Annotated in this window: 53 protein-coding genes and 1 other RNA gene (1 of these 54 running past the window's edge); 36 read left to right on the forward strand and 18 right to left on the reverse strand. The window is 61.0% G+C overall.

What is annotated here, in order from left to right; translation table 11 throughout:
- Nucleotides 1-328 precede the first annotated feature (328 nt).
- A complete protein-coding gene (gene argH, locus BFQ00_RS16590) occupies nt 329-1,723 on the reverse strand; it encodes an argininosuccinate lyase (protein ID WP_065886979.1) in 1,395 nt (464 codons plus the stop codon).
- 502 nt (nt 1,724-2,225) lie between these two features.
- On the opposite strand from argH, the gene BFQ00_RS16595 reads away from it, so the two are divergent.
- The 7 genes from BFQ00_RS16595 (at nt 2,226) to BFQ00_RS16625 (ending at nt 8,612) form a co-directional block, all read left to right on the forward strand.
- On the forward strand, nt 2,226-2,972 hold the full coding sequence (locus BFQ00_RS16595; RefSeq protein WP_065886980.1) for a LytR/AlgR family response regulator transcription factor: 747 nt from the start codon (nt 2,226-2,228) through the stop codon (nt 2,970-2,972).
- 137 nt (nt 2,973-3,109) lie between these two features.
- Nucleotides 3,110-4,051: a hydroxymethylbilane synthase gene (gene hemC, locus BFQ00_RS16600; protein WP_065934143.1), complete on the forward strand. Its 942-nt coding sequence runs from the start codon at nt 3,110-3,112 to the stop codon at nt 4,049-4,051.
- The gene (locus BFQ00_RS16605; protein WP_065934144.1) at nt 4,048-4,806 is read left to right on the forward strand and encodes a uroporphyrinogen-III synthase; all 759 of its coding nucleotides are present in this window, start codon (nt 4,048-4,050) and stop codon (nt 4,804-4,806) included. Before hemC ends, BFQ00_RS16605 begins: the two co-directional genes overlap by 4 nt.
- 18 nt (nt 4,807-4,824) lie before the next feature.
- Nucleotides 4,825-5,940 (forward strand): uroporphyrinogen-III C-methyltransferase, encoded by a 1,116-nt coding sequence (locus BFQ00_RS16610; RefSeq protein ID WP_065886983.1) that lies wholly within the window; start codon nt 4,825-4,827, stop codon nt 5,938-5,940.
- Between the two features lie 5 nt (nt 5,941-5,945).
- On the forward strand, nt 5,946-7,187 hold the full coding sequence (locus BFQ00_RS16615) for a heme biosynthesis protein HemY (RefSeq protein ID WP_065886984.1): 1,242 nt from the start codon (nt 5,946-5,948) through the stop codon (nt 7,185-7,187).
- 237 nt (nt 7,188-7,424) lie between these two features.
- Nucleotides 7,425-7,976: a disulfide bond formation protein B gene (locus tag BFQ00_RS16620; RefSeq protein WP_065934145.1), complete on the forward strand. Its 552-nt coding sequence runs from the start codon at nt 7,425-7,427 to the stop codon at nt 7,974-7,976.
- A gap of 180 nt (nt 7,977-8,156) precedes the next feature.
- Complete coding sequence (locus BFQ00_RS16625; RefSeq protein WP_065934146.1) at nt 8,157-8,612, forward strand: Rsd/AlgQ family anti-sigma factor; 456 nt, start codon at nt 8,157-8,159, stop codon at nt 8,610-8,612.
- A 52-nt stretch (nt 8,613-8,664) separates the two neighbouring features.
- Here BFQ00_RS16625 and BFQ00_RS16630 read toward each other — a convergent pair whose 3' ends face one another.
- Nucleotides 8,665-9,342 carry an FKBP-type peptidyl-prolyl cis-trans isomerase gene (locus BFQ00_RS16630; RefSeq protein WP_065886987.1) on the reverse strand — a complete coding sequence of 226 codons (678 nt, stop codon included), beginning with the start codon at nt 9,340-9,342 and terminating at the stop codon, nt 8,665-8,667.
- Nucleotides 9,343-9,534: 192 nt separating this feature from the next.
- Between BFQ00_RS16630 and BFQ00_RS28280 the strand changes: the two genes are divergently transcribed.
- Complete coding sequence (locus tag BFQ00_RS28280; RefSeq protein WP_083227389.1) at nt 9,535-10,674, forward strand: AlgP family protein; 1,140 nt, start codon at nt 9,535-9,537, stop codon at nt 10,672-10,674.
- Here BFQ00_RS28280 and BFQ00_RS16645 read toward each other — a convergent pair.
- The gene (locus tag BFQ00_RS16645; protein ID WP_065886990.1) at nt 10,671-11,135 is read right to left on the reverse strand and encodes a TIGR02444 family protein; all 465 of its coding nucleotides are present in this window, start codon (nt 11,133-11,135) and stop codon (nt 10,671-10,673) included. The genes BFQ00_RS28280 and BFQ00_RS16645 overlap by 4 nt on opposite strands.
- Nucleotides 11,136-11,185: 50 nt before the next feature.
- Between BFQ00_RS16645 and BFQ00_RS16650 the strand changes: the two genes are divergently transcribed.
- The 5 genes from BFQ00_RS16650 to BFQ00_RS16670 all read left to right on the forward strand — a co-directional run bounded on the left by BFQ00_RS16650 (nt 11,186) and on the right by BFQ00_RS16670 (nt 16,864).
- Complete coding sequence (locus BFQ00_RS16650) at nt 11,186-13,096, forward strand: ATP-binding cassette domain-containing protein (RefSeq protein ID WP_065934148.1); 1,911 nt, start codon at nt 11,186-11,188, stop codon at nt 13,094-13,096.
- Nucleotides 13,096-13,668: a mechanosensitive ion channel family protein gene (locus BFQ00_RS16655; RefSeq protein WP_065934149.1), complete on the forward strand. Its 573-nt coding sequence runs from the start codon at nt 13,096-13,098 to the stop codon at nt 13,666-13,668. The genes BFQ00_RS16650 and BFQ00_RS16655 overlap by 1 nt, the downstream gene beginning before the upstream one ends.
- 87 nt (nt 13,669-13,755) lie before the next feature.
- Nucleotides 13,756-14,388: a LysE family transporter gene (locus tag BFQ00_RS16660; protein ID WP_065886993.1), complete on the forward strand. Its 633-nt coding sequence runs from the start codon at nt 13,756-13,758 to the stop codon at nt 14,386-14,388.
- Nucleotides 14,389-14,510: 122 nt separating this feature from the next.
- Nucleotides 14,511-16,406, forward strand: coding sequence for a cytochrome c/FTR1 family iron permease (locus BFQ00_RS16665; protein ID WP_065934150.1), 1,896 nt, complete (start codon nt 14,511-14,513; stop codon nt 16,404-16,406).
- 2 nt (nt 16,407-16,408) lie between these two features.
- The gene (locus tag BFQ00_RS16670; RefSeq protein WP_065886995.1) at nt 16,409-16,864 is read left to right on the forward strand and encodes a YaiI/YqxD family protein; all 456 of its coding nucleotides are present in this window, start codon (nt 16,409-16,411) and stop codon (nt 16,862-16,864) included.
- Between the two features lie 126 nt (nt 16,865-16,990).
- Here BFQ00_RS16670 and elbB read toward each other — a convergent pair whose 3' ends face one another.
- Complete coding sequence (gene elbB / locus BFQ00_RS16675) at nt 16,991-17,656, reverse strand: isoprenoid biosynthesis glyoxalase ElbB (protein WP_065893914.1); 666 nt, start codon at nt 17,654-17,656, stop codon at nt 16,991-16,993.
- Nucleotides 17,657-17,771: 115 nt separating this feature from the next.
- Between elbB and BFQ00_RS16680 the strand changes: the two genes are divergently transcribed.
- Entirely contained in the window at nt 17,772-19,007 is a 1,236-nt protein-coding gene (locus BFQ00_RS16680) for a sterol desaturase family protein (RefSeq protein ID WP_065886997.1), read from the forward strand.
- Here the strand turns inward: BFQ00_RS16680 and BFQ00_RS16685 are convergent.
- A complete protein-coding gene (locus BFQ00_RS16685) occupies nt 18,988-19,623 on the reverse strand; it encodes a DedA family protein (RefSeq protein ID WP_065886998.1) in 636 nt (211 codons plus the stop codon). The genes BFQ00_RS16680 and BFQ00_RS16685 overlap by 20 nt on opposite strands.
- Nucleotides 19,624-19,831: 208 nt before the next feature.
- Here BFQ00_RS16685 and hemB point away from each other — a divergent pair, with 208 nt between their 5' ends.
- On the forward strand, nt 19,832-20,845 hold the full coding sequence (gene hemB / locus BFQ00_RS16690) for a porphobilinogen synthase (RefSeq protein WP_065886999.1): 1,014 nt from the start codon (nt 19,832-19,834) through the stop codon (nt 20,843-20,845).
- A gap of 17 nt (nt 20,846-20,862) precedes the next feature.
- The gene (gene ppk1 / locus BFQ00_RS16695; RefSeq protein WP_065893912.1) at nt 20,863-23,085 is read left to right on the forward strand and encodes a polyphosphate kinase 1; all 2,223 of its coding nucleotides are present in this window, start codon (nt 20,863-20,865) and stop codon (nt 23,083-23,085) included.
- Nucleotides 23,086-23,228: 143 nt separating this feature from the next.
- Here the strand turns inward: ppk1 and ppx are convergent, their stop codons facing one another.
- Entirely contained in the window at nt 23,229-24,731 is a 1,503-nt protein-coding gene (ppx, locus tag BFQ00_RS16700) for an exopolyphosphatase (protein WP_065893911.1), read from the reverse strand.
- Between the two features lie 483 nt (nt 24,732-25,214).
- Between ppx and BFQ00_RS16705 the strand changes: the two genes are divergently transcribed.
- From BFQ00_RS16705 to BFQ00_RS16720, 4 genes are all read left to right on the forward strand, one after another.
- Nucleotides 25,215-25,871: a DUF1120 domain-containing protein gene (locus BFQ00_RS16705; protein ID WP_065887002.1), complete on the forward strand. Its 657-nt coding sequence runs from the start codon at nt 25,215-25,217 to the stop codon at nt 25,869-25,871.
- A 131-nt stretch (nt 25,872-26,002) separates the two neighbouring features.
- On the forward strand, nt 26,003-26,692 hold the full coding sequence (locus tag BFQ00_RS16710) for a fimbria/pilus chaperone family protein (protein ID WP_083203321.1): 690 nt from the start codon (nt 26,003-26,005) through the stop codon (nt 26,690-26,692).
- Nucleotides 26,693-26,699: 7 nt separating this feature from the next.
- Nucleotides 26,700-29,201, forward strand: coding sequence for a fimbria/pilus outer membrane usher protein (locus tag BFQ00_RS16715; RefSeq protein ID WP_065934151.1), 2,502 nt, complete (start codon nt 26,700-26,702; stop codon nt 29,199-29,201).
- Nucleotides 29,191-29,739 carry a hypothetical protein gene (locus BFQ00_RS16720; RefSeq protein ID WP_065934152.1) on the forward strand — a complete coding sequence of 183 codons (549 nt, stop codon included), beginning with the start codon at nt 29,191-29,193 and terminating at the stop codon, nt 29,737-29,739. The genes BFQ00_RS16715 and BFQ00_RS16720 overlap by 11 nt, the downstream gene beginning before the upstream one ends.
- On the opposite strand, the gene BFQ00_RS16725 is transcribed toward BFQ00_RS16720, so the two are convergent.
- From BFQ00_RS16725 to BFQ00_RS16740, 4 genes are read right to left on the reverse strand one after another with little or no spacing between them, the layout of a single operon-like run.
- A complete protein-coding gene (locus tag BFQ00_RS16725) occupies nt 29,711-30,448 on the reverse strand; it encodes an amino acid ABC transporter ATP-binding protein (RefSeq protein ID WP_065887006.1) in 738 nt (245 codons plus the stop codon). The two genes, BFQ00_RS16720 and BFQ00_RS16725, sit on opposite strands and share 29 nt — an antisense overlap.
- Nucleotides 30,435-31,085 carry an amino acid ABC transporter permease gene (locus BFQ00_RS16730; protein ID WP_065887007.1) on the reverse strand — a complete coding sequence of 217 codons (651 nt, stop codon included), beginning with the start codon at nt 31,083-31,085 and terminating at the stop codon, nt 30,435-30,437. The genes BFQ00_RS16725 and BFQ00_RS16730 overlap by 14 nt, the downstream gene beginning before the upstream one ends.
- Nucleotides 31,082-31,750, reverse strand: coding sequence for an amino acid ABC transporter permease (locus BFQ00_RS16735; RefSeq protein ID WP_065898114.1), 669 nt, complete (start codon nt 31,748-31,750; stop codon nt 31,082-31,084). The genes BFQ00_RS16730 and BFQ00_RS16735 overlap by 4 nt, the downstream gene beginning before the upstream one ends.
- Before the next feature lie 14 nt (nt 31,751-31,764).
- Nucleotides 31,765-32,550 (reverse strand): transporter substrate-binding domain-containing protein, encoded by a 786-nt coding sequence (locus BFQ00_RS16740; protein WP_065934153.1) that lies wholly within the window; start codon nt 32,548-32,550, stop codon nt 31,765-31,767.
- A gap of 255 nt (nt 32,551-32,805) precedes the next feature.
- Between BFQ00_RS16740 and BFQ00_RS16745 the strand changes: the two genes are divergently transcribed.
- The 6 genes from BFQ00_RS16745 (at nt 32,806) to BFQ00_RS16770 (ending at nt 40,079) form a co-directional block, all read left to right on the forward strand.
- Nucleotides 32,806-33,501, forward strand: coding sequence for a FadR/GntR family transcriptional regulator (locus BFQ00_RS16745; RefSeq protein WP_065934154.1), 696 nt, complete (start codon nt 32,806-32,808; stop codon nt 33,499-33,501).
- A 120-nt stretch (nt 33,502-33,621) separates the two neighbouring features.
- Nucleotides 33,622-33,951 (forward strand): thioredoxin TrxA, encoded by a 330-nt coding sequence (gene trxA, locus BFQ00_RS16750; protein WP_015886460.1) that lies wholly within the window; start codon nt 33,622-33,624, stop codon nt 33,949-33,951.
- A 234-nt stretch (nt 33,952-34,185) separates the two neighbouring features.
- The gene (rho, locus tag BFQ00_RS16755) at nt 34,186-35,445 is read left to right on the forward strand and encodes a transcription termination factor Rho (RefSeq protein WP_003176825.1); all 1,260 of its coding nucleotides are present in this window, start codon (nt 34,186-34,188) and stop codon (nt 35,443-35,445) included.
- A gap of 157 nt (nt 35,446-35,602) precedes the next feature.
- Nucleotides 35,603-37,585 carry an acyltransferase family protein gene (locus tag BFQ00_RS16760; protein ID WP_065934155.1) on the forward strand — a complete coding sequence of 661 codons (1,983 nt, stop codon included), beginning with the start codon at nt 35,603-35,605 and terminating at the stop codon, nt 37,583-37,585.
- A gap of 59 nt (nt 37,586-37,644) precedes the next feature.
- On the forward strand, nt 37,645-39,111 hold the full coding sequence (ubiD, locus tag BFQ00_RS16765) for a 4-hydroxy-3-polyprenylbenzoate decarboxylase (RefSeq protein WP_065887012.1): 1,467 nt from the start codon (nt 37,645-37,647) through the stop codon (nt 39,109-39,111).
- Nucleotides 39,111-40,079, forward strand: a complete 969-nt coding sequence (locus BFQ00_RS16770) for a CDP-6-deoxy-delta-3,4-glucoseen reductase (RefSeq protein ID WP_065887013.1) — start codon at nt 39,111-39,113, stop codon at nt 40,077-40,079. Before ubiD ends, BFQ00_RS16770 begins: the two co-directional genes overlap by 1 nt.
- A gap of 181 nt (nt 40,080-40,260) precedes the next feature.
- Here BFQ00_RS16770 and BFQ00_RS16775 read toward each other — a convergent pair whose 3' ends face one another.
- A complete protein-coding gene (locus BFQ00_RS16775; protein ID WP_065934156.1) occupies nt 40,261-40,743 on the reverse strand; it encodes a sn-glycerol-3-phosphate transporter in 483 nt (160 codons plus the stop codon).
- Between the two features lie 327 nt (nt 40,744-41,070).
- On the opposite strand from BFQ00_RS16775, the gene BFQ00_RS16780 reads away from it, so the two are divergent.
- Both BFQ00_RS16780 and BFQ00_RS16785 read left to right on the forward strand, forming a co-directional pair.
- Nucleotides 41,071-43,458: a TonB-dependent receptor plug domain-containing protein gene (locus BFQ00_RS16780; RefSeq protein ID WP_065934157.1), complete on the forward strand. Its 2,388-nt coding sequence runs from the start codon at nt 41,071-41,073 to the stop codon at nt 43,456-43,458.
- A gap of 27 nt (nt 43,459-43,485) precedes the next feature.
- Complete coding sequence (locus BFQ00_RS16785) at nt 43,486-44,139, forward strand: gamma-glutamylcyclotransferase (protein ID WP_065887016.1); 654 nt, start codon at nt 43,486-43,488, stop codon at nt 44,137-44,139.
- On the opposite strand, the gene glpT is transcribed toward BFQ00_RS16785, so the two are convergent.
- Nucleotides 44,136-45,473, reverse strand: a complete 1,338-nt coding sequence (gene glpT / locus BFQ00_RS16790; protein ID WP_065887017.1) for a glycerol-3-phosphate transporter — start codon at nt 45,471-45,473, stop codon at nt 44,136-44,138. The genes BFQ00_RS16785 and glpT overlap by 4 nt on opposite strands.
- A gap of 274 nt (nt 45,474-45,747) precedes the next feature.
- Nucleotides 45,748-46,725 carry an NADPH:quinone oxidoreductase family protein gene (locus BFQ00_RS16795; protein WP_065893900.1) on the reverse strand — a complete coding sequence of 326 codons (978 nt, stop codon included), beginning with the start codon at nt 46,723-46,725 and terminating at the stop codon, nt 45,748-45,750.
- A gap of 150 nt (nt 46,726-46,875) precedes the next feature.
- Here BFQ00_RS16795 and BFQ00_RS16800 point away from each other — a divergent pair, with 150 nt between their 5' ends.
- Nucleotides 46,876-47,292 carry a flagellar basal body-associated FliL family protein gene (locus BFQ00_RS16800; protein WP_065893899.1) on the forward strand — a complete coding sequence of 139 codons (417 nt, stop codon included), beginning with the start codon at nt 46,876-46,878 and terminating at the stop codon, nt 47,290-47,292.
- A gap of 4 nt (nt 47,293-47,296) precedes the next feature.
- On the opposite strand, the gene BFQ00_RS16805 is transcribed toward BFQ00_RS16800, so the two are convergent.
- Entirely contained in the window at nt 47,297-47,746 is a 450-nt protein-coding gene (locus tag BFQ00_RS16805; protein WP_065934158.1) for an EVE domain-containing protein, read from the reverse strand.
- A gap of 194 nt (nt 47,747-47,940) precedes the next feature.
- Here BFQ00_RS16805 and BFQ00_RS29680 point away from each other — a divergent pair, with 194 nt between their 5' ends.
- Nucleotides 47,941-48,087, forward strand: a complete 147-nt coding sequence (locus tag BFQ00_RS29680) for a hypothetical protein (protein WP_015886446.1) — start codon at nt 47,941-47,943, stop codon at nt 48,085-48,087.
- Nucleotides 48,088-48,093: 6 nt separating this feature from the next.
- Here BFQ00_RS29680 and BFQ00_RS16810 read toward each other — a convergent pair whose 3' ends face one another.
- The 4 genes from BFQ00_RS16810 to BFQ00_RS16825 all read right to left on the reverse strand — a co-directional run bounded on the left by BFQ00_RS16810 (nt 48,094) and on the right by BFQ00_RS16825 (nt 49,514).
- Nucleotides 48,094-48,723 carry a 5-formyltetrahydrofolate cyclo-ligase gene (locus tag BFQ00_RS16810; RefSeq protein ID WP_065934159.1) on the reverse strand — a complete coding sequence of 210 codons (630 nt, stop codon included), beginning with the start codon at nt 48,721-48,723 and terminating at the stop codon, nt 48,094-48,096.
- 58 nt (nt 48,724-48,781) lie between these two features.
- Nucleotides 48,782-48,960, reverse strand: a non-coding RNA gene (ssrS, locus tag BFQ00_RS16815) — 6S RNA.
- A 30-nt stretch (nt 48,961-48,990) separates the two neighbouring features.
- Nucleotides 48,991-49,308, reverse strand: coding sequence for a cell division protein ZapA (locus tag BFQ00_RS16820; protein WP_065887022.1), 318 nt, complete (start codon nt 49,306-49,308; stop codon nt 48,991-48,993).
- Nucleotides 49,305-49,514 (reverse strand): TIGR02449 family protein, encoded by a 210-nt coding sequence (locus BFQ00_RS16825; protein WP_003177365.1) that lies wholly within the window; start codon nt 49,512-49,514, stop codon nt 49,305-49,307. The genes BFQ00_RS16820 and BFQ00_RS16825 overlap by 4 nt, the downstream gene beginning before the upstream one ends.
- 139 nt (nt 49,515-49,653) lie before the next feature.
- Here BFQ00_RS16825 and BFQ00_RS16830 point away from each other — a divergent pair, with 139 nt between their 5' ends.
- The 6 genes from BFQ00_RS16830 to BFQ00_RS16855 all read left to right on the forward strand — a co-directional run.
- A complete protein-coding gene (locus BFQ00_RS16830) occupies nt 49,654-50,211 on the forward strand; it encodes a YecA/YgfB family protein (RefSeq protein ID WP_065934160.1) in 558 nt (185 codons plus the stop codon).
- A 20-nt stretch (nt 50,212-50,231) separates the two neighbouring features.
- Nucleotides 50,232-51,554 carry a Xaa-Pro aminopeptidase gene (pepP, locus tag BFQ00_RS16835; protein WP_065934161.1) on the forward strand — a complete coding sequence of 441 codons (1,323 nt, stop codon included), beginning with the start codon at nt 50,232-50,234 and terminating at the stop codon, nt 51,552-51,554.
- Nucleotides 51,551-52,738, forward strand: coding sequence for a 2-octaprenyl-6-methoxyphenyl hydroxylase (gene ubiH, locus BFQ00_RS16840; protein ID WP_065934162.1), 1,188 nt, complete (start codon nt 51,551-51,553; stop codon nt 52,736-52,738). Before pepP ends, ubiH begins: the two co-directional genes overlap by 4 nt.
- The gene (locus BFQ00_RS16845; RefSeq protein WP_065887025.1) at nt 52,731-53,216 is read left to right on the forward strand and encodes a DUF4442 domain-containing protein; all 486 of its coding nucleotides are present in this window, start codon (nt 52,731-52,733) and stop codon (nt 53,214-53,216) included. Before ubiH ends, BFQ00_RS16845 begins: the two co-directional genes overlap by 8 nt.
- An 8-nt stretch (nt 53,217-53,224) precedes the next feature.
- Nucleotides 53,225-54,442 carry a 2-octaprenyl-3-methyl-6-methoxy-1,4-benzoquinol hydroxylase gene (locus BFQ00_RS16850; protein WP_170827569.1) on the forward strand — a complete coding sequence of 406 codons (1,218 nt, stop codon included), beginning with the start codon at nt 53,225-53,227 and terminating at the stop codon, nt 54,440-54,442.
- Between the two features lie 547 nt (nt 54,443-54,989).
- Nucleotides 54,990-55,594 carry the 5' portion of an extracellular solute-binding protein gene (locus tag BFQ00_RS16855; RefSeq protein WP_065934164.1) on the forward strand. Its footprint extends 400 nt past the window's final position, so 605 of the gene's 1,005 nt are visible here — the first part of the coding sequence; its start codon is at nt 54,990-54,992; its stop codon lies off the right edge, out of view.

The raw sequence follows: 55,594 nt of genomic DNA on the forward strand, positions 1-55,594 counted from the left end.
TTTTGCGCTTTTCAAAAGTGAGCCGCTGTAAAAGCGGAACCCATAGCAGCCGTGACCGCAGAAACGGATATGTACTCGGTCCAATCCAACATCCCGGCCAGCCCCGAGGCCGCCATCGGGGGCAAGCCCCCTCCCACATTTGGATTTGTGGGGTATCAGTAAGATAGTCGCAGGCTGCCGGAAAGCTCCCTCACCACAAGTTCGGCGTCACGCCAAAGTTATGTAGATACCTATGCCCCGATAGCAGAGTGTCAGGCAACTCATGTGCTGGCAGACCCACCGCCATCGGGGGGCAAGTCGAATCGTCGCACCGCCCCCCCCACATTTTTTAGCGGCTGGCGAGCAGTGCCTGGCCACGCACGACTGCGGCCTTCACCTGCGCCGGCGCAGTGCCACCGATGTGATTACGGGCATTCACCGAGCCTTCCAGGGTCAGCACGGCAAACACGTCCTGCTCGATCTGGTCGCTGAACTGGCGCAGTTCTTCCAGGCTCATTTCCGCCAGGTCCTTGCCGGTGTCCACGCCGTACTTCACGGCATGGCCAACGATTTCATGGCAGTCGCGGAAGGGCAGGCCACGACGCACCAGGTAGTCGGCCAGATCGGTCGCGGTGGAAAAACCGCGCAAGGCCGCTTCGCGCATGATCGCATGCTTGGGCTTGATCGCCGGAATCATGTCGGCAAACGCACGCAGTGAGTCGCGCAGCGTGTCGGCGGCGTCGAACAGCGGTTCCTTGTCTTCCTGGTTGTCCTTGTTGTAGGCCAGCGGTTGGCCTTTCATCAGGGTCAGCAGGCCCATCAGTGCGCCGAATACGCGGCCGCTCTTGCCACGTACCAGTTCGGGGACGTCGGGGTTTTTCTTTTGCGGCATGATCGAGCTGCCGGTGCAGAAACGGTCCGGCAGGTCGATGAACTGGAATTGCGCGCTGGTCCACAGCACCAGCTCTTCGGAAAAGCGCGACAGGTGCATCATCGCAATGCTGGCGGCGGCGCAGAATTCGATGGCGAAGTCGCGGTCCGACACGCCGTCCAGGGAGTTACCGCCCACGGCATCGAAGCCCAGCAGCTGCGCGGTGTACTCGCGGTCGATCGGGTAGGTGGTGCCGGCCAGCGCGGCGCTGCCCAGTGGCATGCGGTTGGCGCGCTTGCGGCAATCGACCAGGCGCTCGTAATCGCGGCTGAGCATTTCGAACCAGGCCAGCAGGTGGTGGCCGAAGGTCACGGGCTGAGCGGTCTGCAGGTGCGTGAAGCCGGGCATGATGGTGTCCGATTCGCGCTCGGCCTGTTCCAGCAAACCTTTCTGCAGACGGGTGATTTCAGCCAGGATCAGGTCGATTTCATCGCGCAGCCACAGGCGGATATCGGTGGCCACCTGGTCGTTACGGCTGCGACCGGTGTGCAACTTCTTGCCGGTCACACCGATGCGATCGGTCAGGCGTGCCTCGATGTTCATGTGCACGTCTTCCAGGTCGACGCGCCAGTCGAATGTGCCGGCTTCGATCTCGCCCCGGATGGTGGTCAGGCCTTCGATGATGCTGTCGCGTTCGGCATCGGTCAGCACGCCGACCTTGGCCAGCATGGTGGCGTGGGCGATGGAGCCCATGATGTCGTGGCGGTACAGGCGCTGGTCGAAGTTGACGGAGGCGGTGAAGCGCGCGACGAAGGCGTCGACGGGTTCACTGAAGCGGCCGCCCCAGGACTGGTTGGTCTTGTCGGTGCTCATGAATTCGCTCGTGATCTGCTTAAAAAAGGCGTGAAGGTGTGCCGCCGATAATAACAGGGTTGTCCGCGGACGCGACGGTGCGGGTGGACGGCAATTTTATTTGTACAAAGGATGGCTAAGTGCCTTGCCGCCGATCCCATCCAGGACGAGACTGGGAGCAGGATCTTATTGAAACGATATTTGACGATTGAGCAATATCGTTCCAGCGAGCGTCTACAGTTGGACTGAGAGTGTGTGAATGCACCAAAGTCGGGTGATGCGGTCAGAGCCCAGACTATCCATTAAATACGGGGGTATTCGGATTGTGTATCAGCAAACCCTATGACAATGCGCGAAGTTGGCGGGTCTTGGGCGCTATTGAACAGGTCCGGGTAAATTTGGGTGCCACTCCAAGGGCACTTTTTGCCGCTTGCGCCAGTCTTAGCGTGGATCGCTGTGACGTCAGTCACCGCACCTGTCTACGCTATCCTTGTGCGAGACTCACGCAGGAATCCAGCGCAATATGAATGTCCTGATCGTTGATGACGAACCCCAAGCCCGCGAGCGACTGAGCCGTCTGGTCAGTGAAATCGAGGGTTATACAGTCCTTGAACCGAGCGCCACCAGCGGCGAAGAAGCGTTGACGCTGATCGACAGCCTCAAGCCGGATGTGGTGTTGCTCGATATCCGCATGCCGGCCCTCGATGGCCTGCAAGTCGCCGCCCGCCTGAGCGAGCGCGAATCACCACCGGCCTTGGTGCTGTGCGCGGCACAGGAAGAGTTTTCTGCACAGACGCTCGAAGAAAGCGGTGTCAGTTTTCTCGTCAAGCCGGTGGCCGGCGACGCATTGCTCAAGGCGTTGAAGAAGGCCGAGCGTCCCAGCCGCGCCCAGCTCGCAGCCCTGACCCAACCGGCTGCCCAGAGTGGCAATGGCCCCCGCAGCCATATCAGCGCACGGACTCGCAAGGGCATCGAGCTGATTCCCCTCGCTCAGGTGGTCTATTTTATCGCCGACCATAAATACGTGACCTTGCGTCACGAAGCGGGCGAAGTGTTGCTCGATGAGCCGCTCAAGGCCCTCGAGGATGAGTTCGGCGACCGCTTTGTGCGCATCCATCGCAATGCGCTGGTGGCTCGCGAGCGAATCGAGCGCTTGCAGCGCACGCCTCTTGGCCACTTCCAGCTCTTTCTGAAGGGGCTCAACGGCGATGCCCTGATCGTCAGTCGGCGCCATGTCGCCGGCGTGCGCAAGATGATGCAGCAGCTCTAGCCAGGGGCGGTGGCGAGCTCTGCAGTTCCTATCCCGGTGTGATGCGGCCAGGGAGGCCCCGCACTTGCTGATTCAAATCAAAGCGTATTTGCCTGAGCTGTTATTATCTGCCGTATCTATTCAGTACGGATTGATCCATGTCTTCTCGCGAAATCCGCATCGCCACCCGTAAAAGCGCCCTGGCCTTATGGCAGGCCGAGTACGTCAAAGCACGTCTTGAACAGGCTCATCCTGGCCTCAGGGTGACCCTGGTGCCCATGGTCAGTCGCGGCGACAAGCTGCTGGACTCGCCGCTGTCGAAAATTGGCGGCAAGGGTCTCTTCGTCAAGGAGCTGGAAACCGCGCTGTTGGAAAATGAAGCAGACATCGCTGTGCATTCGATGAAAGACGTGCCCATGGACTTCCCTGAAGGGTTGGGCCTTTTTTGCATCTGTGAGCGCGAAGACCCGCGCGACGCCTTTGTTTCCAACACTTACGCATCCCTGGATGAATTGCCCCTGGGCAGTATCGTGGGCACCTCGAGCCTGCGTCGCCAGGCCCAATTGCTGACCCGTCGACCCGACCTGCAGGTCCGCTTCCTGCGTGGCAACGTCAACACGCGCCTGGCCAAGCTCGATGCGGGCGAGTATGACGCGATCATCCTCGCCGCCGCCGGCCTGATCCGGCTGGGCTTCGAAGACCGCATCACTCGCGCAATCAGCGTCGAAGACAGCCTGCCGGCCGGCGGGCAGGGCGCGGTCGGCATTGAATGCCGTACCACCGACAGCGAAATTCACGCACTGCTCAAGCCGCTTGACCACGCGGACACCGAAGTTCGTGTCACGGCCGAGCGAGCCCTGAACAAGCACCTCAACGGTGGCTGCCAGGTACCGATCGCCTGCTATGCCGTGCTCGAAGGTGAAAACTTGTGGTTGCGTGGCCTGGTAGGCGACCCGGAGGGCGGCACGTTGCTGACCGCCGAGGTGCGCGGTCCACAACGCGACGCCACGGCCCTGGGCATCCAGGTCGCCGAGGAACTGTTGGACAAGGGCGCTGGCGCCATTCTGCAAAAAATCTACGGTGAGGCCGGCCCGCAGTGACCCAGTGGCGAGTGCTGCTGACACGGCCTGCCGAAGAATCGGCAGCCCTGGCGGCGACATTGTCCGATGCGGGAATATTCAGCAGCGAACTGCCGTTGCTGGAGATCGAAGCTTTACCGGTCACGCCGGAACAACAGGCGGTCCTTGGGGCGTTGCAGCGCTATTGCGCAGTGATCGTGGTGAGCAAGCCGGCGGCGCGTCTTGCCTTGCAACAATTGACCGCGCCCTGGCCACGACTGCCGTGGTTCAGTGTGGGGGCCGCCACGGCACAGGTACTGGCCGATCATGGTTTGGATGTCCACCATCCGCCAACGGGTGACGACAGCGAGGCCTTGCTTCAATTGCCGGCCTTGCGCGAGGCTATCGCATGCCCCGGTGCCAGGGTATTGATCCTGCGCGGCGAGGGCGGCCGGGAGTTGCTCGCAGAGCGTTTGCGCGAGCGAGGTGTTAGTGTCGACTACCTGGAGTTGTACCGCCGTTTCCTTCCGGCCTACGACGCGGGCGCACTGATGCAACGCATCCAGTTGGAACGCTTGAACGGCCTGGTGGTCAGCAGTGGGCAGGGTTTTCTACACTTGCAGGCCCTGGCCGGCTCCGATTGGCCTGAGGTGGCGAAGCTGCCGTTGTTTGTGCCCAGTCCGCGCGTCTACGAGATGGCGCGGGCCGCTGGCGCAGAAAAAGTTGTGGATTGTCGAGGCGCGAGTGCCTCGGCTTTGTTAGTGGCGTTAGGGAGCAATCCCGTTCCCACTCTCTGATACGCAAAGGACGGATACGTGAGCGAAACAGCCTTGCCTAAAGATGAAGCTCAGCCCGCGCTCGATGCGCCGGTCGGGACACCGGTCACCGCGCCACGCCGTGGCAATGGCCTGGCGGTCGTCGCGTTGCTGCTTGGCGCTGCCGGTGTTGCCGCCGGCGGCTGGGGGATCTGGCAGGTCCGTGCCCTGCAAGCCAGCAGCCAGCAGCAACTGGGGCAGGTGCAGACCCTCGATGACCAATCCCAGAGCCTCAAGCAGAGCCAGCAACAATTGGCGGCCCGCCTGGCGCAGTTGCCCGGCGCGGATGAGCTGGAAGAGCGTCGACGCCTGGTTGCCCAGTTACAGGGTGATCAGCAGCGCCTGAATCAGCGTCTGGAAACCGTACTGGGCGCCAGCCGCAAGGATTGGCGCCTGGCTGAGGCCGAGCATCTGATTCGTCTGGCCAGCTTGCGTCTGTCGGCTTTGCAGGACATCAACAGCGCCCAGTCGCTGGTCCAGGGCGCCGACGAAATTCTTCGTGAGCAAAGCGACCCAGGCGCGTTCGCCGCCCGTGAGCAGCTGGCCAAGAGCCTGGCGGCGTTGCGCAGCACCGAACAGCCGGACCGCACCGGCTTGTACCTGCAGTTGGCGGCGTTGCGCGACCAGGTGGTGCAATTGGCGGCTGTCGCTCCGGAGTATCAACTCACCGAGTCCGGTTCCCAGGGCCGTCCCAGCAGCGATACGGGTAATCAGTTGAGCCAATGGTGGGAACAGATCTCCCGTTATTTCCGTATCGACTTCAACCCGGATGACAACATTCGTCCGCTGCTGGCGGGCCAGGGGTTGAATCAAGTGCGCCTGGCCTTGAGCCTGGCGCTGGAGCAGGCACAGTGGGCAGCGCTCAACGGCGAGTCGGCGGTGTATAGCCGTTCGCTGGGGCAGGCGCGCAGCGTGTTGCAGGATAACTTCAACCAGGACAACCCGCAGAGCAAGGCGATGCTGGCGCGTATCGCCGAGCTTGAGCCCAAGGCCGTTTCGGTGGTGACGCCTGACCTGGCCGCGAGCCTGGCGGCCGTGCAGGCGTACCTCGAGCGCCGCCATTTGTCTGCCGACGAAGCCAAGGCTTCGGCTGCCAAGCCTGCGACCCAGGAGTAGAACCGATGAAGCGTTTCTATGTGATCCTGGTGCTGGCAATTGCGATCGCCCTGGCGCTGGCCGTGGGCATTTCCAAACACACCGGCTACGTGCTGATTACCTATCCCCATTTGCTGCATTACGAATCGAGCCTGTGGGCCACATTGGTGGCGGTGTTTGCCATAGGCCTGGCGATCTACCTGATCCGAGTGCTGTTGGGTCTGGTCAGCGTTTCCGGCGGTGTGGTCAACCCGTGGTCGCGGCGCAATCGCAGCCGCCGTGTGCAAGTTGCAATCGAGCAAGGCCAGATGGACCTTGCCGAAGGCCGCTGGGCCAGTGCCGAACGCCACCTGCACCGTGCTGCCGAGGCGGAGCGCCAGCCATTGCTGTACTACCTCGGCGCGGCACGTGCGGCCAACGAGCTGGGCCGTTACGAGGCATCGGATGCTTTGCTGGAGCGCGCCCTGGCTCGCCAGCCCCAGGCGGAGCTGGCCGTTGCCTTGAGCCATGCGCAACTCCAGATGGACCGTGGCGACACGGAAGGTGCCCTGACCACCCTGCAGGCCATGCACGAGCGCCATCCCCACAACGCCCAGGTCCTGCGACAGTTGCAGCGATTGCACCAGCAGCGTGGCGATTGGTCGTCGGTGATTCGCCTGTTGCCCGAACTGCGTAAAGACAAGGTGTTGCCGGCCAGCGAGCTGGCTGAATTGGAGCGTCGGGCCTGGGGAGAAAACCTTGGCCTGGCCGCCCAGCGTGAGGAGCATGGCGAAGCCGGCTTGCAGTCCCTTGACCGCGCATGGGAGCAATTGACTTCAGCCCAGCGCCAGGAGCCACAACTGGTGTTGGCTTATGCCGATCAACTGCGTCGACTGGGCGCCGATGCCAGGGCCGAGGAAGTGCTGCGCGGTGCGATCAAGCGCAGTTATGACAGTCATCTTATTCGGCTCTATGGCCTGCTGCGCGGCAGCGACCCGGCCCGTCAGTTGAAGTTTGCCGAAGGCTGGCTGAAGGATCATCCTGGCGATGCCAGCCTGTTGCTGACGCTGGGTCGTCTCTGCCTGCAGAACAGCCTGTGGGGAAAGGCCCGGGATTATCTGGAAAGCAGCCTGCAGGTGCAGCGCAATCCCGAAGCCTGTGCCGAATTGGCCCGTTTGCTCGCCCAATTGGGTGATACCGAGCGCAGCAACCGGCTGTTCCAGGAAGGCTTGGGGTTACTCGATAATCGTCTACTGGCCTCACCCTTGCCAGCACCGGCGCAAGCTTGAAGTAGGAAAGTGTTCACGGGTTGGCTCAGATCTATCTGTCAGCCAACCCTTTAACCCTTTGTAATTACTGAGCTTAAGTAGACCTGTAATCAATTCTTACGTGTTGTAGGGCGATTTCCTCCGTGTGTTGACGGAATCTCCTTGTCTCTTCGCGGAATTGTCCGCTCCAAGGCGTATTGAAAGGGATCGGGCCTTTCCTCTACCGTAGCGACCTATCTCTTGCGGTGCGGATAAACAATGTCTTTGGCCCCTTTACGCTCCTTGTTTGTCCTGGCGTTCATGGCCGGTGCGCTGACGTTGGGTGTGTCTTTCTATCTGGAATATGGTGCGCTGTTACAGCCCTGCTTTTTGTGCCAGGTACAACGGTTGTTTCTCGCCGTCTTTGTGCTGATCAACCTGATCGCCGCCCTGCATAACCCTGGTCGCGCTGGCGTGTGCCTGTATGGGCTGGCGAGTATCGGGTGTGCATTATTCGGCGCCGTCACCGCCGGGCGCCAAGTGCTGCTGCAGAACACTCCGCCGGATCAGATGCCCAACTGCTGGCCAACCCTGGACTACATGATTGAACACCTGTCGTTCTGGCGGGCTGTCCAGTCAGTCTTCAAGGGTTCGGTCGACTGCGTCGAAATCAATTGGACGCTATTTGACCTCAGCGTTCCGGAGTGGAGCCTGCTGTTTTTCCTGGCGATGCTGATTCTGTGGAGCACACTGCTTTCCCGGTTGTTGCCTGGCCGGCGTCACGTATCACAAAGCGAGGAAAATTCTGTTCATGTGGTAGGACGGGATTAAACGCTTGTATGAACTTTCTCTCCTGCGTACCTTGAAGCCATAGTGATGCGGGCATAATCTGGCCCGCACGCGTTATCGAAAACCGCTTGTCAGACGCGACCTCGGCCGATTGCCGCTTCAACCCTGAAGCATTGCGCGGGCACGGGGCAGCAGCGTCCCCTATAGGGAAGAGAGATCATCATGTTGGAACGTTGCAAGAATGCTCGCGAACGCTGGGGTGGCGTGCACACACAGATCGATAAGTGGTTGGATGCGCGTCGCGAATTGGTTCTGGCTTTTGACGAGTTGGGGGCCGAACCTGGAGCGCTGGCCGAGAAGCGTGAGCCGTTGCAGGACTTCTGCGTTGTACTGGTGGATTACGTTTCTGCCGGTCACCTGAGTATCTACACGCAACTCACCGAGGAAGCGGAAGCCTTCGAGGACGAGCGTGGTCTTGAGTTCGCTGAGACCCTTTACCCGCGCATTGATGTGATTACCGAAAAGCTGCTGGCTTTTAACGATCTGTGCGATGAAGGCAAGTGCGTCGCGGAAAAATTCAAAGAGCTGGGTGGTCTGTTGCACGAGCGTTTCGAGCTTGAAGATTGCCTGATCGAAGTGCTGCACAACGCCCACAAAGAAGAGCCTGCTCAGGTCTGATCGGGGCAATGCGATAAAAAACGGTGCGCATGACGCACCGTTTTTTTATGCGTCAGTGGCGGGTCCCGAGTAGCTCGATGTCGAAGACAAGGGGTGTGTAGGGCGCAATCAATTCGCCTGCGCCGTCCGCGCCGTAGGCTTGGGCCGAGGGGATTACCAGGCGCCATTTCGCGCCTGTGGGCATCTGCTGCAAAGCACTGCGCCAGCCACTGATCACGCTGTCCAGGCGAAACCACTGGGGCTGTGCGCTCTGGTCAAACACGCTTCCATCGGGCAGCCGACCCACATATTTCACCTGCACCTCATCAGTTGCCAACGGCTTGGTGCCCGTGCCCGGCGTCAACTCGGTGAGCAGGATGCCGTCCGCCAACTCACGCACACCCTTTGCAGCTTTTTCCTTCGACAAAAATTGCTGTTCGGCGGCGAGAGCTTTTTCGCTCTGCGGCGCTGGGTTGTCGATGGCGTTCTGTGCTTCGTGTTGTGCAAGAATCTGTTCGATGCGCGCGTTGTCCAGTGCCAATGGTTTGCCTTGGTAGGCTTGTTTGAGTCCATCGATCAGGGCCTGGATCTGCAAGTCGGGGACCTCCTGGCGCAAGCGTTCACCGAGGCTGGCGCCCAGGCTGTAGGCGAGGTCATGCTGATCTTGGACAGCGGTTTTTGGCGGCGATTGCTCGTCCGCATCGGCGCTGGAAATCGCCAGGGCAAGCACTACGAAAAGGTAACGCGACATGGGTGTCCTCCCGCCTGAAGTGCGACGGATTATGCCAGCGTAAATGGCTGAGTAGTGGTGCGCTTTTCTGTTATATCGATAAGAATTTTCGTACGTTGCAACGCAACGCAAACGATACTGTCAACATGCCCTAGCGGCGGTAAGAGCAGAGGGCTAGTATGAGCCGCACCCACGTCAGCCAGGAGGTAAACCATGTCGGCCAAACAGAAGCCTGTAAATACCCCGTTGCACTTACTCCAACAATTGTCGGGCAGCCTGCTCGAACATCTGGAAAGCGCTTGTTCCCAAGCCTTGGCCGATGCAGAAAAACTGCTCGCCAAACTGGAAAAACAACGCGGCAAAGCGCAAGAAAAGCTGCACAAATCCCGCACCAAACTGCAAGACGCCGCCACTGCCGGCAAGGCCAAGGCACAAGCCAAGGCCAAAGACGCTGTTAAAGAACTTGAGGACCTGCTGGACGCCCTCAAGGACCGCCAAGCCGAAACCCGCAGCTACATTTCCCAACTCAAAAAAGACGCTCAGGAAAGCCTGAAACTGGCTCAGGGCGTTGGTCGTGTGAAGGAAGCTGTCACCAAGGCGCTGGGTACTCGTACTCCGGCTAAAGCTGTCGCAGCCAGCGCGGCCAAGAAGCCAGCGAGCAAGGCTGTTGCAGCGAAGGCACCGGCTAAAACGGCCGCCAAGCCAGCTGCTAAAACCGCTGCTGCAAAACCAGCCGCCAAGCCAGCCGCTAAAACTGCCGCTGCAAAACCAGCCGCCAAGCCAGCCGCTAAAACTGCCGCTGCAAAACCAGCCGCCAAGCCAGCTGCGAAAACTGCCGCTGCAAAACCAGCCGCCAAGCCAGCCGCTAAAACCGCTGCTGCAAAACCGGCCGCTAAGCCAGCTGCTAAATCTGCTGCTGCCAAACCAGCCGCTAAGCCAGCCGCTAAAACTGCTGCTGCCAAACCAGCCGCCAAGCCAGCCGCTAAAACCGCTGCTGCCAAACCAGCCGCCAAGCCAGCTGCCAAAACCGCTGCTGCCAAACCGGCCGCCAAGCCAGTTGCTAAAACCACTGCTGCCAAACCAGCCGCCAAGCCAGCTGCCAAAACCGCTGCTGCCAAACCGGCCGCCAAGCCAGCCGCTAAAACCACTGCTGCCAAACCAGCCGCCAAGCCAGCTGCAAAACCGGCCGCAAAACCCGCTGCCAAGCCTGCTGCGGCAAAGCCAGCACCTGCAAAGCCAGCAACTCCCGCAGCAACTGCAGCTACCCCGGCAGCGTCCTCCGCTCCAACCGCATCCGTCGGCAGCGCTGCTGCACCGGCAGCGCCAAGCGTCACCCCAACCAGCGCTTCCTAAGCGCGGGTGACCATGACGCGCAGCTGCTGCAGCGCGTTGTGGTCAAGGTTGGCGGCTTCGGTCGCCAGACCTTCAAGCCATTCCTGTCGACCTGTCACCTCATTGCTCGACCATGACTGCGCCAGCGCTTCCAGGCGCATCAGCAAGGCTCGCTCGGCCTCCAGCTCCAAAGCCTTGACCTGCTCTCGCAATTCAGCCAGTTGCGCATCCTGCTGTGCCATTCCCCGCCATTGCACACGTACCGCTCGCAAAGGTTCGACGACGTGCATCCGCCACGGTCGCGCAAGCTGTTGCAGTGCCACGACGCGCTCGGGCAGCCGCGCCACACCCCGTTGTTCCAGCCACGCACCACACAGCAGCAGGCACACATCCGCTCCCTGTTCCTGCAACCGCAGGCAAGCGGCCTCCACACCGGGGCGGGCATAAGTCGAGAGGGCAAAGCTCCACAGGTCAGCGCACATATTCACACCCAAGCCAGCGGTCAACGAAGCTGGTAGACTCCGCCGCCATTATGATCCGACTTCAAAGCCTAACATTACAGCGTGGCCCGCAGCGTCTTCTTGAAGATGCCGAGCTGACCCTGCACGCCGGTCACAAAGCCGGCCTGATCGGTGCCAATGGCGCCGGAAAATCCACGTTGTTTGCCCTGTTGCTGGGTGAGCTGACCCCGGATTCCGGGGACTGCCTGCTGCCGGCCGACTGGCGCATCGCCCATATGCGCCAGGAGATCGACACCCTGGACCGCATCGCGATCGACTACGTGCTCGATGGCGACCTGCGCCTGCGCCAGGTACAGCGCGACCTCGCCGCAGCGGAAACAGCCCAGGACGGCGCCGCCCAGGCGCGCCTGCACTCGGAACTCGACAGCGCCGACGGCTACACCGCCGACGCCCGCGCCCGCAAGATGCTGGCCGGCCTGGGTTTTACCAACGAACAGATGGATCGCCCGGTCGCCGACTTCTCCGGCGGCTGGCGCATGCGCCTGAACCTGGCCCAGGCGCTGATGTGTCCCTCGGACCTGCTGCTGCTCGACGAACCGACCAACCACTTGGACCTCGATGCGATCCTGTGGCTGGAAGACTTCCTCAAGAACTATCAGGGCACCTTGTTGCTGATTTCCCACGACCGGGATTTCCTTGATGCCGTGGTCGACAATATCGCCCATGTCGAACAGAAGAAAATCACGCTCTACCGTGGCGGCTATACCGCCTTCGAGCGCGCCCGTGCCGAGCGCCTGGCCCAACAGCAGCAAGCGTTCGAGAAGCAACAGGCGCAACGTGCGCACATGGAAAGCTACATTGCCCGGTTCAAGGCCCAGGCCACCAAGGCCCGCCAGGCCCAGAGCCGGATCAAGGCCCTGGAGCGCATGGAAGAGCTGTCGGCGGCCCACGTCGATTCGCCGTTCGACTTCGTATTCCGTGAGTCGGTGAAAATCTCCAGCCCCCTGCTCGACCTGTCGGATGCGCGCCTGGGTTATGGCGACAAGACCGTCCTGGAGAAGGTCAAGCTGCAGCTCATACCCGGTGCGCGGATCGGTTTGCTGGGGCCTAACGGCGCGGGCAAGTCGACGCTGATCAAGAATCTGTCGGGCGAGCTTGAGCCTTTGGCCGGGCACCTGACCCGTGGCGAGAACACGGTGGTGGGTTACTTCGCCCAGCATCAACTGGACTCGCTCGATGCCAAGGCCAGCCCGTTGTTGCACCTGCAGCGCCTGGCGCCGAGCGAACGCGAGCAAACCCTGCGCGACTTCCTCGGAGGCTTCGACTTCCGTGGTGCGCGCATCGACGAGCCGGTGCTGAACTTCTCCGGTGGTGAAAAAGCCCGACTGGCCCTGGCCCTGATTGCCTGGGACCGTCCGAACCTGTTGCTGCTTGACGAACCGACCAACCACCTGGACCTGGAAATGCGCCTGGCGCTGACCATGGCCCTGCAGGAGTTCAGTGGCGCGGTATTGGTGGTGTCTCACGACCGCCATCTGCTCAAGAGCACCACCGATAATTTCCTGCTGGTGGCCGATGGCAAGGTCGAAGAGTTCGATGGCGATCTGGACGACTATGCCCGCTGGCTGACTGACTATCGTCTGCGCAATGCGCCGGTCAGCAACACCCCGGTCAACCCGGACAAGACCGACAAGAAAGCCCAGCGCCAGGCCGCCGCCGCACTGCGTCAGCAGCTGGCACCGCACAAGCGCGAAGCCGACAAGCTGGAGGCCGAGCTGGGCAAGGTGCATGAGCGCCTGGCCCGGATCGAAACCAGCCTGGGCGACAGCGCCGTGTATGAGGCCGCGCGCAAGGATGAATTGCGTGACTTGCTGGCCGAACAGGCCAGGCTCAAGGTGCGCGAAGGGCAGTTGGAGGAGTCCTGGATGGAAGCCCTCGAACTGCTTGAAACCCTGCAAGCGCAGCTCGAGGCGCTGTCCTGATGGAAGCGTTGCAGCTGCCCTTGCCGGCGCAATGGATCGAACCTGTGTGGATCGGCGTGCAAATCCTGCTGATCCTGCTGGCGGGCTACCTTGCCCAGCGTTTTGTCGCCAAAGGCCTGACCCGCCTGGGTGAGCGCTATCCGTTGCCGCCGCAGTTGCTGATGCCGCTGCGTGGAGGCCTGCGCTGGCTGATCATGGGCAGCGCGCTGATCTTCGTGTTGGGCCGCCTGGGTGTATCTGCCACGGTGCTGTGGACGGCGCTGTCAGGCTTTGTGGCCGTGGCGGCAGTGGCGTTCTTCGCCATGTGGTCCGTGCTGTCCAATTTGCTGTGCGCCATTTTGATCTTCACTGTGGGGCCATTCCGCCTCGGCGATATCGTCGAACTGGTGGACACCGTCGACAAGCCCGGCGTGAAGGGGCGCGTGGTGGCGATCAATCTGCTCTATACCACGCTGATCGAGGTGCAGGAGGCCGGCACCGACAGTGCGATGGTGCAAGTGCCCAACAGCCTGTTCTTCCAGCGTTCGGTACGGCGCTGGCCTGGTACGCACGTGTTCCCTGGCGACCGCTAGAATCATATCTTGTAAAAATTTATAGCCAGCCTTTGGTCGCCGGAGTTAGCTTAAGGCACAACCGCAAACTCCCTTTCGAGGTGTGCTATGGCACTCGACACGTGGCTGGCTTTTCTCGTGGCCAGCTGGATCATTTCCCTTTCCCCTGGCGCAGGCGCCATCGCCTCGATGTCCAGCGGCCTGCAGTACGGTTTTGTACGCGGCTACTGGAACGCCATTGGCCTGCAGCTGGGCCTGGCGATGCAGATTGCCGTGGTGGCGGGCGGCCTGGGTGCGATTCTGGCGACATCATCGACTGCGTTCTATGCGATCAAGTGGTTCGGGGTGGCGTACCTGGTGTACCTGGCCATCAAGCAATGGCGCGCCTTGCCGCTGGACATGACCGATGACGCGGCGATACGTCCGATCGGCAAGCCGCTGGCGATGATGTTCCGCGGGTTCCTGGTCAACGCCAGCAACCCCAAGGCGCTGGTGTTCATGCTCGCGGTGTTGCCGCAGTTCGTGAATCCACAGGCGCCGTTGGCGATTCAGTACCTGATCATTGGTGCGACGATGATCAGCGTCGACATGATCGTGATGGCCGGTTACACGGGTCTGGCCTCGAAAGTCCTGCGCCTGCTGCGCTCGCCCAGACAGCAGAAGCGTGTAAACCGTACGTTCGCCGGGCTGTTCGTCGGTGCCGCCGGTTTCCTCGCCAGCCTGCATCGCGCCACGGCCTGACTGAAGAAACTGGATCAAAATGTGGGAGGGGCGGTTTTGTGGCGTGACGAAATAACACCTTGAGTCAAATCGGTTAAAGCTCAACAATAGTGTTACTTCGTATTTCCACCTGAGATTCATTCATGACTGCCCCCTTCCGTTTTCTCGCCTGGCTGATGCTGCCGGTGTTGATGTCGTGCAGCTTCAATCTATGGGCCGCGACCGCCGAAGGCGCACCACAGGCTCTGCATTTGCTCGATTACATCGGCGCCGACTACCCGCCGACGGTAGAGGCGGGCAAGGTGGTGGACGAATCCGAATTTCGAGAACAGGTGGAGTTCCTGGGCGTGCTGCAGGGGCTGGTCGCGCAACTGCCGGAAAAACCCGAACGCGCCGAGTTGATAAAGGGCGTCGATGAGTTGCTGGCGGCCGTCACTGCCCATGCAGACGGCGCAACTGTTGCCCGCCAGGCGCGTCAGTTGGGCGCCAAACTGGCGGTGGCGTATGAAGTCAGCCAGGCGCCGGCGATCACTCCAGATCCCACGCGCGGTGCGCCGCTGTATGCCCAGCATTGCTCGGTGTGCCACGGTACTGCTGGCGCCGGCGATGGCCCGGCCGCCATGGGCATGACACCGCCGCCCGCCAACCTGCGCGATGCTACGCGCCTGGATCGCCTGAGCCTGTATGCGATCTACAACACCCTGGGCCTGGGTGTCGAAGGCACCGACATGCCCTCCTTTTCCGATCAGTTGGATGACCGTCAGCGTTGGGACCTCGCCACTTACATCGCAGGTTTCACAGCGGACCCGGCTGCGGCCAAGAGCGAACAGCCCTTCAACCTCGCCGACCTGGCGCGCCAGACGCCCAACGAAGTGCTGGCGGCAGACGGCCCTGCGGCCGCGGCGACCTTCCGCGCCCAGCGTGCACAACCGCCGCAGGTCAAGCGTGGCCCGGCGCAGTTGCTCGATTACACCTCCGCCACCCTGGACAAAAGCCTGGCCGCGTTCCGTAACGGCGACCACGAACAAGCCTATGACCTGTCGGTAGCCGCTTATCTGGAAGGCTTCGAGCTGGTGGAAAGCTCACTGGATAACGTCGACGCCAACGTGCGCAAGGACACCGAGAAGGCGCTGATGGCCTATCGGCAGTCATTGCAGGACGGCCTGCCGATCGAGCAGGTGCAACAGCGCCTGGACGTGGCCAAGGGCAAGCTCGGTGAGTCTGCCGGCTTGCTCGGCGGCGACGGCCTGAGTTGGTCGTTGAGTTACATCTCCGGTTTGCTGATCCTGCTGCGCGAAGGCCTGGAAGCGATCCTGGTGCTTGCCGCGATCCTGGCCTTCCTGCGTAACACCGGCCAGCAATCGGCGGTGCGCAGTGTCAACGTCGGCTGGGGCCTGGCGCTGTTGGCCGGCTTGGCCACCTGGGCGCTGGCGGCGTATGTGATTGATGTCAGCGGCGCCCAGCGTGAATTGCTGGAAGGCTGCACGGCGCTGTTTGCCAGCGTGATGGTGCTGTGGCTGGGCGTCTGGATGCACGACCGGCGCCACGCGGCAGCCTGGCAGGAATACATCAAGAGCAGCCTGGTGGGCGGCGGTGGACGCTTTGGTTTTGCGCTGCTGGCATTCTTCTCGGTGTACCGCGAACTGTTCGAAGTGATCCTGTTCTACGAAACCCTGTGGCTGCAAGCCGGCCCGGCCGGGCACGACGCGGTGCTGGCGGGCGGCGCCACCGCCCTGGTGCTGCTCGTGGGCCTGGCCTGGGTGATTCTGCGCGGTTCGGCGAAGCTGCCGCTGGCGCTGTTCTTTGGCATCAACGCCGCGCTGTTGTGCGCACTGTCGGTGGTATTCGCCGGGCATGGCGTCAAGGCACTGCAAGAGGCAGGCATCTTCGGTACTCGGCCGGTGGCGTTTTTTGACTTTGACTGGCTGGGCATTCATGCCGATGCGTATTCGTTGAGTGCGCAGGCCGTGGCGATACTGGCGATCGTGGTGCTGTATGGCCGCAGTCGCCTGGCCGAGAAGCAAAGGGCGGCGGCGTAGGCATGCGGGTCTGGATCGACGCGGACGCTTGCCCACGGGCGGCAAAGGACCAAGTGGTGAAATTCGCCCTCAAGCGTCAATTCGAGGTGGTGCTGGTGGCGGGGCAGAGTCAGATCAAACCGGGCTTTTCCTGCGTGAAGTTGATCGTGGTGCCCAGCGGCCCTGACGCAGCCGATGATTATCTCGTTGAACACGCAGTGCCTGGCGAACTGGTGATCTGCAGCGACGTGCCGTTGGCTGACCGGCTGGTGAAAAAGGGCGTCACGGCCCTTGACCCACGGGGCAAGGAGTTCAGCCCGGCGAACATGAGCGAGCGCCTGGCGGTGCGTAACCTGTTCACCGATCTGCGTGAGCAAGGCCAGATGGGCGGCGGGCCGCCGCCCCATGGTGAAAAAGACAAGCAAGCGTTTGCCAATGCGCTTGACCGCCTGCTTACCCGTTTAATGAAGCCTTTGTAGGAGCGAGCTTGCTCGCGAAGAATGTCAACGATAACGCGGGCACTCTGGATGAACGCGGCGCTCTCAGGTTCTTCGCGAGCAAGCTCGCTCCTACAAAAACAAGCTCGTTCCTACGGAAAGAGGATGTCAGTCGTTCTCGTGGGTCAGTTCCAGCACCCGGTCTACCAGCTTGTTGATGCCCGACGCGACTTCACTGATGTTCTTGCCCAGCATATAGGCCGGCGTACTCACCAACTTGCGCGCGGTGTCCTCGACAATATCTTCCACTGTGCATTCCTGATGGGTGGCGCCCATTTTGTCCAGGGCGGCTGCGGTGTCGGCATCGTTGCCGATGGTACAGGTCACGCCGGGGCCGTAGATTTTCGCGGCCAGGGCAGGGGAAATGCAGATCAGCCCCACAGGCTTGCCGGCTTCGGCAAAGGCTTCGGCCAATTCCAGGACCTGAGGGTTGACGCTGCAGCCGGCGCCTTGCACGGCAAAATCCGACAGGTTCTTCGCCGCGCCGAACCCGCCCGGCACGATCAGCGCATCGAAGTCAGCAGCGTTGGCCTCGCGGATATCCTTGACCGCGCCTCGGGCGATGCGCGCTGACTCCACCAATACATTACGCGATTCGGGCATTTCTTCGCCGGTGAGGTGGTTGATCACATGCAACTGCGCAATATCCGGCGCAAAACATTCAACGTGAGCGCCGCGCTGGTCCAGGCGCAGCAGGGTGATCACGCTTTCCTGGATCTCTGCACCGTCGTATACGCCACAGCCGGAAAGGATCACTGCAATCTTTTTGCTCATGGGCATTTCTCCTGATTCATGGCGTTAAATGTCTACTAATTTGTAACCTGTTGCCAATGGGAACTCACGCCACTGCACCTAATCTTGCTGTAACAAAAAAAGACCGGACTAGCCCATGGACTTCGTGCCTTACGCGGTACCGTTTTTCATTGCGTTGATCGTGGTTGAGCTGCTGGCCGACCGCTGGCGCGGTGCGCGCAACTATCGAGTGGCGGATGCCATCAACAGCCTCAGCACCGGGGTGCTGTCCACCACAACCGGATTGCTGACCAAAGGTGTGGGCCTTTTGACTTACGCGTTCGCCCTCAAGCACCTGGCGCTGATCGAGTTGTCGGCCCGGAGTGCCTGGACCTGGGTGTTCGCATTCGTGTTCTACGACTTCTGCTATTACTGGCTGCATCGCATGGGCCATGAGCGCAATATCCTCTGGGCTGCGCACTCCGTGCACCATCAGAGCGAGGACTACAACCTCACCACCGCGCTACGCCAGACCAGCACCGGCTTCTTGCTGAGCTGGATCTTCTACCTGCCCCTGGCCGTGCTCGGTGTGCCGTTAGTGGTGTTCATCAGCGTGGCTTCGCTCAACCTGCTGTATCAATTCTGGGTCCATACACGTCACGTTCCCAAGCTGGGCTGGTTCGAATGGTTCTTCGTCACCCCGTCCAATCATCGGGCCCACCACGCACAGAACGCTCTCTACATGGATCGCAACTATGGCGGGGTGTTCATTTTTTGGGATCGGCTGTTCGGCACGTTCCAGGAGGAAGATGACAACGAGCCGGTGATCTTCGGTGTCACCACGCCCCTGGCCAGCTGGAACCCGCTGTGGGCAAACCTGCAGTTTTATGCGCAGCTGTGGAACGATGCCCGCCGTACTGAAAGCCACTGGGACAAGTTGCGCATCTGGTTTATGCGCACCGGCTGGCGCCCCGCCGATGTGAAAGCCAAGTATCCGCTGGCCAAGCCGGACCTGGCCCGGTTCCGCAAATTCGAGGTGCCGCTGGACAGACGCCAACAGGTTTATGTCGCGCTGCAATTCGCAGTTTACGTGGGGTTTGGCAGCTATCTGATGAATATCGGCGAAGGTCTGCCCACGGAGGCGCTGGTCCTGGGCTGGGGTGCGATGGCGTTGGGGCTGTTCACGTTGGGGGTCGCGTTGGAGAATCGCCCGTGGGCGCTGAAGGCCGAGTGGGTGCGCCTGGGGCTGAATGTGCCCTTGGTAGGGCTGGCCCCGTGGGTCGGGCTGTGGCCCGCCGGCAACCTGGGCTGGCTGGGCCTGGCGAGCTACACCGCGCTCAGCGTGATCGGCCTCTACTGCTGCAGGGGCCGGCTTACGCGTCTGGCGTCTTAGGCGTTTCGACTGGCGCGGGTTCGGCAGCGCGCCGAGCCTTGGCCTCGGCGCATGCCTCGCGGGCGATGCGGGCATTCTTGAAGCGGCGTCGCAGCCACAAGCCAAAACCCAGCACCAGCAAGGCGCCCAGTACCCACAGCTCGTATTTCTTGACGCTGCCGAGCATGCCTTCGAGCACTGCGCCGAAGTGGTAGGCCGCAGCCCCCAGCGCTGCCGCCCATATCGCTGCACCAATACCGTTAAGGATCAGATAGCGCAGGGGCGGGTAGCCGGACAGGCCAATCGCCACGGGCATGACCGTGCGCAAACCGTAGACGAAGCGAAAGCTCAGTACCCAGATATCCGGATGCTTGCGGATATGCTCCAGCGCCTTGTCGCCCATCAATTGCCAGCGCGGTTTGCGCGCCAGCAACTTGCGGCCGTGCTTGCGCCCCATGTAGTACCAAAGCTGGTCACCGGCGTAGCTGCCGAAAAAGGCAACGACCACCACCAGGTTGATATCCATGTATCCACGAAACGCCAGGAAGCCTGCGAGTACGAGGATGGTCTCGCCTTCGAAGAACGTGCCGAGGAAGAGGGCAAAGTAGCCGAAGTCATGCAGAAATTGTTGAAGCATGGTCTAGGGTGCTGGCGAAATGAACGCGCAGCCTACGCCTTCACGAAGATTCATGAAAGTATCGAGATGTGTCACGAAGTGAACAATTCCTGTGTCAGTGCAGAATGTGACTACAGGTCGCATCGATAAGCACAACTGTCATTCGTTCGTCATAATGGCCGCTTATAACTGCACCGCTCGCCCGTAAACGCGGGCTCAGGAGTCTGTCGTGAGCTTTACCCCCGCCAATCGGCTGTTCCCCGCCACGCGTCTGCGTCGTAACCGTCGTGATGATTTTTCGCGCCGTCTGGTACGTGAAAATGTACTGACGACGAATGATCTGATCCTGCCGGTATTCGTGCTGGACGGCGAAAATCGCCGGGAAGCGGTGGCTTCGATGCCAGGGGTGGAGCGCTTGAGCATCGATCTGCTGCTTGAAGAAGCCGCGCATTGGGTGGCGCTGGGCATTCCGGCGCTGGCGCTGTTCCCGGTAACGCCCGCAGAGCTCAAGTCACTTGACGCGGCCGAAGCCTGGAACCCGCAGGGCATCGCCCAGCGCGCCACCCGCGCCCTGCGCGAGCGTTTCCCGCAGCTTGGGGTGATCACCGACGTGGCCCTCGATCCATTCACCACCCACGGGCAGGATGGCATCCTCGATCCGTCAGGCTACGTCGAGAACGACATCACCGTCGATGCGCTGGTCAAGCAGGCCTTGTCCCACGCGGCGGCGGGTGCCCAGGTGGTGGCGCCGTCGGACATGATGGACGGTCGCATCCAGGCGATTCGCGAAGCGCTTGAGTTGGCCGGACATGTCAACGTGCGGATCATGGCCTACTCGGCCAAGTATGCCAGCGCCTATTACGGCCCCTTCCGCGAGGCGGTGGGCTCGGCCCTGAACCTGGGCAAGGCCGACAAGGCTTCGTACCAGATGGACCCGGCCAACAGCCAGGAAGCCCTGCACGAAGTGGCGGCCGACCTGGCCGAAGGCGCCGATATGGTGATGGTCAAGCCAGGGATGCCTTACCTGGACATCCTTTGCCGGGTCAAAGAGGAATTCAAAGTGCCGACCTTTGTCTATCAGGTCAGCGGTGAATACGCCATGCACATGGCCGCAATCCAGAATGGTTGGTTGAGTGAAGGGGTGATCCTCGAATCCCTGACAGCCTTTAAACGTGCCGGCGCTGATGGCATTCTGACCTACTTCGCCGCCCGCGCTGCCCAATTGCTTAGAGAGCAACAATAGCCCTCACAGGAACACTCATGAATACCGAAGGACTTACAGAAGTTGCCGTAAAAGACGCTCATCCGGTGGTTGAACAAGTCGCCGAGACCCCGCCGGAGCTGGAGCCGGCCCCGCCTGCTGTGGTTGCCGAAGCGCCGGCGCCGGCGCCGGTTGCCGTGGTCACCAACCTGGATGACAGCAGCCTGTACATCCACCGCGAGCTGTCACAACTGCAATTCAACATCCGCGTGCTGGAACAGGCGCTGGATGAGTCCTATCCGTTGCTGGAACGGCTCAAATTCCTGCTGATTTTCTCGAGCAACCTGGACGAATTCTTCGAAATCCGGGTCGCCGGCCTCAAGAAGCAGATTACCTTCGCCCGTGAGCAAGCCGGGGCCGACGGCCTGCAACCGCACCAGGCCCTGGCGCGCATCAGTGAGCTGGTGCACGGCCATGTGGACCGCCAATACGCGATCCTCAACGACATCCTGCTGCCGGAACTGGAAAAACATCAGGTTCGCTTCATCCGTCGCCGTCACTGGACCACCAAGATCAAGACCTGGGTGCGCCGTTACTTCCGTGACGAGATCTCACCGATCATCACCCCGATCGGCCTCGACCCGACGCACCCGTTCCCGTTGCTGGTGAACAAGAGCCTCAACTTCATCGTCGAGCTGGAAGGCATCGACGCCTTCGGCCGCGACTCGGGCCTGGCGATCATTCCGGCGCCGCGTCTGTTGCCACGCATCATCAAAGTACCCGAAGAAGTGGGGGGCGCTGGGGATAACTATGTATTCCTGTCGTCGATGATCCATGCGCACGCCGATGACCTGTTCCAGGGCATGAAGGTCAAGGGCTGCTACCAGTTCCGCCTGACCCGTAACGCCGACCTGGCGCTGGACTCCGAAGACGTCGAAGACCTGGCACGTGCCCTGCGCGGCGAGCTGTTTTCGCGGCGCTACGGCGATGCGGTGCGCCTGGAAGTGGCCGATACCTGCCCCAAACACCTGTCGGACTACCTGCTCAAGCAGTTCAACCTGGCCGAATCCGAGTTGTATCAGGTCAATGGCCCGGTCAACCTGACGCGCCTGTTCAGCATCACCGGCCTGGACAGCCATCCGGAGCTGCAATACAAGCCGTTTACGCCGCAAATCCCGAAACTGCTGCAGAACAGCGAGAACATCTTCAGTGTGGTGAGCAAGCAGGACATCCTGCTGCTGCACCCCTTCGAGTCGTTCACGCCGGTGGTCGACCTGTTGCGCCAGGCCGCCAAGGACCCTCACGTGCTGGCCGTGCGCCAGACGCTGTACCGATCAGGCGCCAACTCGGAAATCGTCGATGCGCTGGTGGATGCTGCGCGTAACGGCAAGGAAGTCACCGCAGTGATCGAGCTGCGAGCGCGCTTTGATGAGGAGTCCAACCTGCAACTGGCCAGCCGTCTGCAAGCGGCCGGTGCGGTGGTGATCTACGGCGTGGTCGGCTTCAAGACCCACGCCAAGATGATGCTGATCCTGCGCCGCGAAGCCGGTGAGATCGTGCGTTATGCTCACTTGGGCACCGGCAACTACCACGCCGGCAACGCCAAGCTCTACACCGACTACAGCCTGCTGACCTCCGACGACGCCTTGTGCGAAGACGTCGGCAAGCTGTTCAGCCAGCTCATCGGCATGGGCAAGACCTTGCGCATGAAGAAACTGCTGCATGCGCCGTTCACCCTGAAGAAGGGCATGCTCGACATGATTGCCCGCGAGACCCAGTTTGCCCTCGACGGCAAGCCGGCGCACATCATCGCCAAATTCAACTCGCTGACCGATCCGAAGATTATCCGCGCGCTGTACAAGGCCAGCCAGTCGGGCGTGCGCATCGACCTGGTGGTACGTGGCATGTGCTGCCTGCGCCCGGGCATTGTCGGCGTCTCGCATAACATCCATGTGCGCTCGATCATCGGCCGCTTCCTGGAGCACACGCGGGTGTTCTACTTCCTGAACGGCGGCGAAGAGCAGATGTTCCTCTCCAGCGCCGACTGGATGGAGCGCAACCTCGACAAGCGTGTGGAGACCTGTTTCCCGGTGGAAGGCAAAAAGCTGATCATGCGCGTCAAGAAGGAGCTGGAAAGCTACCTGACCGACAACACCCACAGCTGGAGTTTGCAGTCGGACGGGCGGTATGTACGCAACACGCCGACCGGCAACCAGAACGCGCGCAGTGCTCAGGCGACGCTGCTGGAGAAGCTGGGCAGCCCGATCCTGACGGTGAACTAGAGCCCAACGCGGTGTGAAAAATGTGGGAGGGGCGGTGCGACGATTCGACTTGCCCCCGATGGCAGTGTGTCAGTCACTTATTTGTAAACTGACCCACTGCTATCGGGGGCAAGCCCCCTCCCACATTTGGTTTGCGGTGTGCTTTAGCGCAGGTTCAGGCTGAACCCCACCCGCGTCAGCCACTCCGCTTCCTGGGCGAAGTCCGCCTGGGTCAGCTGGTTTTCGTCCAGCCAGCCTTTGGGGAACATCACTTCCAGACTGTCGCCGTCGGCGCGCAGTTTCACCTGGGGCATTTCCTGGGTGCCGCGGATGTGATGGAACAGGATTGCAAAGCGCAACAGCGCGCACAGCCGAATCAGCTTGATGCCGTCCATGCCGAACTCGGCAAACTTGTCCTTGGGAATATTGCGACGGTGACCGCGCACCAGCAGCGCGAGCATCTGCTGGTCTTCCCGTGAGAACCCGGCCAGGTCCGAGTGCTCGATCAGGTAGGCGCCGTGCTTGTGATAGTGGTAGTGGGCGATGTCCAGGCCCACTTCGTGCACCTTGGCGGCCCAGCCCAGCAGTTCGCGCCATACGCCGTTTTGCAGGTCCCAGTCGTCGGCCACCTGGTCGAAGGCATGCAGGGCTTTGCGCTCGACGCGAGCCGCTTGCTCCAGGTCGACGTGGTAGCGCTCCATCAGCGAACTGAGGGTGCGCTCACGCACATCTTCATGATGATGGCGACCGAGCAGGTCATAGAGCACACCTTCGCGCAGGGCGCCGTCACAGTGGTCCATGCGTTGCAGTTCGAGGGCGTCGAAGATCGCTTCAAGAATCGCCAGGCCCGCCGGGAAGATGGTGCGGCGGTCAGGCTTGATGCCGTCGAAGTCGATCTTCTCGGCATCCCCCAGCTTGAACAGCTTGCGCTTGAGCCACGCCAGGCCTTCGGCATTCACCTCGCCAGTGCCATGGCCGCCGGCCTTGAGCGCCAGGCCGATGGCACGGATGGTGCCGGAGGAGCCGATGGCTTCATCCCAGCTCAGGCGGTGCAGGGCGTGTTCGATACTCATGATCTCCAGCCGCGCCGCCGTGTAGGCCTGGGCATAGCGCGCCGGGGTGATCTTGCCGTCCTTGAAATAACGCTGCGTGTAGCTGACGCAGCCCATCTGCAGGCTTTCGCGCAGCAGGGGTTCGAAACGCTGGCCGATGATGAATTCCGTGCTGCCGCCGCCAATGTCCGCGACCAGGCGTTTGCCCGGGGTGTCTGCCAGCGTATGGGAAACCCCGAGGTAAATCAGGCGCGCTTCTTCGCGGCCGGAAATAACCTCTACCGGGTGCCCGAGGATTTCCTCGGCGCGATGGATGAATTCATTGCGGTTGCGGGCTTCGCGCAAGGCGTTGGTGCCCACTATTCGTACAGCGCCAGGGGGCATGCCGTTGATCAGTTGCGCAAAGCGCTTGAGGCAGTCGAGCCCACGCTGCATGGATTCTTCATTGAGCTGACGTTCGTCGTTGATCCCGGCAGCCAGTTGCACTTTCTCTCCGAGCCGCTCAAGGATGCGGATTTCACCGTTCTGGGCCTTGGCCACGACCATGTGAAAGCTGTTGGAGCCCAGGTCGATGGCTGCGATCAGGGACAGATTCTTGGCTTGGGATTGCGGCATGGTTTGGGGATCTCGGTCGATAACCTTGTCATCGTGCCACGATCGACCGCTGGAGCCAACGCGTTGTGCTTCGGTAATTTTTCTGAAGCTGTCTGCGAGGATTTCTTGTGAGATATGTAGGGTGATATCCCATCATAGCTGCTGAGTAGTGACTTAGTTTTGTAGGGAGTTTTAACTCTGGTTGTAGTCAAGCCGGTTTTTGATTATTCCTACAGAGTGCGTTTGGTTATTCCAGTGATTAATTTGTCTTGGCCTACCTTTAAGTTGTTATTAGGTAGCCTGAAATTTTTACTGTTCTTACAGTGGCCGTAGTTTTATCCGATTCTTTAATTCAGCGCCAAAGCGACACACTGTCATCCGGCAATTTTGCCTTGGTGTTATTTATGTGTCGTTGTGGGTGTCCGGGAAGATAAAGCGTTTGGCGATGGAGCCGCCAAGACGAAAACAGAAAAGCACCTGATAACTTTAAGTGACAGGTCTAATATGAAGAAAATTGTTGGATTGACCCTGGGTCTTGCATGCATGGCGGCAAACATGGGGGCCTATGCCGCCACCAGCGCCGAACTGATCGTCAGGGGCGTCATCAAGCCCGCCGCCTGCAACCTCAGCATGAGCGGCGGTGGCATTATCAACTATGGCGATATTCCCTCCGGCCAACTGTCCCAGACGGCGTTCAACGCGCTTGGCGAAAAAACCACGCCTATCACCGTCAGCTGTGGCAATACGCCGGCCCAGTTCGGTCTCAAGTTTGTCGACCTGCAGGCCGGCAGCAAGGTAACGGGCATACTCACGGCACTCGGCGGAGGTTACACCGAGGCGCACAACTTTGGGTTGGGCACCGTGGCCGGTCGCAAGACCGGTGGTTTTGCCGTCACCCTCAAGGACCTGCGATCGACGAGCGCAACGCTGTCTCCGATCATGCGAGTCAGCGGTGGCGCCTGGCAAAACAGTGATGGCAAGGTTGCACAATCGCCTAGTCAATATTCCTGGCGCAGTGGTTCATCGCCCACGCCTGCCGCGATCTCCCAGTTGACCGGGACGATCACTGTGCGAGCGGTTATCAATAAAGGCCAGGACCTGGACCTGAGCCGCGACGTTACTCTGGATGGGCGCGCAACACTTGAGTTGAGTTACATCTAAGCGTCATAACGACAGTCGATCAAGAGGCTTGATGTTTCTGATCGACTGTTTTTTATGCGCAGCCGGCGATCAGCAGTCAACTTTAAGGTTGTGGGGAGCACAGTGTGTCCAGTCGTTCAGTATTAAAAAATATGCGATTATTATTTGCAATGTTGATGCTCTGTGTTGTCGGTGTTGCGGTGGCAGATGGCATGTTGCCCGAAACCACGGTCATTGTGCTGAACGAAGAACAGGGTGAAGCGACTATAAACATCAAGAATACCGACGCGGCGCCGGCATTACTGCATTCGGTAATAGAAAATGTGCCTGAAGATATGGAACCGCTCTTGATCGTGACGCCGCCTATTGCGCGGGTGGAAGCGGGAGAGACACAACTGGTCCGCTTTATCAGCACTTTGAAGGCACCGTTGAAGACTCAGCGGTTAAAGCGCGTAACTTTTGAAGGCATCCCCCAGGCGCGTGCTGCGGGCGGTGCGACCATTGGTATCACCCTGCGGCAGAACTTGCCGCTGATCCTGCATCCCCAGGGCCTGCCCGTTCATCACACGCCCTGGGAACTGTTGAAGTGGCGGAGCACAGGGCAACGCTTGTCGGTTCACAACGACAGCGCTTATGTGGTGCGCATGGCACCACAGGTCCGGTTATTGCCACAGGGAACCCTGGCTACGTTGCCACGCACCTACATCCTGCCGGGCGAAGCGCTGGCGGTGAAGGTTGAAGGCCCCCTGCAGGGACTCACCGGCATTGAGATTCAGCCGGCCACGATCTACGGCTTTTCGGTAGAAAACTACCGGGCCCCGATCACTGCCGATGGGGGTTGATCAACCCATGACCAACCTGTCGAGTCACCGAACTGGAACATCTTTACGGGCCCGCCGACCCACCCTGCTCGTGGGGGTCGCGACACTCTGGAGTTTGCCTGGCGTTGTCCCGGCGTTGGAGTTGGGCGAGGGCTTTGACCTGGCGGCATTGACCACGCACGGTATTGACCCGAAAGTCTCCGACTACTTTCGCACGGCGGCGCGCTTTCGCGAGGGCACCCAGGTGGTGGGATTGCAAGTCAATGGCAACCCGCTCGGGTTGGTGGACGCGCAGTTCGATGCCAATGGGCAATTGTGCTTTACCCCGGCGTTGCTGGAAAAAGCCGGGTTGGTAAAGCCTGATGGGGTCGTGCGCAAGGGCGCCACCGCCGACCAGGCGTGCCATGACTTCCTGGGAGCCTTCCCCACCACCATGGTGCGGCTGCGCCCGGGCAACGACGAGGTGTCGCTGGTGGTGCCCACTTCATCATTGCGCGGACCGCAGTGGGAAGCCGGGGACTTTGCCCGGGGCGGGGCGGCGGCGCTGTTCAACTACGACGTGCAAGGTTTCGACAGCCATTCGCGCAGCGGGAACAGCCGGTTCGTATCGGCCTACACCGAAGCGGGGTTCAACCTGGGCGATTGGATTGTTCGCAGTCGTCAACTCTATGTCTCCGATAATGGCGTGGCGCACAATGAGCACCTGTATGCCTATGCGCAGCGGGATATCGCCGCATTGCAGTCGACGTTCCAGGCCGGCCAGCTTTCCAGCAACAACCCATTGTTTGGCGGCATCCAGTTGTCGGGTGTGCAGTTTTCTCCCGACGGCCAGTCGCGCGTGCCTGCGGGCAGCAATAATGCCGTGGTGGAAGGCCTGGCTCAGAGTCAGTCGCGCATCGAGGTGCGTCAGTCCGGTGTGTTGATCCACAGTACGCTGGTGCCCGAGGGGCCTTTCCGACTGGCCGGTTTGCCGTTGCTCAATGGTACGAGCGACCTTGAGGTCAGTGTGATTGACGTGCGCGGAGCCCGACGCAGCTTCGTGGTGCCGGCGGCTTCGTTCGCCGGCGCCGTGCCGGCGGCGCCTGGTTATTATTTTTCCCTGGGCAAGATACGTGAAGAAACCCATGGTGAGGGGCCCTCGCCGATTGTCGCCATGGCCAGCGGGACCTGGGGCCTGGGACGTGATTCATCCGGCGGATTCGGCTTGTTGAGCAGCGACGAGTACTGGTCGGCAGGTGGCACGTTGAGCAGTGTGTTTTTCCAGCGGGTATCGCTGGGCGCGCGCCATAACCTGTCCCGCGACAGCCGTAATGCGGTGTCCGGTTCACGCAGTAGCGTATCCGTGAGCAGCCCGGTCTCCGCTGGCATCGATCTCAACCTCAGCGCCACCAGCCAGACCCGGGGCTATCGCGAGGTGGTCGAGGCGGGCCGGCCCTTCAAGGCCGATGTGCTGGAATCGCGATTCAAGAATCAATACACGGCGGGCGTGACATGGGTCGACCCCACCCTGGGGGCGTTCTCCCTGGGCTATACCCGCGGCGCTCAATTCGACGGGCAATCGAGCGAACACGTATTCGCGTCATGGAACAAGTCGTTCCGCTACGCCGATGTTGCGTTGATTGCCGACTCCCAGGTCGGCAGCACCCAGTCCCGCCGTGACGCTGCGCGGGACAGGAACCGGCGCGACACCGTGCGTGAGGATGACTTGTCCCTGCGGTTGCAGGTCAGCGTGCCCTTGGGCGTTGATCGTCGCGTGAGCAGCTATGTCAGCCGCCGTGGGGGGCAATCCCGTGCCGGTACGGCGCTCAATGAGCGGGTCAACGAGTATGTGAATTACGAGGTGGGCGTCGAGCGCGACCTCAGTGCGAGGGAGCAATCGGTACGCGGCCAGGTAGATCTCACGCCGCGTTACACCCGAGTCGGTCTGGGTGCCAGTCGCGACCCATTGGGCACCACTTATAACGGGCAATTGCAAGGTGGCGTGGTCGCTCACGGAGGTGGGATTACCTTCTCGCCTTACGCGGTACAGGACACCTTTGGTATTGCGTCGGTAGGCGACATTGGTGCTGCCAAAATCGACACCCCGCAAGGCCCCGTATGGACCGATTTCACCGGCCAGGCCGTGCTTCCAGGCCTGCCTGCCTACACCAACAGCCACATCGAAGTGCAAACCCAGTCCTTGCCAAAGCGCGTTGATTTGAAGAACGGCACCCGGGTGCTCGCCGCAGGTCGCGGTTCCGTCAACACGGTGGCATTCGATGTGGTGAAAGTGCGCCGTATGCTGGTCAACGCCACGGATGATCAGGGTCGGCCATTGCCCCAGGGAGCTGCGGTGTTCGGCAAGGGCGATCGTTTTCTGACCAGCGTGGTGGGCGAGGGCACGATCTTTCTCAATGACGTGAACGACTTGCAGGACCTGAAGGTTTTACTGCCGGACTCTGCCAGTTGCCTGCTGAACATCTCACCTGGAGGCCAGCCTGACAATGACAAGTTCTTCGAAACCACTGCGGCGGTGTGCCATGGTCGGTAAGCTCGCAAGCATCGGCGCTGCGCTGTTCTGTACGGTGTTGCTGGCCCAGGAGGCACGGGCCGAAAACTGCCGGTTGTCGTTGAGCCAACCGCGTATTGATTACGGTGTCATTCGCAGGGAGGCGCTGGCCGAAAGCGCTACGGTCACGCTCGGTACGCGATCGCTGCAGCTCAACGTGTTGTGTGTCGAGCCATCGGCAATGGCGTTGCGGTTTATCGGTGCCGCCAATGGGCAAACGTTCCGCTTCGGCCAGCAGGGCCGACTGCGGTTGAGCCTCAAGCATGCACAGGTGGATGGGCGTCCCGTCGAATGGGCGATGATGAGCCAGCCTGATGGCGGCGCGGGCGGGCAGTTATTGCCCGGACAAGTCCTGGTGGCCCGTGCCGCAGGGGGACTGGTGACAGGCCAGCGCTTGACGGCCCAGGTCGACATCGACACCGACCTGCCCGCCGACGTCTTGCAAGTACGCAGCCAGACGCTGTTGGAAGGGCAGGGTAGTTTTGAACTGGTCAGCCCGGCTGTTCCACGGAGCCGATGAAATTGGCGAGCTCGGGCGTTTGCGGGTTGGCAAACACGACCTTGGGGTCGCCCACTTCATGCACCTTGCCCTGGTGCATGAACACCAGCTTGTCACCGACTTCGCGGGCGAAGCGCATTTCGTGGGTCACCATGATCAGCGTCATGCCGTCTTTGGCCAGTTGGCGCACCACACTGAGCACTTCATTGACCAGTTCCGGGTCCAGGGCCGAGGTAATTTCGTCGCACAACAGCACCTTGGGCGACATGGCCAGCGCGCGGGCAATTGCTACACGTTGCTGCTGGCCGCCAGACAGGCGGTCGGGGAAGGCATCGAACTTCTCCCCCAGACCCACGCGTTCCAGCATCTGTTTAGCCAACTGCGCTGCCTTGGCCTTGGGCACTTTCTGCACCACCTGCGGCGCGAGCATGACGTTCTCGCCCACGGTCAAATGTGGAAACAGGTTGAACTGTTGAAACACCATGCCGACCTTCTGCCGCAGGCTGCGCAGGTCGGCGCGGGCGGCGTCGAGGTATTCGCCATCGACTTCGATCACGCCGTCGTTGATCGACTCCAGGCCATTGAGGGTACGCAGCAGGGTGGATTTACCCGAGCCACTGCGGCCGATGATCGCCACCACCTGGCCTTCTTCAACGGTCAGGTCAATGCCCTTGAGCACGTGGTGATCGCCGTAATATTTATGCAGGGCAGAAATTCTAAGCAGAGGCATGCAGTCTCCTTTCCAGGTAGCGCGCACTGAGGGACAAGGGGTAGCAGAGCAGGAAGTAACCGAGGGCCACGAGGCCGTAGACCATGAAAGGTTCGAAGGTGGCGTTGGCGAGCATGCCGCCGGTCTTGGTCAGCTCGGTAAAGCCGATGATCGAGGTCACGGCGGTGCCTTTGACCACCTGCACCGAAAACCCTACGGTCGGCGCCACGGCAATACGCAAGGCCTGGGGCAGGATCACGTAGCGCAGTTGTTCAAGGGGGTTGAGCGCCAGGCTGGCCGACGCCTCCCACTGCCCGTGGGCAATGGAATCAACGCAGCCGCGCCAGATCTCGGCGAGGTAGGCGCTGGTAAACAGAGTCAGGGCGATGGCTGCCGCCAGCCACGGCGAGATATCCACACCGAGCAGGGCAACGCCGAAGAACACCAGAAACAGCTGCATCAGCAGCGGCGTGCCCTGGAACAGCTCGATATAGGTGCGCGCAACATTGCGCGCGAATGCCTTTTTGCTGATGCGCAGGATCATCACCAGCAACCCGATCAGGCCCCCGCCGATGAACGCCACCAGCGACAGCAACAGCGTCCATTGCAGGCCGGTGAGCAGGTTGCGCACGATGTCCCAGAAGGAAAAATCACTCATCGACTGTTCCTCATCACATAGCGGCGGCCGATCCAGTTCAGCAGTTGGCGAATCATCAACGCCATGCACAGGTACACCAGGGTGGTCAGGGCATAGGTTTCAAAGGCGCGGAAATTGCGCGATTGAATGAAGTTGGCGGCAAAGCTCAGCTCTTCGGTGGCAATCTGCGAACACACCGCCGAGCCGAGCATCACGATGATGATCTGGCTGCTCAGGGCCGGCCACACCTTGCCCAGTGCCGGCAGCAGCACCACATGACGGAACGCTTCGAAACGCGTCATCGCCAGTGCGGCGGCGGCTTCCAGCTGCCCTTTCGGGACGGCCTGGATGCCGGCACGGATGATCTCGGTGGAATAGGCGCCCAGGTTGATCACCATCGCCAGCACTGCGGCTTGCCACTCCGTGATCTTCAACCCCAGGGAGGGCAGGCCGAAAAAAATGAAGAACAGCTGTACCAGGAACGGCGTGTTGCGGATCAACTCGACATACACCCCGAAAAACCAGGCGAACGGCTGGATTTTCCATGCCCGCACGACGGCGCCGAGCGTGCCCAGGGCCACGCCGAGGATGGCGCCGATTGCCGTCAGCTCAAGGGTGAACAGCGCGCCGCGCAACAGCAGGTCGGTGTTGGCCAGCACCGGTACAAAGTCAAATTGATACGCCATGGATCAACTCCGGCTTAGAGGTCGGCAGGCAAGGGCTCTTTGAGCCATTGCAGCGCGTTCTTTTCAAGGCTGCCGTCGGCCTTGGCCGCGACCAGGATCTGGTTGACCTTCTCCAGCAACGCCGGCTCGTTCTTGTTCACGCCGACGTACACCGGCGAGTCCTTGAGCTTCACTTTCAGCGCAGGTACGCGCTTGGGATTGCGTTCACTGATCGCCACCATCACCACGTTGCCGCTGGCGATCAGGTCGACCTGGCCGGCCAGATAGGCGGCGATGGTCGAGTTGTTGTCTTCAAAACGCTTGATGGTCGCCTCCTTGGGCGCGACAGCCGTCAGCTCGATGTCCTCGATGGCGCCACGGGTCACGCTGATAGTCTTGCCCTTGAGGTCGTCGGTGCTGCTGACGGCGGCGTCAGGCGGGCCGAATACGGCGAGGTAGAAAGGTGCGTAGGCCCTGGAGAAGTCGATGACTTTTTCGCGCTCGGTGTTCTTGCCCAGGCTGGAGATCACCAGGTCCACCTTGCCGGTGGTGAGGAACGGGATGCGGTTGGTGCTGTTGACCGGGGTCAACTCCAGCTTGACCTTGAGTTGGTCGGCCAACAGCTTGGCGGTGTCGATGTCCAGGCCGCGGGGTTTCATGTCGGGGCCTACCGAACCGAACGGCGGGAAGTCCTGCGGCACAGCAACCTTGAGGGTGCCACGGGCGACGATATCGTCCAGACCGTTGGCCTGGGCGGGTGCCTGGCTCAGCATCAGGCTGGCAAACAGGGCAGTGAGCAGGGCGCTGTAGCGCTTGGTCATGGCAACTCTCCGAGAAGGGCGAAGGAATTTTCTGAATTTGCTCAGTGCACAGCCCATGCCAGCCCTCTTGGAAGAGGCTGTAAGGCACGCAGTCGTTGAGATGAGATGGTCTTACTGGTCTGAACAGTCGTTGAGCTTTTCGCACCCTTTTCGAGCGCCGTGAAAGGCGCGCGAGCCCCTTTGGGGCGTGGCTTGCCGGCAGACGTGAATAGCTTTACAACTAGTCACTCAATCGACTGCAACCTTGAGTTTTCCATGAATTCCATCGCCCAAGCCGTACCGGAGGCGGCCCTGCAGGCCATCCGCAAACTGATCAAGGAGCAGGGCTTCGGGCCGGGCGATGCATTACCTTCTCAACGTGATCTGGCGCTGCGCCTGGGCGTCAGTCGGGCGTCGTTGCGCGAAGCGTTATCGTCCTTGAGCGCCCTGGGTGTGGTCAGCGTGCAGCCGGGCAAGGGCGTGTTCGTGCAGGGGCCGCAGCCGCCGTCCGAACTCGCCTGGCCGTTTGCGGCGCAGGCCACGCCGCTGGATATCTTCCAGCTGCGTTACGCCCTTGAAGGGTTCGCAGCCGGTTTGGCGGCGGTCACCTTGACCACCGATGAACTCGACAGCCTCCAGGACAATGTCGAAGCAATGCGCAAGGTGCTTAAGGCCGGTGACTTTGAAAGCGCCGCCCGGCTGGACTTCGAGTTTCATCGGCGCATCCTGCTGGCCAGCGGCAACCAGGCGATGGTGAGTATCCTGAGCGCCAGCGCCGAGGTCTTCCTGGAAAGCCAGAAACTACCGTTCATCCGGCCGGAACGCGCCATGGAAACCTGGCAGGAACATCGCAAGATCCTGCGCGCCCTCGCCCGGCGCACCAGTGCGGCAGCGCAGAAAACCATGCAGGAACATGTACGTAATGCGGCGATGCGCACGGGCATTGCCTTCGTCACACCTGTCTCGCCGTGAGCGGGCGATATTCAAAGTCATGCGCGGCCATAGCAACACTCAATCAGAGGCGGCTTCCTGAACGGGGGAAGGGCGGCTATGATGGGCAACGTTTTTTTTGCTTACAATCCGGAGACATCCATGAGCAACGATCTTATCAAGCACGTCACCGACGCGACCTTTGAGGCCGAAGTACTCAAGGCTGCCGGCCCGGTGCTGGTTGACTACTGGGCTGAATGGTGCGGCCCTTGCAAAATGATCGCTCCGGTCCTGGACGACATTGCAACCACTTACGAAGGCAAGCTGACCATTGCCAAGCTGAACATCGACGACAACCAGGAAACCCCTGCCAAGCATGGCGTGCGTGGTATCCCAACGTTGATGCTGTTCAAGAACGGCAACGTCGAAGCCACTAAAGTGGGCGCGCTGTCGAAGTCCCAGCTGCAAGCTTTCCTCGACGCCAACATCTAAGCGTCGCCAAAAAAGCCCCGAAAATCTCGGGGCTTTTTCGTAAAACAGGGCTAGACGCTCCGAAATTCAGGTGGTACATTCGGCCCCGCACTGGTTTCTCCACTGCCCCCTGCAAGCCGTCGCCGACGCATTCCTTTTCGATTAGTACGCGATCCTGTCGCCTTCTCTGCGGCGCGGCCTCATTAAGCCAAAAGCTTAATTTCCCCCCTCCATAAATGATTACGTCATTCCTATATGAATCTGACTGAACTCAAGCAAAAGCCGATTACCGACCTGCTCCAACTGGCCGAAGAAATGGGCATAGAAAATATGGCCCGTTCGCGCAAGCAGGACGTGATTTTCTCCCTGCTCAAGAAGCACGCGAAAAGCGGCGAGGAAATCTCCGGTGATGGCGTGCTGGAGATTCTCCAGGACGGCTTCGGCTTCCTCCGCTCTGCAGACGCTTCCTATCTCGCCGGCCCAGACGATATCTATGTCTCGCCGAGCCAGATCCGTCGCTTCAACTTGCGCACCGGCGACACCATCGTTGGCAAGATCCGACCGCCGAAGGAAGGCGAGCGTTATTTCGCCCTGCTCAAGGTCGACACGATCAACTTCGATCGTCCCGAGAACGCGAAAAACAAGATTCTCTTCGAGAACCTGACCCCGCTGTTCCCGACCGTGCGCATGAAGATGGAGGCCGGCAACGGTTCCACCGAAGACTTGACCGGTCGCGTGATCGACCTGTGCGCGCCGATCGGCAAGGGCCAGCGTGGCCTGATCGTCGCGCCGCCGAAAGCCGGTAAAACGATCATGCTGCAGAACATTGCAGCGAACATCGCGCGTAACAATCCTGAAGTTCACCTGATCGTACTGTTGATCGATGAGCGTCCGGAAGAAGTGACCGAAATGCAGCGCACCGTGCGCGGCGAAGTGGTTGCCTCGACGTTCGATGAGCCGCCAACCCGTCACGTACAGGTTGCCGAAATGGTGATCGAGAAGGCCAAGCGCCTGGTCGAGCACAAGAAAGACGTGGTGATCCTGCTCGACTCCATTACCCGTCTGGCCCGTGCCTACAACACCGTGATCCCGAGCTCCGGCAAGGTACTGACCGGTGGTGTCGATGCTCACGCCCTGGAGAAGCCAAAGCGTTTCTTCGGCGCCGCGCGCAACATCGAAGAAGGCGGTTCGCTGACCATTATCGCCACCGCGCTGGTTGAAACCGGCTCGAAGATGGACGAAGTGATCTACGAAGAGTTCAAGGGTACCGGCAACATGGAACTGCCCCTGGACCGTCGTATCGCTGAAAAGCGTGTGTTCCCGGCCATCAACATCAACCGCTCCGGCACGCGCCGCGAAGAGTTGCTGACCGCCGACGACGAACTGCAGCGCATGTGGATCCTGCGCAAGCTGCTGCACCCGATGGACGAAGTGGCCGCTATCGAGTTCCTGATCGACAAGCTGAAAACCACCAAGACCAACGACGAGTTCTTCCTGTCGATGAAACGCAAGTAATACGGCGTTTCAGGTCCGAAAAATGGCGTCCCGCCCGGGGCGCCATTTTTTTTGCGTCGAGATTCATCGTTTTTTATGGCATAAGTGTCCGTTAAGTAACAAAAATTGTATCCGCGACTACGCTCACTCCTTTCGTCACAGACTGACCACAATTCTTATGACCACTCTTGCTTACCGCAGGGACATTGACGGCCTGCGTGCCATCGCTGTCCTCGCAGTCGTGCTGTTTCACTTCGGCGTTCCTGGCCTCACCGGCGGTTTCGTTGGCGTCGATGTCTTCTTCGTCATTTCCGGCTTTTTGATCACGTCCATTATTTGGCGTGAGCGTCAGGCCGGGCGCTTCAGTTTCATCGACTTCTGGGCTCGGCGCGCACGGCGCATCCTGCCGGCGCTATTCGTAATGATTGCGGCCACGCTCGCGGTGGGCTGGTTTCTGTTGGCGCCCAAGGACTACGAAGAGTTGGGGCGGTCTGCGCACTATCAGGTGACCTTTACCTCCAACCTGTTGTTCTCGCGCCAGCATGGCTACTTCGATGCAGCTTCTGACATCAAGCCCCTGCTGCACACCTGGTCGCTGGCGGTAGAAGAGCAGTTCTACATTTTCTTCCCGCTGTTGCTCACGCTGCTTTCAGCTCGCCTGAAGCACTGGCGCCTGGCGCTGTTCGCGGTGCTGCTGGGCTCGTTTGGCATGAGCGTCTGGGCGGTTGAGCACGAGCCGCAAAAAGCCTTCTTCCTGCTGCACCTGCGTGCCTGGGAATTACTGGCCGGTGCGATGCTGGCGGTGCTGCCCAAATATCAATGGCGCGCTTCGCCTGCCCTGGCCCAGGGGGTCAGCCTGGCCTCCATGGCACTGATCCTGATCGCGGTATTCGGTTACGACGCGAAAACCCCGTTCCCCGGTCCGGCCGCGCTATTGCCGGTGCTGGGCGTGGTCGGGTTGATCTGGGCCAACGGGCAGCAATACACCTGGGTCGGGCGCCTGTTGAGTACGCGGCTGATGGTTGGTATCGGGCTGATTTCCTATTCCTGGTACCTGTGGCACTGGCCGGTGTTCGTATACGCCAGCTATGCCGCGGTGGATGGCTTGAGCGTCCTGGAACTGGCCGGCTTGATGCTGCTCTCGTTGGTGCTGGGCTACCTGTCCTGGCGCTTCGTGGAAACGCCGTTCCGGGAAAAACGCTTGCTGGCCTCGCGTAAGGCAATTCTTGCTTCAGCCGTGGTCGGCATCCTGGGTCTGGGCTTTACTGGCTTGGCGATCCGTGAATTCGACGGTGTGCCGTCGCGCTTGTCTGAGCAGGCGTTGATTTTCGCGAAGGCAAAGAAGTGGAGCCCGGAGTTGATGGCGTGCATGGCTGACAAGGACACGCCCGATGAGCGGTTGTTCTGCCATTTCGGTCCCAAAAGTCAGTCGGTCTCGGCGCTGGTGTGGGGCGACAGTCACGCCACCGCGTTGATTCCGGCGCTTAAAGAGGGCGCTGATCGCCATGATATCAGCGTGATCGAAGCCAGCTTTGCCGGCTGCATCCCCTTGGATGGCCTTGAGAACATTGCCCGGTGTGCGCATTTCAACCATCGCGTTGAGAAGGCGATGGCCGAGAAAAAAATCAGCGATGTGGTGTTGGCGGCGCGCTGGAGCCTGTATGTCTACGGGCAAATGTCGGGTGACAAAGAGCATGCGCTCAAAGACCCCAGCACCGGCGAGTACGTGCAGGCTGTGGCTGAGCAACGCTTTGCCCAGGGGATGCGCGAGCGCATCCAGGCGCTGCGCGCTGCGGGGCACAAGGTCTGGCTGGTCAAGGAGGTGCCGCTGCAGGAAATCATCGTGCCTTACCGCCTCAGTCGCCTGGCAATGATGCACCGACCGTTTGACGGCGAAGGTCTCGACGTAGCCAAGCATCTCAAGCGCCAGGCGTTTATCAGCCAATTGTTCGATGAGCTGGCGGCCGCCGACAGCGGCGTCGCGGTGCTGGACCCGGCGCCCTCGCTATGCGGCACTGATGGCTTGTGCCGGGTCGAGCTCAACGGGCGCGCGCTGTACACCGACGATAATCACCTGTCTGAAGTGGGCGCGCGGCATATCCAGGCCTTTATGGAACCGCTGTTCAGTTCGCTGCAGTCACGGGGGCTGACGGCCAATTAAGCTGCCAGCCGCCTCGAGAGCAGGTAGGATGTACGCCTATTTTACGGGTGGCATGGTTAATGAAATTCAAGGATCTTCGGGATTTCGTGCAGCAACTTGAGCAGCGCGGAGAGTTGAAACGTATCCAGATGCCGATTTCACCGGTACTGGAAATGACTGAGATTTGCGACCGTACCTTGCGTAACAAGGGCCCGGCGCTGTTGTTCGAGAACCCGACCGGCTACGACATCCCGGTGCTCGGCAACCTGTTCGGCACTCCCGAGCGCGTCGCCTTCGGCATGGGCGCCGAGGCGGTCAGCGAGCTGCGCGAGATCGGCAAGTTGCTGGCCTTCCTCAAGGAGCCCGAGCCGCCCAAAGGTTTGAAGGACGCCTGGTCGAAGCTGCCGATCTTCCGCAAGATCATTGCCATGGCGCCCAAGGTGGTCAAGGACGCGGTGTGCCAGGAAGTGGTCATCGAAGGCGATGACGTCGACCTGGCCATGCTCCCCGTGCAGACCTGCTGGCCTGGCGACGTCGGCCCGCTGATCACCTGGGGCCTGACCGTCACCAAAGGTCCGAACAAGGACCGCCAGAACCTCGGCATCTACCGCCAGCAAGTGATCGGCCGCAACAAGGTGATCATGCGTTGGCTGAGCCACCGTGGCGGCGCCCTGGATTTTCGCGAATGGTGCGAAAAACACCCGGGCCAGCCATTTCCGGTCTCTGTGGCGCTGGGCGCCGACCCTGCCACCATTCTGGGCGCAGTGACGCCGGTGCCGGACAGCTTGTCCGAATACGCCTTCGCCGGCCTGCTGCGTGGTAACCGCACCGAGCTGGTGAAGTGCCGCGGTAACGATCTGCAAGTGCCGGCCACCGCCGAAATCATCCTGGAAGGTGTGATTCATCCCGGCGAAATGGCCGATGAAGGGCCTTACGGCGACCACACCGGTTATTACAACGAAGTCGACAGCTTTCCGGTGTTCACCGTTGAGCGCATCACCCATCGGATCAAACCGATCTACCACAGCACCTACACCGGTCGGCCACCGGATGAGCCGGCGATCCTTGGCGTGGCGTTGAACGAGGTGTTCGTGCCGATCCTGCAAAAGCAGTTTCCGGAAATCACCGACTTCTACCTGCCGCCGGAAGGTTGCTCGTACCGCATGGCCATCGTCACCATGAAGAAGTCGTACCCAGGCCATGCCAAGCGGGTAATGCTGGGTGTGTGGTCGTTTTTACGACAGTTCATGTACACCAAGTTCGTTATCGTCACCGACGACGACATCAATGCCCGCGACTGGAACGACGTGATCTGGGCCATTACCACGCGCATGGACCCCAAGCGCGACACGGTGATGATCGACAACACGCCGATCGATTACCTCGACTTCGCTTCGCCGGTGTCGGGGCTCGGATCGAAAATGGGCCTGGATGCCACTCACAAATGGCCGGGTGAAACCACCCGCGAGTGGGGCCGGGTCATCGTCAAGGATGACGCCGTGACTGCTCGCGTCGATGCAATCTGGAAAGAATTGGGAATAGATTGATGCGTGTAACCCTGCAACCTTCCGGCGCGGTACTGGAACTGAACCCCGGCGAACGCATCCTCGACGGCGCGCGCCGCCTGGGCTACGAATGCCCGCAGGCGTGTCGCAACGGCGTATGCCACGTGTGTGCGGCGTTGTTGGTGGAGGGCCGTGTGCAGCAGGGCGGTGAAGTGCGCGATCATGGTGAGTTCTACACCTGCATCGCCGAGCCGTTGGAAGATTGCATTGTGTTGTGGGATGGCGTGCTGGCGCCGGGGGAATTGCCGGTGCGCAAATTGTCGTGCCAGTTGAGCGAATGCGTGGAAGTCGGCGGCGATGTGTGGCGCGTGCGCCTGCGCGCGCCGGCTGGCAAGGCGGTGCGTTACCACGCCGGCCAGTACCTGATGATCGAGCGTGAGAACGGCGAGAAGTCGGCGTTTTCCCTGGCATCGGCACCTCACTGCGGCCGCGAGCTGGAACTGCATGTGCTGGCCCGCGAGGACAGCGCACGCAACCTGTTGGACCAGCTACAGCGCAACCGGATGGCGCGGGTTGAACTGCCGTTCGGTGACACCCACCTGGCCCAGTTGCCGGACGGACCGCTGGTGCTGATCGCCGCTGGCACCGGCATGGCCCAGATGCACAGCCTGATCGAGCATTGCCGGGCTTCCGGCTTCAAGCACCCGGTGCACCTGTATTGGGGCGTGCGTCGCCCGGAAGATTTCTACGAGATCGAGCACTGGGATCAATGGCGGCAACTGCCCAACCTGTTCCTGCACAAAGTCGTCAGTGACCTGTGCGGTTGGGAAGGGCGCTGCGGCTTGCTGCATGAAGCCGTGTGCGAAGACATTACCGACCTCAAGGCCGTGCACGTGTACGCCAGCGGATCACCGGCGATGATCTACGGCACGCTGGATGCGTTGGTCGACGCCGGGATGGATGCGCACCAGATGCGCGCCGACGTATTCGCCTACGCCCCACGTCCCTGACGTAATCATCGTATGGGAGGTGGCTTGCCCTGATGCCGCCCTCTGTAGGAGCGAGCTTGCTCGCGAAAAACTCACAGGCACCGCGTTCATTCAGGAAACACGCGTTATCGTTGACGGTTTTCGCGAGCTAGCTCGCTCCTACAGACAGGGCTTGCACCCTCCCACATTGATTTGCGCCCGTTCAGAATCTTAGTCCAGTCGTCACCATCGCTGCATTGAACCCCAGCAACACCAGTTCTGCCGCCATCGGCCCGTAATGCGTGCCCACGGACGGGATGATGACGGGCGCCACGCCATAACGGTTCAGGGGGATCTTGTCACGGTACTTGCCGCGATAACCCTGGATCGCCCCACCCGTGACCTTCAGGTACACCGGGTACTCGGCCATGTCATAGCGCTTGCCGGCGTATGCGTAGTAGGCGCGTTGCCTGAACGAGTTGCGAAAGGTCGCCGCGCCATAGACCAGGCCCGACGCTTCGTTGCGCTCCAGTCCCAGCAGGTTTTGCTGGTTGTTGTGCTCGGGGTCGGGCGCGAAATGCCGGGTGTAGACGCTGGTCTGCGCGTACCAGAAGCCTTTGTCGTCGTTTGCCGGTGGGGTTTCAGCTGCCAGTGCAGTGGTGGCCTGGGCCAGGAACAACAGGCCAGGCAAGCGGATTTTGTGCATGGGCGGCCTCGATAGTCGATTGGATGAGCGGCTAAGTGGGTCGTGATGTGTGCGGCATTTTGGCGGATTGCCCGCTGCTCAGGCTGAACCTGGGCTGAAAGCGCTCGGATTGCCGTCGCGGTGGCTGATGAGCGGGGGAGGGTGCTTATGCATTCGCTTATTCTTTTAAGGTATTTATTTTATTTGATGAATATCTTTAGGCTATATGCCAACGGACTACCGACTTCATCCACAGCCACCAATCACTGACCGCTACCGCCCGCCAGCCGGATCGATCGTACGAACTCAGAGCGTTGAAGTTCTATTAATTGATTCATAGGGAGCGGTATGGGGAGCTACAGAAAACACGCGTTATACACGGCGATTTTGTCGGCCAATTTGCTGACCACCGTGGGATTCAATCCCGTTCTTGCGGATGAAACGTCCGCCGTCGATGTGCCACAACTGGATACGGTCATCGTGACCGGCACCCGCGCCCAGGAGCGCACCGCCAGTGCTTCGCTGTCGCCAATCGATGTGATCTCCGGCGAAACCCTGCGCAGTACCGGCTCCGACGAGCTGGGCGCTGTGCTGGCGCGCCTGATCCCATCGATCAACTTTCCACGGCCAAGCCTGGTGGATGGCGCCGAGCTGGTACGCCCGGCGCAGTTGCGCGGTTTGTCACCGGACCAGGTGTTGGTACTGGTCAACGGCAAGCGCCGTCATACCAGTGCTTTCGTCAACCTCGGCGGTGCGGTCGGTCGCGGTTCGGCACCGGCGGACCTGAATGCAATCCCACTGTCGGCGGTGGACCACATCGAAGTGCTGCGCGATGGCGCGTCGGCACGTTACGGCTCCGACGCGATCGCCGGCGTGATCAACGTGATCCTCAAGCACGACGACCAGGGCGGTTCGATCTCCACCCGGTTCGGCGGGTACAAAAAGGGTGACGGCATCCAGCGTAATGTCAGCGGCAATACGGGCCTGGCATTGGGCGAAAACGGCTTTATCAATCTGTCGGCCGAAGGTGCCGACAACGATTACACCAACCGTGCCGGCAATGATTACCGCCCAGGCAGCGTCGGTTCCACCACCTACGGCCAGCGTGTATTCCGTCAAGGCGAGCCGGCCACCAATGAGGGCAAATTCCAGTTCAACTCGGAATATTCCTTCAACGATGCCGCCGAATTCTACAGTTTCGGTGGCTACAGCAAGCGCCGCGGCGAGACGGCAGCGTTCTACCGCGCCAGCAACGCTTCCAACAATATTGCGGTACTCAACCCCAACGGCTACCTGCCGCTGATCAAGGGCAACCTGGAAGACACCTCGCTGGTGGTGGGCCTGCGCGGGCTGCTTGCCTACGACTGGCACTACGACCTGTCGGCCAACTACGGCAAGAATCAGTACGAGCTCGGCACCGAAACCATCAACACCTCCCTGGGCCTGGCGACGCCGCGCAAATTCAACAACGGCACCCTGAGCAACGAGCAGAAGCAAGTCAGCCTGGACCTGTCCCGCGAGTTTGATCTGGGCTGGCTGCCGTACCCGGTCTCCGTGGCGTTCGGCGGTGAATACTTGCATCAGGGCTATGAAATCCAGGCAGGTGAGCCCGCGTCCTACTACCAGACCGGCAGTTCTGGCCTTGGCGGGTTCCGCGATGCCGATGCCGGCACCAGTACGCGGCATAATTGGGCGCAATACCTGGATTTGGAAACCCACTTCACCGAAAAACTCAGCGCCTCGGCCGCCGTGCGCCATGAGGACTACAGCGATTTTGGCTCCAACCTCAGCGGTTCGCTGTCGGCGCGTTACGACTTCACCCCGCAAGTGGCGTTGCGCGGCAGCATTTCCAATGGATTTCGCGCGCCGTCCCTGGCCCAGCAGAACTTCGCCTATACCTCATCGCAATTGATCGGTAATACGATCCAGGAGGCCGGCACGTTCCCGGCCAACAGCCAGGTGGCGCGCCTGCTCGGTGCCGAAGACCTCAAGGCTGAAAAGTCGCGTAACTACAGCCTTGGCCTGGTGCTGGAGCCTGCCGACGACCTGACGGTGACACTGGATGTGTATCGCATCGACATACGCGACCGCATCAGCCTGTCGTCCAACCTGAATCTCAATCCGGCGACGGTGGCCTACCTGCAAGCCAACGGTGTCGGCAATATCAACTACACCACAGCGCGTTATTTCACCAACGCCACCGACACCAGCACCGACGGTGTCGACCTGGTGGCCAACTATCGCTATCTGTTCGATAACGGTATCCGCTGGAACAGCACCGTGGGCTACAACTACAACCACACCAAGGTCACCGATGTGAAGGCCAACCCGGCCGTCCTCGACAGCCTGGGCGCCAACCTGGTGCGGGTGGACCGTCGCGAGCGCATCGGCTTGCTCGGCGATACCACGCCCCAGCACAAGCTGAGCCTGGGCAACGACTTCACCTTCGGCAATTGGGCGCTGCACAGCAACCTGGTGCGCTATGGTGAGTTCACCAGCTACCAGGCGGACAAGGTCAACGACCAGACCTTCAAGGCAGCCTGGGTGCTGGACCTGTCGGCGGACTACAAGTTGAAGAACTGGACCTTCACCCTCGGCGGCGACAACGTCACCGATAAATACCCCGAGAAGGTCAATGCCTACGCCAGCAGCGGCGGCAACCTGGCCTACAGCACTTTTTCGCCGTACGGTTACAGCGGCGCGTTTTATTACGGTAAAGTCGCTTACAACTGGTAGCACACAGGAGGCGCAACGCTTTTCGCCATGACCGCCATTGAAACCGATCTTTTGCAGTTGGCTTACCCTCCGCGGCTCGATCTTGGGCCGCAACTCACTCACGAACAATTAATGAGCTCCATGCAGGCCACCATGGCCCGGCATAAGGGTGGGCCGGTCTGGCTGTTTGCCTATGGTTCGCTGATCTGGCGTCCTGAATGTTCGTCGAGCGAGCGGGTGCGCGCACGGGTTCACGGTTATCACCGTGGCCTGTACCTGTGGTCCCACGAGCATCGGGGTACGCCGGAGTTGCCGGGCCTGGTGTTCGGGCTGGATCGGGGCGGTTCGTGCAGCGGGTTTGCCTACCGCTTGCCGGAAGATCAGTTGGAGGCTTCGCTGTATGCATTATGGCAACGCGAAATGCCTTACCCCTCCTACAAGCCGCACTGGCTCAGTTGCCGCCTCGAAGATGGCAGTCAGGTGCAGGCGTTGGGATTTGTGCTGGAGCGGCACTTGCCCAGCTATGCCGGCAACTTGCCCGATATCGTACTGAACCATGTGCTGCAAAGCGCTTGCGGGCGTTACGGCACCACGCGCGATTATGTCGAGCAGACCGTGAACGCCCTGCGTAGCCACGCCATGCCAGATAAAAACCTGGAGGCGCGGCTCAAGCGTTGTGCGAAGGATTGCCCGGGCAGTTAGCGCGCCGAGCTGACGCTGTTGGTGTGCCACAGCGTCGGGATCAGGAAGGCGATCGCCAGCACGCACGCGCCGATCAGCAGCACGAAACCACCGTCCCAACCGAAGTGGTCCACGGTGTAGCCCATCGCCGCGCTCGCCGCCACCGAACCGCCCAGGTAGCCGAACAGGCCGGTGAAGCCGGCCGCGGTGCCGGCGGCTTTCTTCGGTGCCAGTTCCAGCGCCTGCAGGCCGATCAGCATCACCGGGCCGTAGATCAAAAAGCCGATGGAGACCAGCGCAATCATGTCGACCATCGGGTTGCCCGGCGGGTTGAGCCAGTAAACCAGAGTCGCCACGGTCACCAGCGCCATGAACACGATGCCGGTCAGGCCGCGATTGCCCCGGAAGATCTTGTCCGACATCCAGCCGCACAGCAGCGTGCCCGGGATACCTGCCCACTCGTAAAAGAAATACGCCCAGGACGACTTGTCGACCGTGAAATGCTTGGCTTCTTTCAGGTAGGTCGGCGCCCAGTCCAGTACGCCGTAGCGCAGCAGGTAGACGAACACGTTGGCGAGGGCGATGTACCACAGCATTTTGTTGCGCAGCACGTACTTGACGAAGATTTCCTTGGCGCTGAATTCGTCTTCGTGGCTGGCGTCGTAGCCTTCCGGGTAGTCGTTCTTGTACTGCTCGATCGGCGGCAGGCCAACCGATTGCGGCGTGTCGCGCATGGTGATGAAGGCAAACGCCGCCACTGCCAGCGCCACCGTGGCCGGGACGTAGAACGCCGCATGCCAGTCATTGAACCAGGCCATGCCGAGCAGGAACAACGGGCCGATCAGGCCGCCGCCGACGTTGTGCGCCACGTTCCACACCGAGACCACGCCGCCGCGTTCTTTCTGCGACCACCAGTGCACCATGGTCCGCCCACTTGGCGGCCAGCCCATGCCTTGGGCCCAACCGTTGATGAACAGCAAAATGAACATCATGGTCACGCTGGACGTCGCCCAAGGCGCGAAACCGAAAATGAACATCACCCCCGCTGACACCAGCAGGCCGAAGGGCAGGAAGTAACGCGGGTTGGAGCGGTCGGACACCAGGCCCATGAGGAACTTGGACAGGCCGTAGGCAATCGCGATGGCCGACATCGCCAGGCCCAGCTCACCGCGGGTGTAGCCCTCGTCGATCAGGTACGGCATGGCCAGGGAGAAGTTTTTGCGCAGCAGGTAATAGCCGGCGTAACCGAAGAAAATACCGGCGAAGATCTGCCAGCGCAGGCGTCGGTAGGTGCTGTCTATTTTTTCTTCAGGCAGGGGCGCCTGGTGTGCGGCAGGTCGGAAGAAAGCAAACATTCAAGGGCTCCAAATTTCTTGTTTTGACTGCGGATGCGAATGTTACAGTTTCGTTACCGAAAATAGCATCGCCTCTTATCCGCAAACACAGGAAATGGGAGCAATTGCATGTTCTCTTATGAACATGTCGCAAATAGGTAAGTGTGGGTCGTTGAGGATCAAACGTGGGAGGGGGCTTGCCCCCGATGGTGGTGTATCAGGTTAGTCATTGCTGGCTGACCCACTGCTATCGGGGGCAAACCCCCTCCCACATTTGGGCTGCATTCCACTTCGGTCAGCGGATTTGCACCACAACCTTACCCACCGCCTTGCGCTGCCCCAGGTCATTGATCGCCTGGGCCGCCTGTTCCAGCGGGTACACCTGCGACACCAACGGCTTCAACTTGCCCTCGGCATACCAGGTGAACAGTTGCTGAAAATTGGCCGCATTGTCCTGCGGCTGACGCTGGGCAAACGAGCCCCAGAATACGCCCACCACCGCCGCGCCCTTGAGCAGTGCCAGGTTCACCGGCAATTCGGGGATGCGCCCGCTGGCAAAGCCCACTACCAACAGACGGCCATTCCAGGCGATCGAACGGATCGCCTGGTCAAACAGGTCACCGCCCACCGGATCGTAGATCACATCGGCGCCGTTGCCGTCGGTGAGGCGTTTGACCTCATCCTTGAGGTTGGCTTCGCTGTAATTGATCAACTCATCGGCGCCGGCCGCCTTGGCCACCGCGAGTTTGTCGGCGCTGCTGGCGGCGGCGATCACCCGGGCGCCCATGGCCTTGCCGATTTCCACGGCGGCCAGGCCCACGCCACCGGAAGCGCCGAGCACCAGCAGGGTTTCGCCGGGTTGCAGGTTGGCCCGCTGCTTCAGCGCGTGCATCGAGGTGCCGTAGGTCATGCTGAAGGCGGCGGCGGTGTTGAAGTCCATGCTCGGCGGGATCGGCAGCACGTTATAGCCCGGCACCGCCACCTGCTCGGCAAAACTGCCCCAGCCGGTCAGGGCCATCACGCGATCACCAACTTTCAAGTGGCTGACCTTCTCCCCGACGTCACTCACCACGCCCGCCGCTTCGCCACCCGGGGAAAACGGGAAGGGCGGCTTGAACTGGTATTTACCCTCGATGATCAGGGTGTCCGGAAAATTCACCCCGGCCGCGTGCACGTCCAGCAGGACTTCGTTCTTCTTGATCGCGGGGCTGGCGATCTCTTCCAGCACCAGGGTTTCGGCGGGGCCGAAGGCTTTGCACAGCACAGCTTTCATCGGACTATTCCTTTTGGCGTCGTGGCCGATAAGTGTAGGAGGGTACGCCCGTGGGTCAACAAGCATGCCCGCGCCTGATAAGCCCCCATAAGCTTGTGCTCAGCCTTGCTAGCGTTATGCTACCCGGCAACCGAATTCGAGGAATGAACTGTGAAAGCGTGGATCCTGTTGATGCTGGCCCTGACCTTGCCGATGGTCGCCCAGGCCGAAGAAGCCAAAGAGGCCAAAGAGGGCGAGGCGCCGAAGGTCAGCTATATCAGCCTGACGCCGCCGTTTGTGGGCAACTACGGCCTGGATGGCACGGCAAAACTCAAGGTATTCAAGGCCGACATCGCCTTGCGCGTCACCGGCACCGAAGCCGCCGCAGCGGTCAAAGCCAATGATGCGTTGATTCGCAACCAACTGGTGGCACTGTTTACCCAGCAGACCAACGAAGCCATGAGCACGGTTGAAGGCAAGGAAAAGCTGCGCCAGGAAGCGTTGAAACAGACGCAGCAGGTGATGAACGATGAGACCGGCAAGCCGATGGTGGAAGACCTGTTGTTCAACAACCTGATCATTCAGTAACCCTTCAACGCAACGCCAGGACTGCCGCCCATTGTTCGGCAGTGACCGGCATCACCGAGAGCCGGCTGCCTTTTTGCACCAGAGGCAGTTCGGCCAGCGCGGCCTGCTGTTTCAGGTAGCCCAGGCCCAGCACCTTGGGAAAGGTCTGCACGTGCGTGACGTCAATTGCGCTCCACGGGTTTTTTTCCGGGGTGGCCTTGGCATCGAAATAGTGGCTTTCTGGTTCCAGTGCGGTGGGATCAGGATAGGCGGCCTTGACGATTTTGCCGATGCCGGCAATGCCTGGCTCGGGGCAGCTGGAGTGGTAGAAGAAGAATTCGTCGCCCACCGCCATGGCCCGCAAGAAGTTGCGCGCCTGGTAATTGCGCACCCCGTCCCAACGGGCTTCACCGAGCGTTTCCAGGCCTTTGATCGAGAGTTCGTCGGGCTCGGATTTCATCAACCAGTAGGCCATTTTTGCGCTCCTGAAAAAGGCATTGGGCAAGTTGTCGGGCAATCCCATGACAAACCGACAGTCGGTTGGCGTCAAGGTTTGCGTGTTGGTTCACGTTACCGCAGAATGCCGGGCTTCAAGCTTGGCGCAGCTGCAACGGACTACTTTGGAACGTTGTTGTCATCGTGTACGAGATGCCTGAAGGGGGGCAATCGATGCAACGTAAACCGGATTTACTATGGATATTGGTTATTTTGTTTGGTCTGGGTGTCGTGACCACCGGGTATGCCCAGAGCTTGTGGTCGAACAAGACCGATGCACCGGTTGAGCTTTCGCCTGTGCAGCAGCAATTCAAGCGTTAACGCGATTTAAAGCGTCGCTGGTTCCAGCGGCGTTTCTGCTACATACCATTGCTTTTCGGTGACAGTGCCCGCCAGCGGCACGTCCCAACTCGCCTGCGCCAAGCGATCGACTTGCTGACATTCATGGGCCAACCCCAGCAGCGTCGGCTTGCGCCACGTGTTGCGCCTGGCGAGGTAAGCCAGGCTGCGGTCATAGAAGCCGCCGCCCATGCCCAATCGCCCACCCTCATTATCGAACCCCACCAGCGGCAGCAGCACCAGGTCCAGCGCCCACACTTTGCGTTGGCGGTGGGCATCGGCCCGAGGCTCGAGAATACGAAAGCGGTTGGGCAGCAACTTATCCCCAGGCCGCACGCGCTGGAACACCATTTTGGTACGCGGCCACGCACTCAGTACGGGCAGGTAGGTGGCCTTGCCCCGGCGCTGGGCAGCGCGCAGCAGCAGACGCGGATCGATTTCACCGTCCGTCGGTAGATACAGGGAAATATGTCTGGCCCGGCGAAACAGCGGGTGCTGTGCCAGTTGCCGGTAAAGACCTTGCGCGGCCTGACGCTGCTCGCTCGGTGTCAGAGCGCGGCGTGCTTTGCGCAACAGGCGTCGAAGTTGCGGACGGGAAAGCGGCGCAGGTTCGGTCATGGCTGTTCGGCTCATAAAACAATGCCAGTCCGAAGACTGGCATTGAGTTTGGGAATTCAGGCTCCCCGGCAGAGCCGCTGTCGACTAAGCCCTTGAACCCGAAAGTTCAAGGTGGAAGAAGCAGTAGGCTTTAAGGCTTTCCGTCTAGCGGACATGCACACCAGCCCAACGTGCAACTTCCAGGGTAGTGCGAATCGGCTCCGGGACATCGCCGACTGGCAAACACGCCAGGGAGTGAGGCGAGTATACCTTAAACAGACTCGGCAATCAGCCCTTGGGTGCGTCGGAATCGGTGGAAAGCGCCAGGTCGACGCGTTCGAGCAGGTCACGCACCTGCTCGCGGGTCGAGCCGCTGGCCTGCGCGTCAGGGCGTTCCTGCTTGTGCAGCAGGTCGTGGGTAATGTTCAGCGCAGCCATCACGGCGATGCGGTCGGCGCCGATCACTTTGCCGCTGCTGCGGATTTCACGCATCTTGCCATCCAGGTAGCGGGCAGCGCTCACCAGGTTGCTGCGCTCCTCCTGGGGGCAGATGATCGAATACTCTTTGTCGAGGATCTGCACGGTAACGCTATTGCTTGAACTCATGAGTCTTGCTCCAGGGCCTTCAGGCGCGAAATCATCGATTCGACCTTACGCCGGGCGATTTCGTTTTTTTCAATGAGGTGAGCGCGTTCCTCGCGCCAGGTCTTTTCCTGAGCTAATAGGAGTCCGTTTTGACTCTTAAGTTGCTCGACCCGATCAATTAGCAGTTCGAGTCTGGCCATCAGCGCTTGCAGGTCGGTGTCTTCCATTGGGTTCCACTGGATTTTGTCTGATGAATGGCAACTTCAGGATAAACGATCTGACGCCCTCGATAGTCTTGGTGCGTCTGCCGGTGCTAGGATACAGCGCTCCATTCTAGACATTGCGCCGTCTGGCGCCTAGCTCACCATGCCCATTCAGAACTCCCCGTACGACGCTTTTTCCAAACTGCTGAGCACCAGCGGTCATCCTTGCTCGCCTGCCGAACTGCACGGCGTGCTGTTGGGCCGCAGTTGCACCGGCGTGGGCTTCGATGCCGACAACTGGCTGGCCGATGTGGCCGAGCTGCTGGAAACCGAACCGACCGAGAACGTGCGTAACGCGCTGATCGGCCTGCAAGAGATGGTCAAGGGCGAGCTGACCGGTGATGACGTCACCGTGGTCCTGCTGCTGCCGACCGACGAGGCACCGCTCGCCGAGCGCGCCGCTGCACTGGGCCAATGGTGCCAGGGCTTCCTCCACGGTTTCGGCGTGAATGCCGGCGGCCTGGAACTGAGCACCGACGCCAAGGAAGTGTTGCAGGACCTGGCAGCCATCTCCCAGGTGCAAGACGCCCTGGAAGAATCCGAAGACGGCGAGGGTGACTACATGGAAGTCATGGAATACCTGCGCGTTGCGCCGTTGCTGCTGTTCACCGAGACCAGGAAGTCCGCTGAACCTGCGGCGCCCAAGCCGTCGCTGCACTGAAAAAGGAAGCCCGTCTGCCCATGATCCATATCCCCAAAGCGGAATACACCCGTCGCCGCAAGGCGCTCATGGCGCAGATGGAACCCAACAGCATCGCGATCCTGCCGGCCGCCGCCGTGGCGATCCGCAACCGTGATGTGGAACATGTCTACCGCCAGGACAGCGACTTCCAGTACCTGAGCGGCTTCCCCGAACCGCAGGCGGTGATCGTGCTGATGCCCGGTCGCCAGCATGGCGAGTACATAATGTTCTGCCGCGAACGCAATGCCGAACGCGAATTGTGGGACGGCCTGCGCGCCGGTACCGAAGGCGCGATCCGCGATTTTGGCGCTGACGACGCGTTTCCCATTACCGATATCGACGACATCCTGCCCGGCCTGATTGAAGGCCGCGACCGGGTGTATTCGGCCATGGGCAGCAATGCCGAATTCGACCGGCATGTGATGGAGTGGATCAACGTGATCCGCTCCAAGGCGCACCTGGGGGCCCAGCCGCCGAACGAATTCGTTGCCCTGGATCACTTGCTGCACGACATGCGCCTGTATAAATCGGCGGCGGAAGTGAAGGTGATGCGCGAGGCGGCGCGAATTTCCTGCGGCGCCCATGTGCGCGCGATGCAGACCAGCCGTGCCGGCCTGCATGAGTTCAGCCTGGAGGCCGAGCTGGACTACGAGTTCCGCAAGGGTGGCGCGAAAATGCCGGCGTATGGCTCCATCGTGGCGGCCGGGCGCAACAGCTGCATCCTGCATTACCAGCAGAATGACGCGCTGCTCAAGGACGGTGACCTGGTATTGATCGACGCCGGTTGCGAGATCGACTGCTACGCCAGTGACATCACTCGCACCTGGCCGGTCAACGGCAGGTTTTCGCCCGAGCAAAAGGCGATCTACGAGATTGTGCTGGCCTCTCAGGAAGCCGCCTTCGCGCAGATCGCGCCGAACAAGCATTGGAACCAGGCGCATGAGGCGACCGTGCAGGTCATCACGGCCGGGCTGGTCAGGCTGGGGTTGCTGCAGGGCGAGGTTGACGAACTGATCGCCAGCGAAGCCTACCGCGCCTTTTATATGCATCGCGCCGGCCATTGGCTGGGCATGGATGTGCATGATGTGGGCGAGTACAAAGTCGGCGGTGAATGGCGCGTGTTGGAAGTCGGCATGGCCTTGACCGTGGAGCCGGGGATCTATATTTCACCGGATAACCAGAACGTAGCGAAGAAGTGGCGTGGCATTGGCGTACGCATCGAGGACGACGTGATAGTGACCAAGCAAGGCTGTGAAATTCTGACCGGCGCGGTGCCCAAGACGGTGGCCGAGATCGAAGCGCTGATGGCGGCTGCCCGATGAGCCGGGTCAACCTGGCGATCATCGGCGGTGGCCTGGTGGGCGCCAGCCTGGCGCTGGCGTTGCAGGCCGGGGCCAAGGTGCGAGGGTGGAAAATCGCACTGATCGAGCCCTTCGCGCCCGGCGACAGCTATCAGCCGAGCTACGATGCGCGTTCCTCGGCGCTGTCCTTTGGTGCGCGGCAGATCTATCAGCGCCTGGGCGTGTGGCAGGACATTTCCCGTCGCGCCGAGCCGATCAAGCAGATTCATGTGTCCGACCGTGGACGTTTCTCCACCGCGCGTCTGTCAGCCCTGGAAGAGGGCGTGCCGGCCCTCGGTTACGTGGTGGAAAACGCCTGGCTGGGCCAATGCCTGTGGCAAGGCCTGGATAAAGAGGTGGTGAGCTGGCGCTGCCCGGCGGAAGTCACGCGCATGGAGCCGCTGCCTGATGGCTACCGCCTGACCCTCAACGATGAAACCGTGCTCGAATGCGACCTCGCGGTACTGGCCGACGGCGGCCGCTCGGGCCTGCGCGAACAACTGGGCATCGGCGTCAAGACGCGCCCGTACAACCAGAGCGCGCTGATCGCCAACATTACCCCGAGCGAAGCCCATAATGGCGAAGCGTTCGAGCGCTTCACCGATGAAGGACCGATGGCCTTGCTGCCGCTGCCCGACAACCGCTGCGCACTGGTCTGGACCCGCATGGGCATGGACGCCGAGCGCCTGGCGGGCCTTGACGAGCGCAGTTTCCTCAGCGAATTGCAGGGCGTGTTCGGCTATCGCCTGGGCACCCTGAAGCAGGTAGGCGCGCGGCATCTGTATCCGCTGACCCTGGTGGAAGCGGAAGAGCAAGTCCGCTCGCACCTGGTGGTCCTCGGCAATGCGGCGCACAGCCTGCACCCGATCGCCGGGCAGGGTTTCAACCTGTCCCTGCGCGACGCCAACGCCCTGGCCGAAGCCTTGCTGGCCGGGCCTGCCGTGCCGGGCGACCTGGCGACGCTGCAGCGCTACCGCGAGCGCCAGCGCCTGGACCAGCAACTGACGGTGGGTTTCTCCGACCAGGTCACGCGCCTGTTCGGCAGCGGCCAACCATTGGTGGCGCTGGGGCGCAACATGGGCCTGCTCGGCCTGGACCTGCTGCCGCCGGCCAAGCGCTGGTTCGCCCGCCAGGCCATGGGCCTGGGTACGCGCCCCGATGCGTAAGTGGCTGATCCAGCGCCTGGGCAAGGCGCGGCTGCTGCGCTGGGTGATGACGCTCTATCCGCCGTACCTGGGCGCCGGGGTCAGCGTGCAGCAGATGAGCGCCGACTTTCGTCACGTCAAGGTGCGCATGGGCCTGGGCTGGTATAACCGCAACTATGTGGGCACCCAGTTCGGCGGCAGCCTGTATTCGATGGTCGACCCGTTCTACATGCTGATGCTGATGGAGAACCTGGGCCGCGATTACATTGTGTGGGACAAGGCCGCCAGCATCGACTTCATCTCGCCGGGCAAAGGCCCGGTGTATGCCGAGTTTTCCATCGACGACGCCCTGCTCGATGAGGTTCGTCGACAGACCGCCGATGGCGAGAAATATTTGCCTCGGCTCAAGGTCCAGATTCATGACGGCTCCGGCACCCTGGTGGCGCGGGTCGACAAAACCCTTTACGTGCGGCGCAAGCCGCCAGCGAGACAGGCTTGACTATGGACATGCGCGCAGATGTGCTGATTGTCGGGGCCGGAATGGTCGGAAGCGCCCTGGCGCTGGCGTTGCAGGGCAGTGGCCTGCAGGTATTGCTGCTTGACGGCAGCCCGTTGAGCGTCAAGCCGTTCGAACCGGCGGCGGCGTTTGAACCGCGGGTGAGTGCGCTGTCCGCCGCCAGCCAGCGCATTCTCGAACGCCTTGGCGTGTGGAACGGCATCGTCGAGCGCCGCGCCAGCCCCTATGGCCAGATGCAAGTGTGGGACGGCAGCGGCACCGGGCAGATCCACTTCTCGGCGGCCAGCGTGCATGCCGAGGTGCTGGGGCATATCGTCGAGAACCGTGTGATCCAGGATGCCTTGCTGGACCGCCTGCATGATTGTGATCTGGGGCTGCTGGCCCATGCGCGCCTGGAGCAGATGCGCCGTTCCGGCGATGAATGGCTGCTGACCCTGGCCGATGGGCGCAAGCTGCGCGCACCGCTGGTGGTCGCCGCCGACGGCGCCAACTCCGCAGTGCGCCGCCTGACCGGCACCCCCACCCGTGAATGGGACTACCTGCACAACGCCATCGTGACCAGCGTACGCAGCAGCCAGCCGCACCAGCGCACGGCGTGGCAACGCTTCACCGACACGGGCCCGCTGGCATTCCTGCCGCTGGTGCGCGATGGGCAGGAGGACTGGTGCTCGATCGTATGGTCGACCACGCCGGCGGAGTCCGAGCGTTTGATGGCCCTGGACGATGAGTGCTTCTGCCGTGAGCTGGAGCGGGCCTTCGAAGGGCGCCTCGGCAACGTGATCAGCGCCGACCCGCGCGTCTGCGTGCCGTTGCGTCAGCGCCACGCCAAACGCTACGTGGCCGAGGGTCTGGCGTTGATTGGCGATGCGGCCCACGTCATCCATCCCTTGGCGGGGCAGGGCGTGAACCTGGGGTTCCTCGATGCCGCAGTGTTGGCCGAAGTGTTGCTGGCGGCGACCGAGCGTGGCGAGCGTCTGGCGGATGTGAAGGTGCTGAGCCGCTACGAACGTCGGCGCATGCCGCATAACCTGGCGCTGATGGCGGCCATGGAAGGCTTCGAGCGCCTGTTTCAGGCCGATCAACTGCCGCTGCGCTGGTTGCGCAATGCCGGGTTGAAGATCGTCGACCAGATGCCCGAAGCCAAGGCAGTGTTTGTACGGCAGGCCTTGGGCCTGACCGGCGACCTCCCGGACCTCGCCAAACTGTAAACCGAAGTGCGGCCCCCTGTGGGGAGGGGGCTTGCCCCCGATGGGGGCCTCGGGGCTGGCCGGGATGTTGGATTGGACCGAGTACATATCCGTTTCTGCGGTAACGGCTGCTATGGGTTCCGCCCTTACAGCGGCTCACTTTTGAAAAGCGCAAAAGTAAGCAAAACGCTCTTGCCCCACCACTCGGCACCTCGCTTAGGCTCGGTGTGCCCGAACGCAGGCTTGAATCCGTGGGCCGCCGCAATGGGCCATCCCTGGCCCAGTGCGGCTAACCCGGCGTCCTGCCGGGTTACCCACGGATTCAAGCCTGCGTTCGGCCAGCGTGGTTTAACGGGGCGCCTGAGATCAAAAGCAGATCAAGAGCGGCTCGCTTCGCATCGTGGTTACGGTTGGGCGCTGCTGGGTTGTGTAGATACCTATGCCCGATGAGGACGCCAGCCTTCACGCATGTCTCCGACCGTGCAACATCTGGTAACGCCTCCACCAAGCGTTACCAAATGTGAGTCCTTATCATTTGCGCTCTTTTTGCAAATGAGAGACCGCACCCATGTTGGCATCCAAGCGCCTCCTGACTGCCCTGGCACTCACCCTGATCGGCAGCGCCACCGCGCAGGCCGCCGACGAAGTGGTGGTCTACTCCTCGCGCATCGACGAACTGATCAAGCCGGTGTTCGACGCCTATACCCGCAAGACCGGCGTACAGGTGAAGTTCATCACCGACAAGGAAGCCCCGCTGATGCAGCGCATCAAGGCCGAGGGCGAAAATGCCACCGCTGACCTGCTGCTCACCGTCGACGCCGGCAACCTCTGGCAGGCCGAGCAGATGGGCATCCTGCAGCCGTTCACCTCCGAGGTGATCGCCAAGAATATCCCGCTGCAATACCGCTCCTCGGCCCATGCGTGGACCGGTTTGAGCCTGCGCGCGCGGACCATCGCCTATTCCACCGACCGGGTAAAACCGGGCGACCTGACCACCTACGAAGCCCTGGCCGACAAACAGTGGGAAGGCCGCCTGTGCCTGCGCACGGCGAAAAAGGTCTATAACCAGTCCCTGACCGCCACGCTGATCGAGACCCACGGCGCGGCCAAGACCGAAGAAATCGTCAAAGGCTGGGTGAATAACCTGTCCACCGACGTGTTCTCCGACGATAT

Source organism: Pseudomonas sp. 28 E 9, from assembly GCF_900004785.1.
Classification (GTDB): Bacteria; Pseudomonadota; Gammaproteobacteria; order Pseudomonadales; family Pseudomonadaceae; genus Aquipseudomonas; species Aquipseudomonas orientalis_A.

Excerpts from the sequence above, each read along its gene's own strand:
- argH (WP_065886979.1), bottom strand. The coding sequence starts at position 1,723 with ATGAGCACCGACAAGACCAACCAGTCCTGGGGCGGCCGCTTCAGTGAA.
- BFQ00_RS16595 (WP_065886980.1), top strand. The coding sequence starts at position 2,226 with ATGAATGTCCTGATCGTTGATGACGAACCCCAAGCCCGCGAGCGACTG.
- hemC (WP_065934143.1), top strand. The coding sequence starts at position 3,110 with ATGTCTTCTCGCGAAATCCGCATCGCCACCCGTAAAAGCGCCCTGGCC.
- BFQ00_RS16615 (WP_065886984.1), top strand. The coding sequence starts at position 5,946 with ATGAAGCGTTTCTATGTGATCCTGGTGCTGGCAATTGCGATCGCCCTG.
- BFQ00_RS16620 (WP_065934145.1), top strand. The coding sequence starts at position 7,425 with ATGTCTTTGGCCCCTTTACGCTCCTTGTTTGTCCTGGCGTTCATGGCC.
- BFQ00_RS16625 (WP_065934146.1), top strand. The coding sequence starts at position 8,157 with ATGTTGGAACGTTGCAAGAATGCTCGCGAACGCTGGGGTGGCGTGCAC.
- BFQ00_RS16630 (WP_065886987.1), bottom strand. The coding sequence starts at position 9,342 with ATGTCGCGTTACCTTTTCGTAGTGCTTGCCCTGGCGATTTCCAGCGCC.
- BFQ00_RS28280 (WP_083227389.1), top strand. The coding sequence starts at position 9,535 with ATGTCGGCCAAACAGAAGCCTGTAAATACCCCGTTGCACTTACTCCAA.
- BFQ00_RS16645 (WP_065886990.1), bottom strand. The coding sequence starts at position 11,135 with ATGTGCGCTGACCTGTGGAGCTTTGCCCTCTCGACTTATGCCCGCCCC.
- BFQ00_RS16650 (WP_065934148.1), top strand. The coding sequence starts at position 11,186 with ATGATCCGACTTCAAAGCCTAACATTACAGCGTGGCCCGCAGCGTCTT.
- BFQ00_RS16655 (WP_065934149.1), top strand. The coding sequence starts at position 13,096 with ATGGAAGCGTTGCAGCTGCCCTTGCCGGCGCAATGGATCGAACCTGTG.
- BFQ00_RS16660 (WP_065886993.1), top strand. The coding sequence starts at position 13,756 with ATGGCACTCGACACGTGGCTGGCTTTTCTCGTGGCCAGCTGGATCATT.
- BFQ00_RS16665 (WP_065934150.1), top strand. The coding sequence starts at position 14,511 with ATGACTGCCCCCTTCCGTTTTCTCGCCTGGCTGATGCTGCCGGTGTTG.
- BFQ00_RS16670 (WP_065886995.1), top strand. The coding sequence starts at position 16,409 with ATGCGGGTCTGGATCGACGCGGACGCTTGCCCACGGGCGGCAAAGGAC.
- elbB (WP_065893914.1), bottom strand. The coding sequence starts at position 17,656 with ATGAGCAAAAAGATTGCAGTGATCCTTTCCGGCTGTGGCGTATACGAC.
- BFQ00_RS16680 (WP_065886997.1), top strand. The coding sequence starts at position 17,772 with ATGGACTTCGTGCCTTACGCGGTACCGTTTTTCATTGCGTTGATCGTG.
- BFQ00_RS16685 (WP_065886998.1), bottom strand. The coding sequence starts at position 19,623 with ATGCTTCAACAATTTCTGCATGACTTCGGCTACTTTGCCCTCTTCCTC.
- ppk1 (WP_065893912.1), top strand. The coding sequence starts at position 20,863 with ATGAATACCGAAGGACTTACAGAAGTTGCCGTAAAAGACGCTCATCCG.
- ppx (WP_065893911.1), bottom strand. The coding sequence starts at position 24,731 with ATGCCGCAATCCCAAGCCAAGAATCTGTCCCTGATCGCAGCCATCGAC.
- BFQ00_RS16705 (WP_065887002.1), top strand. The coding sequence starts at position 25,215 with ATGAAGAAAATTGTTGGATTGACCCTGGGTCTTGCATGCATGGCGGCA.
- BFQ00_RS16710 (WP_083203321.1), top strand. The coding sequence starts at position 26,003 with ATGCGATTATTATTTGCAATGTTGATGCTCTGTGTTGTCGGTGTTGCG.
- BFQ00_RS16715 (WP_065934151.1), top strand. The coding sequence starts at position 26,700 with ATGACCAACCTGTCGAGTCACCGAACTGGAACATCTTTACGGGCCCGC.
- BFQ00_RS16720 (WP_065934152.1), top strand. The coding sequence starts at position 29,191 with ATGGTCGGTAAGCTCGCAAGCATCGGCGCTGCGCTGTTCTGTACGGTG.
- BFQ00_RS16725 (WP_065887006.1), bottom strand. The coding sequence starts at position 30,448 with ATGCCTCTGCTTAGAATTTCTGCCCTGCATAAATATTACGGCGATCAC.
- BFQ00_RS16730 (WP_065887007.1), bottom strand. The coding sequence starts at position 31,085 with ATGAGTGATTTTTCCTTCTGGGACATCGTGCGCAACCTGCTCACCGGC.
- BFQ00_RS16735 (WP_065898114.1), bottom strand. The coding sequence starts at position 31,750 with ATGGCGTATCAATTTGACTTTGTACCGGTGCTGGCCAACACCGACCTG.
- BFQ00_RS16740 (WP_065934153.1), bottom strand. The coding sequence starts at position 32,550 with ATGACCAAGCGCTACAGCGCCCTGCTCACTGCCCTGTTTGCCAGCCTG.
- BFQ00_RS16745 (WP_065934154.1), top strand. The coding sequence starts at position 32,806 with ATGAATTCCATCGCCCAAGCCGTACCGGAGGCGGCCCTGCAGGCCATC.
- trxA (WP_015886460.1), top strand. The coding sequence starts at position 33,622 with ATGAGCAACGATCTTATCAAGCACGTCACCGACGCGACCTTTGAGGCC.
- rho (WP_003176825.1), top strand. The coding sequence starts at position 34,186 with ATGAATCTGACTGAACTCAAGCAAAAGCCGATTACCGACCTGCTCCAA.
- BFQ00_RS16760 (WP_065934155.1), top strand. The coding sequence starts at position 35,603 with ATGACCACTCTTGCTTACCGCAGGGACATTGACGGCCTGCGTGCCATC.
- ubiD (WP_065887012.1), top strand. The coding sequence starts at position 37,645 with ATGAAATTCAAGGATCTTCGGGATTTCGTGCAGCAACTTGAGCAGCGC.
- BFQ00_RS16770 (WP_065887013.1), top strand. The coding sequence starts at position 39,111 with ATGCGTGTAACCCTGCAACCTTCCGGCGCGGTACTGGAACTGAACCCC.
- BFQ00_RS16775 (WP_065934156.1), bottom strand. The coding sequence starts at position 40,743 with ATGCACAAAATCCGCTTGCCTGGCCTGTTGTTCCTGGCCCAGGCCACC.
- BFQ00_RS16780 (WP_065934157.1), top strand. The coding sequence starts at position 41,071 with ATGGGGAGCTACAGAAAACACGCGTTATACACGGCGATTTTGTCGGCC.
- BFQ00_RS16785 (WP_065887016.1), top strand. The coding sequence starts at position 43,486 with ATGACCGCCATTGAAACCGATCTTTTGCAGTTGGCTTACCCTCCGCGG.
- glpT (WP_065887017.1), bottom strand. The coding sequence starts at position 45,473 with ATGTTTGCTTTCTTCCGACCTGCCGCACACCAGGCGCCCCTGCCTGAA.
- BFQ00_RS16795 (WP_065893900.1), bottom strand. The coding sequence starts at position 46,725 with ATGAAAGCTGTGCTGTGCAAAGCCTTCGGCCCCGCCGAAACCCTGGTG.
- BFQ00_RS16805 (WP_065934158.1), bottom strand. The coding sequence starts at position 47,746 with ATGGCCTACTGGTTGATGAAATCCGAGCCCGACGAACTCTCGATCAAA.
- BFQ00_RS29680 (WP_015886446.1), top strand. The coding sequence starts at position 47,941 with ATGCAACGTAAACCGGATTTACTATGGATATTGGTTATTTTGTTTGGT.
- BFQ00_RS16810 (WP_065934159.1), bottom strand. The coding sequence starts at position 48,723 with ATGACCGAACCTGCGCCGCTTTCCCGTCCGCAACTTCGACGCCTGTTG.
- BFQ00_RS16820 (WP_065887022.1), bottom strand. The coding sequence starts at position 49,308 with ATGAGTTCAAGCAATAGCGTTACCGTGCAGATCCTCGACAAAGAGTAT.
- BFQ00_RS16825 (WP_003177365.1), bottom strand. The coding sequence starts at position 49,514 with ATGGAAGACACCGACCTGCAAGCGCTGATGGCCAGACTCGAACTGCTA.
- BFQ00_RS16830 (WP_065934160.1), top strand. The coding sequence starts at position 49,654 with ATGCCCATTCAGAACTCCCCGTACGACGCTTTTTCCAAACTGCTGAGC.
- pepP (WP_065934161.1), top strand. The coding sequence starts at position 50,232 with ATGATCCATATCCCCAAAGCGGAATACACCCGTCGCCGCAAGGCGCTC.
- ubiH (WP_065934162.1), top strand. The coding sequence starts at position 51,551 with ATGAGCCGGGTCAACCTGGCGATCATCGGCGGTGGCCTGGTGGGCGCC.
- BFQ00_RS16845 (WP_065887025.1), top strand. The coding sequence starts at position 52,731 with ATGCGTAAGTGGCTGATCCAGCGCCTGGGCAAGGCGCGGCTGCTGCGC.
- BFQ00_RS16850 (WP_170827569.1), top strand. The coding sequence starts at position 53,225 with ATGCGCGCAGATGTGCTGATTGTCGGGGCCGGAATGGTCGGAAGCGCC.